The following is a 55,498-nucleotide window of genomic DNA, read 5'->3' on the forward strand; positions in this document are numbered from 1 at the left end:
GAGCATGTCGAGCCGGTGGTCGGCTGCCTCGCGCAGCCGCGCGAGGCCGTTCTGCATGGCGAAGTGGTGCCCCGCAAAGGCGGCCGCGGCCACGAGCGCCAGTGCGCCGCACCAGCGCGGCAGGCCGCGCCACCGTCTCGGGCTGCGGGAAGGCAAGTCGAAGCGCCGGGCCGGCTCCCGTGGAATCATGAACCCGTTATTGCACAAGGCCGCCGCCGCCGCATCAGTGGCTGCCCGATGGCGTGCGTCCGGAAGCCGCCCCGCCCTGCTTCAGGGCTTCGGACATGCCGATCAGCACGCCGCTCGCGAGCGTGGCATAGCTGTCGAGCATTGCCTGCGTGGCGCGCAGGCTCAGCGCGCGGCCGTCGCGCAGGTTCTTGTGCGTGTCTTGCATGAGCTGCTCGAGCGCCGCGGTGGCGCGCGCGCCGGTGCCGGTGCCCTTGCCCTGCAGCGCCTGGAACACGCCGCTCCACGGGCCGTCCACCGGGGCCGCCTTTCTGACGCTGGCGAACAGCGTGTCTTCCATCTTCTCGATGTCGGCGAGCGCCTTCTTGAGCTGCGTCTCGCGCAGGCTCACGCCCTGGTCCACCAACTGCTGCAGCGCGCGCTGGTTGGCCAGCACCGCCTGCTCCAGCGCACCGTCCATGCCGGCGAAGGCCTTGGCCAGCAGCGCCTGCACGTCGGGCGCGGGCAGCTTGCTGCCTTCTGCGCCGGCCGAAGCCGCCTTGATGACCGTGCCCAGCACCTGCCGGATGTTCGCCAGCGTGAGCTCGCGGCCCTGCAGCGCCTTGAGCGTGGCCTCGTGCACGGTCTTGCGGATGGTCTCGCCCTGCCTGGCGGAGGCGTCGGTGAACTTGGTGATCAGTGCGGCCTGATCGATGCCGTTCTTGAGGATCATGGTCGTGCGTTCATTGCATGTGCTGGCCGCCGTTGATGGCGATGTTGGCGCCCGTCACGAAGGCCGCCTCTTCCGAGGCCAGGTAGATGATCAGCCCCGCCACTTCCTCGGGCTTGCCCAGGCGCCCCACGGGAATGTGCGGCAGGATCTTGCTGTCGAGCACTTCCTTCGGAATGGCCGTGACCATCTTCGTGCCGATGTAGCCGGGCGAGATGGTGTTCACGGTCACGCCCTTCCTGGCCACCTCCAGCGCCAGCGCCTTGGTGAAGCCGTGCACCCCGGCCTTGGCGGCCGAGTAGTTGGTCTGCCCGAACGCACCCTTCGAGCCGTTCACCGACGACACGTTGATGATGCGGCCCCAGCCCCGCTCCACCATGCCGTCGGCCACCTGCTTGCTCATGTTGAACAGGCTGTCTAGGTTGGTGCGCAGCACGGCGTTCCAGTTGATCTGGTCCATTTTCTTGAAGGTCATGTCGCGCGTGATGCCGGCGTTGTTGACCAGCACGTCGACCGGGCCCAGGGCTTCCTGCACCTGGCCCACCGCCCGTGCGCAGGAGTCGTAGTCGGCCACGTCGCAGGGCACGGCCAGGATCTGGTAGCCGCGCCCGGCCATCTGCGCGACCCAGTCGGCGTGCGACTTGTTGCCGGGCGAATAGGTCACCGCGAGCTTGTAGCCCGCATCGACCATCTTGGTGGAGATCGTCTCGCCCAGGCCCCCCATGCCGCCGGTGACCAGGACCACTTGTTGCTGCTTGCTTTCGCTCATCTGCATTCTCCTTGGTGCGTTGTGTGACAAAAAATCCGTTCAAGCGCGTTCGACTGCAAGCGCCACGCCCATGCCGCCGCCGATGCACAGCGAGGCCAGGCCCTTGTTGGCGCCGCGGCGGCGCATCTCGTGCAGCAGCGTCACCAGCACGCGGCAGCCCGAGGCGCCGATGGGGTGGCCGATGGCAATGGCACCGCCGTTCACGTTGATGCGGCTGGTGTCCCAGTCCATCTCGCGGTTGACCGCGCAGGCCTGGGCCGCGAAGGCTTCGTTGATCTCCATCAGGTCGAGGTCCTGCGCCTTCCAGCCGGCCTTCTTGAGCGCGAGCTGCGAAGCGGGCACCGGGCCCATGCCCATGAGCGACGGGTCCAGGCCCGCGCTCGCATAGGCGCGGATCACCGCCAGCGGCTGCAGGCCTAGCGCGGCGGCGCGCGAGGCCGACATCACCAGCACCACAGCCGCGCCGTCGTTCAGGCCCGAAGCATTGCCGGCCGTCACCGAGCCCGTCTTGTCGAAGGCCGGGCGCAGGCCGGCGAGTGCGTCGGCGTTGGTCTTGCGGTTCACGAACTCGTCGGCCGCGAAGACGATGGGCTCGCCCTTTTTCTGCGCGATGCTGAACGGCAGGATCTCGTCGTCGAAGCGCCCGGCGTCCTGCGCAGCCGCGGCCTTCTGCTGCGAGGCGAGCGCGAGCGCGTCCTGCATCTCGCGCGTGATGCCGTACTTCTTGGCCACGTTCTCGGCCGTGGTGCCCATGTGGTACTGGTTGTAGACGTCCCACAGCCCGTCCACGATCATGGTGTCGACCAGCTTCCAGTCGCCCATGCGCTGGCCGTTGCGCGAGTTGGGCAGCACGTGCGGCGCGGCGCTCATGTTCTCCTGGCCGCCGGCCACCACGATCTCGGCATCGCCGCATTTCACGGCCTGCGCCGCCAGCATCACGGCCTTCAGGCCCGAGCCGCAGACCTTGTTGATGGTGAGGCCCGGCACGCCGATGGGCAGCCCCGCCTTGATGACCGTCTGGCGCGCCGGGTTCTGCCCCGCGCCGGCCGCGAGCACCTGGCCCATGATCACCTCGGACACCGCATCGCCCGGCACGCCGGCCTTCTCGAGCAGCCCCTTCACCACATGCGCGCCCAGTTCCGGCGCGGCCGTGCCGGCCAGCGCGCCGCCGAACTTACCGACCGCCGTGCGTTGCGCGGCCACGATCACGATATCGTCTGACATGAAAATCTCCTTGAGGTTGGTGCGAAAGAAGGATTGCGCTGGGCTGCTCAATGCAGCTTGACGTGGGGTTCGGTGCGCCGCGTGATGAGGCGGGCGAGCGTGTCGAGCGAGACCTTGACGACGCCGTGCAGCGCCAGCTCGTGCATCTTGTAGAGCGACATGTACATGAGCCGCGCGAACAGCCCCTCGACCATCAGGCTCCCGCCGATCAGGCCGCCCATCATGTTGCCCACGGTGCTGAATTCGCCGAGCGAGACCAGCGAGCCGAAGTCGCGGTAGCGGTAGGGCTCGAGCGCCTTTGCGTCCAGGCGCCGGCGGATCTGCGCCGCGACGTGCGAGGCCTGCTGGTGCGCCGCCTGCGCGCGCGGCGGCACCAGGCCGCCCTTGCCGCCGTTGGCCTCGGGCCAGTCGCAGGCCGCGCAGTCGCCGATGGCGAAGATGTGCTCATCGCGCGTGGTCTGCAGCGTGGGCAGCACCGCGAGCTGGTTGCTGCGGTTGGTCTCCAGGCCCGCGATGTCCTTCATGAAATCGGCCGCCTTCACGCCCGCGGCCCACACCACCAGCTCGGCCGGCAGCACGCGGCCGTCGGCCAGGCGCACGCCCTCGGGCAGCACCTCGGCCACCTTGGCGGAGGTATGCACATCCACGCCCAGCTTGCGAAGCAGTGCCTCGGTGGCGGCCGACATGCGCGCGGGTAATGCGGGGAGCACGCGGTCGGCCGCTTCGATCACGCTGACCTGGATGTCTTTCTCGGCATCCACGCGGTCCAGCCCGTAGGCCACCACTTCGCGCGTGGTGCGGTGCAGCTCGGCCGCCAGCTCCACGCCCGTGGCGCCTGCGCCGATGATCGCCACGTGCAGCTGCTCGGGCCGCAGCGGCGTGGCCTGCGCATGCGCGCGGATGCAGGCGTTGACCATGCGCTGGTGAAAGCGCTGCGCATCGGCCTTCGATTCGAGCCGCAGCGCGTGCTCGCGCACGCCGGGCGTGCCGAAATCGTTGCTGAGGCTGCCGACGGCGACCACCAGCGTGTCGTAGCCGAAGGCGCGCTCGGGCGTGACCAGCCGGCCTTCGTCGTCGAGGTACGGCGCCACCTGCACTTCGCGCCGCTCGCGGTCGATGCCGGTCAGCTCGCCGAGCCGGAAGCGAAAGTGGTGCCAGTGCGCCTGCGCGAGGTAGTCGACCTCGTGCGCGCTCATGTCCATGCTGCCCGAGGCGATCTCGTGCAGCTTGGGCTTCCACACGTGGGTGCGGTGCTTGTCGATCAGCGTGATCTCCGCCCGCCCCTTCTTTCCCAGCGAATCGCCCAGGCGCGTGGCCAGTTCCAGGCCGCCGGCGCCGCCGCCCACGATGACCACGCGGTGCTTCTGCACGGGGCTGTTCATGGTGGGCTGTTCCGTACAGGCATGTGGCCGCCTCAGCGCGGCTGGGCCACGGGCATGTGGGTCTCGACCTTGTCCAGCACCGCCTCGGGCGCGTCGGATTCGGCCGATGTCTCGTTGTCCAGGATGCGCTTCATGCGCACGGTGTCCAGGTCGTTGGTCCACTTGGCGACCACCACCGTGGCCACGCCGTTGCCGATCAGGTTGGTCAGCGCGCGGGCTTCCGACATGAAGCGGTCGATGCCCAGGATGAGCGCCAGGCCCGCGACCGGCACGTGGCCCACGGCCGACAGCGTGGCCGCCAGCACGATGAAGCCGCTGCCCGTGACACCCGCTGCGCCCTTCGAGGTGAGCAGCAGCACCGCCAGCAGCGTGAACTGCTGCGTGAGCGTCATGTCGGTGTTGGTGGCCTGCGCGATGAACACCGCCGCCATCGTCAGGTAGATGGAGGTGCCGTCCAGGTTGAAGGAGTAGCCCGTGGGCACCACCAGGCCGACCACCGACTTCTTGGCGCCCAGGTTCTCCAGCTTGGCCATCATGCGAGGCAGCACCGATTCGCTCGACGAGGTGCCCAGCACGATCAGCAGTTCTTCCTTGATGTACTTGATGAACTTCCAGATGCTGAAGCCGTGGAAGCGCGCGATGCTCCCCAGCACCACGAAGATGAACAGCAGGCAGGTCAGGTAGAAGGTGGCCATCAGCTGGCCCAACTGCAGCAGCGAACTCACGCCGTACTTGCCGATGGTGAAGGCCATGGCGCCGAAGGCGCCGATCGGCGCGACCTTCATGATGTAGCCCACGATCACGAAGAGCACGTGCGAGCCCTTCTCGATCACGTCGAACACCAGCGTGCCGCGGCCGCCGAACTTGTGCAGCGCAAAGCCGAACATCACCGCGACCAGCAGCACCTGCAGGATCTCGCCCTTGGCGAAGGCATCGACCACCGTGCTGGGGATCACGTTGAGCAGGAAGTCGGTGGTGCTCTGCATCTTGCCAGGGCCGGTGTAGGCCGCGATGCTCTTGGCGTCGAGCTGGCTCACGTCGACATTCATGCCGGCGCCGGGGCGCACGATGTTGATGATCACCAGGCCCACCACCAGCGCGATGGAGCTCACGATCTCGAAGTACAGGAGCGCCAGGCCGCCGGTCTTGCCGACCTTCTTCATGTCTTCCATGCCCGCGATGCCCACCACCACGGTGCAGAAGATGATCGGCGCGATGATCATCTTGATGAGCTTGATGAAGCCGTCGCCCAGCGGTTTCATCGATGCGCCGGTGTCGGGCCAGAAGTGCCCGAGCAGCACCCCGAGCACGATGGCGGTGATGACCTGGAAGTAGAGCGATCTGTAGAAGGGCTTGGGTGCGACGGATGGTTGGTCCACGGGAATCTCCTGGAAAATTTCAGACGCCGGCGGCGTCACGGTGTCGTTCATGGCCGCACCCTCCTCAGGCCGCATTGCGGTGCGAGTTGGCATCGACCACCGCCAGCGCAGTCATGTTGACGATGCGGCGCACGGTGGACGACGGCGTGAGGATGTGCACCGAGCGCGCCGCGCCCAGCAGGATGCCGCCCACCGTGATGCCGCTGCCGGCCGCCATGCGCAGCAGGTTGTACGAAATGTTGGCCGCGTCGACGTTGGGCATGACGAGCACGTTGGCCTCGGTCTCCAGCGCCGAATCCGGAAACTCGTGGTCGAGGATGGTCTTGGACAGCGCCGCGTCGCCGCGCATCTCGCCTTCCACCGCGAGCTGCGGATCGGCCGCCTTGATGAGCGCGAGCGCCTCGCGCATCTTCACGGCCGAGGCCGCGTCCGAGCCGCCGAAGTTCGAGTGCGACAGCAGCGCCACGCTCGGCGTCACGCCGAAGCGGCGCACCTCCTCGGCCGCGAGCAGCGCGATCTCGGCGATCTGCGCTGCATCGGGGTCGCGGTTCACGTGCGTGTCGCAGATGAAGAGCTGGCGCCCCGGCAGCATCAGCATCTGCATCGCGGCCATGGTGCTGGCGCCCGCGCGCAGGCCGATCGCGTCGCGCACATGGCGCAGGTGGTCGCCGTAGCTGCCGAGCGTGCCGCACAGCATGGCGTCGGCCCGGCCCTGGCGCACCAGCATGGCCGCCAGCAGCGTGCCGCGGCTGCGCATCTCGGTCTGCGCCACCAGGCGCGAGACGCCCTCGCGGCGCTTGAGCTGGTAGTAGGCCTCGGCCGCATCGCCATGCACGGCCGCATCGAGCGGATCGACGGCCTCGCAGTCGGCGCCCAGCGTGAGGCGCAGGCCGTACTGCGCGATGCGATCGGCGATCACCTCGGGGCGGCCCAGCAGCAGCGGGCGTGCCAGGCCTTCGTCGACCACCACCTGCGCGGCGCGCAGCACGCGCTCGTCTTCGCCCTCGGCGTAGACCACGCGCTTGGGCGACTGCTTGGCGGCAGCGAACAGCGGCTGCATGCTGCTGCCCGACTGGTAGACGAACTGCGACAGGCGCTGGCGGTAGGCCTTCATGTCGGCGATGGGCCGCGTTGCCACGCCGCTGTCGACCGCGGCCTGGGCCACCGCGGGCGCGACCGCCTCGATCAGCCGCGGGTCGAAGGGCTTGGGGATCAGGTAGTCGCGGCCGAAGCGCAGGCCGAGCGCGCCGTAGGCCTGCGCCACCACTTCGGGAATCTCGGCATGCGCGAGTTCGGCGATGGCCCGCACCGCGGCCAGCTTCATCTCTTCGTTGATGGCCGTCGCACCCACGTCGAGCGCGCCGCGGAAGATGAACGGAAAACACAGCACGTTGTTGACCTGGTTCGGATAGTCCGACCGGCCGGTGCCCAGGATCGCATCGGGCCGCACGGCCAGCGCGTCTTCCGGCAGGATCTCCGGCGCCGGGTTGGCCATGGCGAGGATGATCGGGTCGCGCGCCATCTCCTTGACCATCTCGGGCTTGAGCACGCCGCCGGCCGAGAGGCCGAGGAAGATGTCGGCGCCGTCGATCACGTCGGCGAGCTTGCGCGCCGAAGTCTCCTGCGCATAGCGGGCCTTGTTCGGGTCCATCTGTTCCTTGCGGGCGGTGTACACCACGCCCGCGCTGTCGGACACGTAGATGTTCTTCATCGGCAGGCCCAGGCTCACGATCAGGTCGAGGCAGGCCAGTGCCGCCGCACCGGCGCCCGAGGCCACCAGCTTCACTTCGCGGATGTCCTTCTTCACGTGCCGCAGCGCATTGAGGATGGCGGCGGCCGCGACGATGGCGGTGCCGTGCTGGTCGTCGTGGAAGACCGGGATCTTCATGCGCTCGCGCAGCTTCTTCTCGATGTAGAAGCACTCGGGCGCCTTGATGTCCTCCAGGTTGATACCGCCGAAGGTGGGCTCCATGCGCGCGATGGTGTCGATGAGCGCGTCGGGGTCGTTCTCGTCGAGCTCGATGTCGAACACGTCGATGCCGGCGAATTTCTTGAAGAGGCAGGCCTTGCCTTCCATCACCGGCTTGCCGGCCAGCGCCCCGATGTTGCCCAGCCCCAGCACCGCGGTGCCGTTGGTGATGACGGCCACGAGGTTGGCGCGCGAGGTGAGGTTCATGGCCTCGGCCGGGTCGCGGGCAATCTCCATGCAGGCCTCGGCCACGCCGGGCGAGTATGCGAGCGCAAGGTCGCGCTGCGTGGCCATCGGCTTGGTCGGGTTCACCGAGATCTTCCCTGGCGTGGGATAGCGGTGGTAGTCGAGGGCGGCTTCGCGCAGTTTGTCGTCGGACATGGTGTCTCCGTGGAATGTCATTGAGGGACGGCCGTGCCGCCGCCGGCCAGCCAATTGCGCAGCCCGCACAGCAGCGCCGCGGGCTGGTCGGCGTGTATCCAGTGGCCCGCATCGGCAATGCTCTCGGTTCCCGCACGCGGAAAAAGCGCGCGGATGCCCGCGAACGACGCGGGCCGCACGTAGTCGGACTCCGCCCCGTGGACGAAGAGCGCGGGCCCGGCATAACGCGCTTCGTGCAGCGTCTCGGGAAAGCCGCAGAGCTCGCGCATGCACAGGCCCGTGGCCAGCAGGTTCAGCCGCCAGTCGAAGCGGTCGTTCTGCCGGCGCAGGTTCTGCATCAGGAAGTCGACCGGGGCCTCCGCGTTGAGGCTGTCGGCCAGTGCCTGGTGGATTTCGCGGCGGCTGGCGGCACCCGCCACATCGAGGCTCCGCATGGCCGACACGTACGACGAGAACTGGTCGGTGTAGCTCTCCGGCGCGATGTCGATCACGGCGATGCCGCCGATGGCCTGCGGATGCGAGAGCGCGAGGGCCATTGCCGTCTTGCCGCCCATGCTGTGCCCGATCACGAAGGGCCGCTGCAATTGCTCTTGCTCGACCAGCGCGAGCACGTCGCCCGCCATCTCCACGTACGACATGGACTCGGCCCACGGCGAGGCGCCGTGGTTGCGGGCATCGGGCAGATAGACGCGGTGGTCTGCGGCCAGCGTCTCTGCAACCCGCATCCAGTTGCGCCCCGCGCCGAACAGGCCGTGCAGGATCACCACCGGAGGCCCCGATCCCAGCGCTTCGAAAGCCAGTGCGAGCGGCATCGTGGCGGCCTACTTCTTCTTCACCGGGGGCAGGTCGGTGCACACCCCTTCGAACAGCTCGGCGGCCATGCCGATGGATTCGCCGAGCGTCGGATGCGGGTGGATGGTCTTGCCGATGTCGGCGGGCTCGCAGCCCATCTCGATGGCCAGGCACAGCTCGCTGATCAGGTCGCCCGCATGCGTGCCGACGATGCCGCCGCCGACGATGCGGTGCGTGGCCTCGTCGAACAGCAGCTTGGTGAAGCCTTCGTCGCGCCCGTTGGCGATGGCGCGGCCCGATGCGGCCCAGGGGAACACCGCCTTGCCGAACTTCAGGCCTTCGGCCTTGCACTGCTCCTCGGTCTTGCCGGCCCAGGCCACCTCGGGGTCGGTGTAGGCCACCGAAGGAATCTGCCGCGCATCGAAGAACGAAGCCTCGCCGTGCGCCGCTTCCGCCGCCACATGCGCCTCGTGCACGGCCTTGTGGGCGAGCATGGGCTGGCCCACGATGTCGCCGATGGCGAAGATGTGCGGCACGTTGGTGCGCATCTGCCGGTCGACCTCGATGAAGCCGCGCTCGGTGACGGCCACGCCGGCCTTGTCGGCGGCGATCTTCTTGCCGTTGGGACTGCGGCCCACGGCGACCAGAACGAGGTCGTAGAGCTGCGGTGTGGCAGGTGCCTTCTCGCCTTCGAAGCTGACCTCGATGCCGGCCTTGGTCGCCTTGGCGCCGACGGTCTTGGTCTTGAGCATTACGTTGTCGAAGCGCGGCGCGTTGAACTTCTCCCACACCTTGACGAGGTCGCGGTCGGCGCCCTGCATGAGGCCGTCGAGCATCTCGACCACGTCGATGCGCGTGCCCAGTGTCGAGTACACCGTGGCCATCTCCAGGCCGATGATGCCGCCGCCGATCACCAGCATGCGCTTGGGAATGCCCTTGAGCAGCAGCGCGCCGGTCGAATCGACCACGCGCTCGTCCTCTGGCATGAAGGGCAGCTTCACGGCCTGCGAGCCCGCGGCGATGATGGCCTTGGCGAACTTCAGCACGCGCTTGCCGCCGCCCTCGCCCACCACCTCGACGTGATGCGCATCAAGGAAGCTGCCGACACCGGTGACCACCTCGACCTTGCGCGCCTTCGCCATGCCGGCCAGGCCGCCGGTGAGCTTCTTGATGACGCCATCCTTGAAGCCGCGCAGCGCGTCGATGTCGACTTCGGGCGCGGCGTACTTGATGCCGTGTTTGGCGAGCAGTTTCACTTCATCCATCACGCCGGCTGTGTGCAGCAGCGCCTTCGAGGGAATGCAGCCCACGTTGAGGCACACGCCGCCGAGTGTGGCGTAGCGCTCGACCAGCACGGTCTTCATGCCGAGGTCGGCGCTGCGGAATGCGGCCGAGTAGCCGCCGGGGCCGGCGCCGAGCACGAGGACCTCGCATTCGATGTCGGCCTGGCCGGTGTAGCTGCCTGCCGCAGGTGTCGGCACTGGTGCAGATGCGGGCGCGGCTTCGCTCCCTCTCCCGCTTGCGGGAGAGGGCTGGGGTGAGGGTGCCCCCGCTCCCGCCGCGGCGGTCTCGATGACCAGGATGACGGAGCCTTCACTCACCTTGTCCCCCAGCCCCACCTTCAGTTCCTTCACGGTCCCCGCATGGCTCGAAGGAATCTCCATCGAAGCCTTGTCCGACTCCACCATGATCAACCCGGTATCGACCGCGATGACTTCGCCCGGCTTGACCAGCAGTTCGATGACCGCGACATCCTTGAATTCGCCGATGTCCGGGACCTTGACTTCCACCGTGTGTGCCATTTGGGAGCTTCCTTCAGAACAGCACGCGCCGCAGGTCGGCGAGCACGTTGGCGAAATAGACGTTGAAGCGTGCGGCGGCGGCGCCGTCGATCACGCGGTGGTCCCACGACAGGGACAGCGGCAGCGTGAGGCGCGAGCTGTAGGTCTTGCCGTCCGAAGAGTGCTGCTTCCAGTAGCTCTTGCACACGCCCATGATGGCGACCTCGGGCGCGTTGATGATCGGCGTGAAGTAGATGCCGCCAATGCCGCCGAGCGAGCTGATGGTGAAGGTGCCGCCCGACATCTGGTCGGGCTTGAGCTTGCCGTCGCGCGCAAGCTTGGCGAGCTCGCCCATCTCCTTCGCGATCTCGGGCACAGTCTTTTTGTCGACGTCGCGGATCACCGGAACCATGAGCCCGTTGGGCGTATCGGCGGCGAAGCCGATGTGCCAGTAGTTCTTGAGCACCAAGGCGTCGCCGTCGAGGCTCGCGTTGAACTCCGGGAACTTCTTCAGCGCGGCGACGGCCGCCTTCATCATGAAGGGCAGCATGCTGATCTTCACGCCCGACTTTTCCAGCTCCTTGTTCATCTGCACGCGGAAGGGTTCGAGCTCGGTGATGTCGGCCTCGTCGTGCGTCGTCACATGCGGAATGACGACCCAGTTGCGGTGCAGGTTCGCGGCGCTGATCTTCTTGATGCGCGAGAGCTCCTTGCGCTCGGTCGGGCCGAACTTGGCGAAGTCGACCTTGGGCCAGGGCAGCAGGTCGATGCCACCGACGCCACCGCCTGCGGGGGCTGCTGCAGCCTTGCCGGCAGCGGGCGCGGCAGATGCACCGCCACCCTTCGCGAAGGCCTCGACGTCGGCGCGCACGATGCGGCCATGGTCGCCGGTGCCGTTGATCTTGCCCAGGTCGACGCCGAGTTCGCGTGCGAGCTTGCGCACCGCAGGGCCCGCATAGGCGAGCGCGAAGCCGGCTTCGACCTCCGCATTGCCGACAGGCGGCAACGCCGCCGCCGCTTCGCTCCCTCTCCCGCTCGCGGGAGAGGACTGGGGTGAGGGAGCGGCCGCCGCCACAGGCGCATCGCCCGTCGCCAGCGAAAGAATCACCGACCCCTCGCTGACCTTGTCCCCGATCTTGATGCCGATGGCCGTCACCACGCCCGAGAGCGGCGCCGGCACATCCATCGTCGCCTTGTCCGATTCGAGCGAGATGATCGGATCCTCGGCCTTCACCGTGTCGCCGACCTTCACGAAGATCTCGATGACGGGCACGTCCTTGAAGTCGCCGATGTCGGGCACACGCACCTCGGCCACGCCGGCCGGCGCGCTGGTGGCCGACGGCGCGGCGCTGACGCTGGGCTTGGCGGCTTCGGCCGGTGCCGGTGCGGCCGCAGCGGCACCGCTCTCTGCCTTGAACGTCATGACGACGCTGCCTTCGCTGACCTTGTCGCCGAGCTTCACGGTGATGGACTCCACCACGCCGCCGCGCGGCGCGGGCACATCCATCGTGGCCTTGTCGGATTCGAGCGAGACCAGCGGGTCCTCGGCCTTCACCGTGTCGCCCGGCTTCACGAAGATCTCGATGACGGGCACGTCGCTGAAGTCGCCGATGTCGGGCACCTTGATGTCGATTGCATTGCTCATGTCGTGCCTCAGACGGTCCAGGGGGCGGCGCGCTCGGCGTCGAGCCCGTACTTCTCGATGGCCTCGGCCACCACGGCGTGCTTGATCACCCCGTCGTCGGCCAGCGCCTTGAGCGCGGCCACGGCCACGTGCCAACGGTCGACCTCGAAGAAGCGGCGCAGCTTCTTGCGGTAGTCGCTGCGGCCGAAGCCATCGGTGCCGAGCACGGTGTAGCGCCGGCCCGCGGCCTGCACGTACTCGCGCACCTGGTCGGCGTAGTTGCGCATGTAGTCGGTGGCCGCGATGACCGGGCCTTCGTGTCCTTCGAGGCATTGCTCGACATGGCTCTTGCGCGCCGGCTCGGTCGGGTGCAACCGGCTCCAGCGCTCGGCGGCCATGCCGTCGCGGCGCAGCTCGTTGTAGCTGGTGGCGCTCCACACGTCGGCGGCAATGCCGAAGTCGTTCTTCAGCAGCTCGGCCGCGAACATCACCTCGCGCAGGATGGTGCCGCTGCCCATGAGCTGCACGCGGTGGCCCTTCTTGGGGGTCTTGCCGCCATCGCTGAGCTGGTAGAGGCCTTTGAGAATGCCTGCCTCGCTGCCCTCGGGCATGCCGGGGTGCGGGTAGTTCTCGTTCATGAGGGTGATGTAGTAATACACGTCCTCCTGCTCGGCGTACATGCGGCGCATGCCGTCGCGCACGATGGCCACCACCTCGTAGGCGAAGGTCGGGTCGTACGAGACGCAGTTGGGAATGGTGCCGGCCAGGATGTGGCTGTGGCCGTCCTCGTGCTGCAGGCCCTCGCCGTTGAGCGTGGTGCGCCCGGCAGTGCCGCCCAGCAGGAAACCGCGCGCACGCATGTCGCCGGCCAGCCAGGCCAGGTCGCCCACGCGCTGCAGGCCGAACATCGAGTAGTAGATGTAGAACGGAATCATCGGCACGTTGTTCGTGCTGTACGAGGTGGCCGCGACGATCCAGCTGGACATCGCGCCGCCCTCGTTGATGCCTTCCTGCAGCACCTGGCCGTCCTTCGACTCGCGGTAGTACATGAGCTGGTCGGCGTCCTGCGGCTTGTAGAGCTGGCCGAGCGACGACCAGATGCCGAGCTGGCGGAACATGCCTTCCATGCCGAAGGTGCGCGATTCGTCGGGCACGATGGGCACCACGTGCTTGCCGATCTGCTTGTCGCGCACCAAGGTGCCGAGCATCTGCACGAAGGCCATGGTGGTCGATATCTCGCGCTCGCCGGTGTCCTTGAGCAGGCGCTCGAAGGTGGAAAGCGGCGGAATCTCGAGCGCGGTCGACTTGCGGCGGCGCTGGGGCAGGTAGCCGCCGAGCGCGGCGCGGCGCTCGTGCAGGTACTTCATCTCGGGGCTGTCCTCGGCCAGCCGGATGAAGGGCACGTTGGGCAGCTCTTCGTCGGAAACCGGGATCTGGAAGCGGTCGCGGAAGCCGCGCAGCGCGTCCTGCGTCATCTTCTTGGCCTGGTGCGCGATCATCTGGCCCTCGCCCGATTCGCCCATGCCGTAGCCCTTCACCGTCTTGGGCAGGATCAGCGTGGGCTGGCCCTTGTGCCTGACGGCCGCGGCGTAGGCGGCGAACACCTTCTCGGGGTCGTGGCCGCCGCGCGTGAGGCCCCAGATCTCGTCGTCGCTCATCTCTGCGACCAGCGCGCGGGTCTCGTCGTACTTGCCGAAGAAGTGCTCGCGCACGTAGGCGCCGCTCTTGCTCTTGAAGTCCTGGTACTCGCCGTCCACGCACTCTTCCATGCGCTGCAAGAGCTTGCCGCTCTTGTCCTTGGCAAGCAGCGCGTCCCAGCCGCTGCCCCAGAGCACCTTGATGACGTTCCATCCGGCCCCGCGGAACACGCTCTCGAGTTCCTGCACGATCTTGCCGTTGCCGCGCACCGGGCCATCGAGGCGCTGCAGGTTGCAGTTGATGACGAACACGAGGTTGTCCAGGCTCTCGCGGCCTGCGAGCGAGATGGCGCCGAGCGACTCGGGCTCGTCCATCTCGCCGTCGCCCATGAAGGCCCAGACCTTGCGCGGCGCCGTGTCGGCGAGACCCCGGCCATGCAGGTACTTGAGGAAGCGTGCCTGGTAGATCGCCATCAATGGGCCCAGGCCCATCGACACGGTGGGAAACTGCCAGAAGTCGGGCATGAGCCAGGGGTGCGGGTACGACGGGATGCCGTTGCCTTCGGATTCCTGCCGGTAATTGAGCAGCTGCTGCTCGCTCAAGCGGCCTTCGAGAAAGGCACGCGCGTAGATGCCGGGCGAGCTGTGGCCCTGGATGAACAGCAGGTCGCCGCCGTGGGTGTCGGTGGCGGCATGCCAGAAGTGGCCGAAGCCGATGTCGTAGAGCGTGGCCGCCGACTGGAAGCTCGCGATGTGGCCGCCGAGTTCGGACGAATCCTTGTTGGCGCGCAGGATGATCGCCATCGCGTTCCAGCGGATGATCGAGCGCAGGCGGTGCTCGATCTCGCGGTTGCCGGGAGACTTTTCTTCCTTCTCGGGCGGGATGGTGTTCCTGTAGGCCGTGTTCAGCGAGCGCGGCACGTACACGCCTTCGCGGCGGCCCTCGTCGACGAGGCGGTTCAGCAGAAAGTTCGCGCGCTCGCTGCCGCGGTGCTGCTGGACCGCGCCGAGCGCGTCGACCCATTCGCCGGTTTCCGTGGGGTCAAGGTCACCCATGGTGCTCATCGGTTTGTCTCCTGTGTCATGGCCGGGACCTGCATCGGGCGATGCGGCCAGCCTTGGTACAGAGCAATCGATGTGCCACGCGATGCGTGGCGCGCAGGGCACGCTAAGTCGTTGATTTCATGGGGAACGAGGCAGGAATGAAATGGACGCCCCGCCGACGATCCGGATGCGCGGCGATGGGGCCGTCCGAATCGCCGGACCGGTGATTGGGGTGAACCCTGACGTCATGCCGGCTCTCATGCCGGGCGCGGCAAGGGCAGGAGTGCCATGCCTCCGCCGTTGCCGACCGCTGCTACTTCAAGGCGGCACCGCCGCGTGCGAGGTACAGCGCCGACAGGCGCGCGAACTGGCCGCCATCGGTGCTGATCGAGGTCTGGACGCTGCCTCCGGCACTGAAGACGATCGCGAAGGCGGAGGTGTCGCCGTACTCCTGGGCGTTGCGCAGCATGTAGTCGACATGGTTGTCGCGGTAGTGCAGGTCGGTGCCGCCCGGCGTGGCGGAGGGCACGCCCATCGGCGTTTGCCACCACAGGATCGGCAGCCCGTTGCCCAGCGCTGCGCGGTAGTCCGAGATCTGGCGCTGCGACTCGTGGAAGTTGGGGCTGGCGACGTTGCTTTCGTCCCAGTAGAACGGGCCGCTTCGCCCTGTGCATTCCGCGGGCGGCGACGCAACTTCCCGGCAACCCGCGTCGCGGTCGGTGGTCTGGGCGACGATGAAGTCCGCCTGATGCGCCCCCACCGCGCGCATTTGCGCGCCGATCTCGGCAGCGGTGCCGCTCCAGAATGCGGGCGGGAACCCGAGCAGTGCCTTGGGCGCAATCTGCCTGCCCATCTGCACCAGGCATTGGCCCAAGCCCGCGGCGGTGTTGGGCAATCCGCTGCATTCGGGCTGGCTGTTCACCAGGGCCGACAGCCGCGTTGCGTCACGGCCCGGCGCTTGCGCCGCAACGAAGCCCCAGAAGTCCGGCTCCAGGTTGACCAGGACGGGCGTCCCCAGAGCTGCGATGCGCTGGTACATCAGCCGCACCTGCGACCAGTAGCCGTTCATGAAGGCCGTGTCGTTGATGGTGCTCATGTTGCCCTCGCCGCTCGTTGCCATCTGGTAGAGCGTGAACATCGGGACGGCGCCGTAGGCTTGGGCGGCCTGCGCGGTGACGGTGACGTAGGCCCCGTCGGGGCTGTTCCAGGTGGGCCAGGCGCCTGCGCCCACGCCCACGAGGTAGGCGTCCATGATGTCCGGGTGGATGTCCTGGCTCTTCATCTGCGCGAGGGTGTTGCCCGCGCCGAGTCCGAGCAGCACGCGCGCGGGCTTGCCGAGCTTGGCCGCCAATGCGGCAGTCGCCGGGACGGTGGGCGAAGCGCCGCTGCCTGTGCCGCCGGCTCCGCCTGCATCGCCCGTGCCACCTGCAGCACCGGTGCCGCCGCCGCCTTGGCCGCCGGTAGGGCCCTGGCTGCCATTGCTGCCGGCCAGGCCCGCCAGGCCGGCGAAGCCGCCGCCACCCTGGCTACCGCCGCCTCCGCCGCCACCGCCACAGCCGAACAGGAGCACCGAAAGCATCAGCGCGAAAACGCATCGTCGAGAAAACATGGGAAATGAAAGAGAAAGGTTGATCGAGATTGAAAAGCGAATCGAATGCCGCGGCACAAGGTGCACGATCCGTACCCGCGCATGCAGGGAGGAAGGAACATGCAGATCGGACCGAAAGAGTGACACGGAGCGTCGCTTCCGGGACCGACCTGCGACAGCCCTGGCCGGCGTTCACGCTGCAGCCGACAAAAAGGGAATGTCGAAACTGCAGGCAGCTACAGCTTGAAGATCCGATCCATCTCCAACCACTTCTCCCCTTCGGGCGTCCAGGGCGTCGGCGCCTGGAACTTCCACATCAATTCTTCCCACGCGCGGATCTTCGGATCGCTGCGCGTCGCGGCCGCCATCGCCTCGGCGTCGTAGCGCGCGTCGTCGGTTTCCATCAGCATCACCATCCGCGTTCCGAGCCGGTAGATCTCCATGCCCGTCACGCCGTGCGCATGCAGATGTGCGCGCACCTCGGGCCAGATGTCGCGGTGATAGGCCTCGTACTCGGCGATCAGTGCGGGGTCGTCTTTCAGGTCGAGGGCAAGGCAGTGGCGCATGGTCGTCGGGTCTGGTGGCGGGTGAAGGGAAGCGCGAAGGATCAGGTCAGCGCCCGGTCCAGGTGCGTGTAGCCGCCGTCCACGAACACCCACTGCCCCGTCGTGTGCGAGGCCTGTTCGGAGAGCAGGAACACCACGGTGTTCGCAATCTCCTGCGGCGTGGTCATGCGGCGGCCGAGCGGGATCTTGTCGGTGATGGCCGCGAGCTTGCGGTCGGGCTCGTCGAAGGCCGAGATCCAGCGCTGGTAGAGCGGCGTCATCACCTCGGCCGGTATCACCGCGTTGACGCGCACGCCCTCCTCCAGCAAGGAGGCCGCCCACTCGCGCGTCAGCGACAGCTGCGCGCCCTTGGCCGCGGTGTAGCCGCTGGTATTGCCCTGCCCCGTGAGGGCGGTCTTCGAGGAGATGTTGACGATCGCGCCGCGGCTGGCCTTCAGGTGCGGCAGGCAGAAATGCGCCATCACATAGTAGTGGACGAGGTTCCGCTCCAGCGATGCGATGAATGCCTCGCGCCCCGCTTCGAGTCCCACGCTGTCGTTCACGCCCGCGTTGTTGACCAGCCCGTCGATGCGCCCGAACTCCGCGGCGCTGCTCTCGACGGCTTGGCCGCAGGCGGCCTCTTCCATCAGGTCGAACTGAAGGAACCGCGCCCGCGGCTGCAGCGCGTGCAGCTCCTGCTCGAACGGCGCGTCCAGCGGGTTCTTCCCGCAGATCACGGGCACCGCGCCTTCGCGCGCGAGCGTGAGCGAAATGGCCGCGCCAATGCCGCTGCCGCCGCCGGTGACCAGCACCACCTTGTCCTTCAGATTCAGGTCCATGAGCGCCCGATGCCTTTCTGTTGATCCAACTATCCGCGGAAGCGGTAGCGCTCGAGCGAGTCGGGCTTCATCGTGATCGAGAAGCCCACGGCCGTGGGCGGCATGTAGGCCGCGCCGCGGATCACGCAGGGCTCGGCGAAGTGTTCATGCAAGTGATCCACATATTCGATCACGCGCCCTTCGCGCGTTCCCGAGATGCACAGGTAATCGATCATCGACAGGTGCTGCACGTACTCGCACAGCCCCACGCCGCCGGCGTGCGGACACACGGGCAGCTGGTACTTCGCGGCCATCAGCATCACCGCGAGGATCTCGTTCACGCCGCCGAGGCGGCATGCATCGATCTGCACCACGTCGATCGCGCCGCGCATGATGAACTGCTTGAACATGATGCGGTTCTGGCACATCTCGCCCGTGGCCACCTTCACCGCCGGCGCAATGCCCTCGCGGATCTTGCGATGGCCCTCGACGTCGTCGGGGCTCGTCGGTTCCTCGATGAACCAGGGCTTGGCAAAGGCCAGCTGCCGCACCCATTCGATGGCCTGGCCGACCTCCCAGACCTGGTTGGCGTCGATCATCAGGTGGCGGTCGGGACCGAGCACTTCGCGCGCCACCGTCAACCGGCGGATGTCGTCCGCAAGGTCGCGCCCCACCTTGAGCTTGAGGTGGTTGAAGCCCGCATCCACCGCCTCCTGCGCGAGCCGCCGCAGCTTCTCGTCGGGGTAGCCGAGCCAGCCAGCCGAGGTGGTGTAGCAGGGGTAGCCATCGGCCTTCAGCGTGGCGATGCGCTCGGCCTTGCCGGCGGCCGCATCGCGCAGCAACACAAGCGCTTCCTCTGGCGTGATGCAGTCGGTGATGTAGCGAAAGTCGATGCAGCGCACCAGCGCCTCGGGGCTCATGTCCGCCACCAGCTGCCACACCGGCTTGCCTTCGGACTTGGCCCACAGGTCCCACATCGCATTGACCACCGCGCCGGTCGCGAGGTGGATGGCGCCCTTGTCGGGTCCGATCCAGCGCAGCTGGTTGTCCGAGGTGATGTGGCGCCAGAAGCGGCCCATGTCCTCGGCCACCCACTGCAGGTCGAGCCCGACCACCAAGTGGCGCATCGCCTCGATGGCCGCGCAGCAGATCTCGTTGCCGCGGCCGATGGTGAAGGTCAGGCCGTGGCCTTCGAGCCCCGGCTGGTCAGTCTCCAGCACGACGTAGGCCGCCGAATAGTCCGGGTCGGGGTTCATCGCGTCGGAGCCGTCGAGCTGCTGCGAAGTGGGAAAGCGCACGTCCAGCACGCGCATGGATCGGACGATGGTCATGAACGGGCTTTCTGCAAAAAATCAGTCGTACAGGACCGATGCGATCTTCGGGTCAGCGATGTTGGTCTTGTCGTACCAGAAGAAGCCGGTATCGACCACCTTGGGCAGCTTCTCGCCCTTGATCGCCTTCACCGCCATCTCCACCGTCTTGTAGCCCATGCCCACCGGGTTCTGCGTGATGGCGCCGGCCATGCTGCCGTCCATGATCGCGTTCTTCTGCTGCTTGCCGGAGTCGTAGCCGATGATCACGACCTTGCCGCTGCGCTTCATCTCCTTCACGCCGTTGACCACGCCGATGGCCGAGCCCTCGTTGGCGCCGAAGATGCCCTTCAGGTTGGGCGAGGCCTGCAGGATCGACTTGGTGATTTCGGTCGACTTCAGCTGGTCGCCACCGCCGTACTGCACGCTCACGATCTTGATGTTCGGGTAGGCCGACTTGATGCGGTTGACGAAGCCGTCGCGCCGGTCCACGCCGGTGCGGCTGGTCTGGTCGTGCACCACCAGCGCCACCTCGCCGGACTTGCCGATCATCTCGGCCATCTTGTCGGCAGCCAGCGCGGCGGCGGCCTTGTTGTCGGTGGTGGTGGTGGTCACGGGAATGTCGCTGTCCACGCCCGAGTCGAACGCCACCACCGGAATCTTCGCGGCCTGCGCCTTCTTCAGCAGCGGAATGGCGGCCTGGCTGTCGAGCGCGGCAAAGCCGATGGCCTGCGGCTTCTTGGCGAGCGCGGCGGCGAGCATGTCGATCTGCTTGTCGACCATCGCCTCGGTCTCGGGGCCTTCGAAGGTGACCTTCACCTTCAGGTCCTTGGCGGCCTGCTCGGCGCCGGACTTCACGGCCTGCCAGAACTGGTGCTGGAAGCCCTTGGACACGAGCGGAATGTAGATCTCCTGCTGCGGCGCCTGGGCGAAGGCCGGCAGGCCGACGAGGGCCGCGGCCAGCGCGGCGGTGGCTGCTCTTCTTTGGATCATGCGAAGTCTCCTTGGGTTGTGGAAAAGGATCAGTGCGCGCTGCTGCTGCGGCGGCGCAGGATGTCCGCGTACACGGCCAGGATGATGATCACGCCCGTGACCACCGTCTGCCATTCCTGCGCGACCGAGAGAATGCGCAGGCCGTTGGTCAGCACGCTCATGATGAAGGCGCCGATGATCGTGCCCACGATGGTGCCGGTGCCGCCGCTGAGCGAGGTGCCGCCGATGACCACCGCCGCAATCGCATCGAGTTCGTACCCCTGCCCCAGCGCCGGCTGCGCGGAGTTCAGGCGCGAGGCGATCAGGAGGCCCGCGATGCCGCAGATGCCGCCGCTCACCGTGTAGACCACGATCTTCCAGAAATCGGTGTTCACGCCCGACAGGCGCACGGCCTCCTCGTTGCTGCCGAGCGCGAAGGTGTAGCGCCCGAGGATGGTCTTGTTGAGCACGATGCTCGCGGCCACCGCCACCAGGAAGAGGATCAGCACCGCGTTGGGAATCGGCAGCGATGGAATGAAGTAGCCGATCAGCGAATCCTGCGAGATGGCCGGGAAGTCCGGCGTGTCGTTGAAGTAGATCGGCTTGGTGCCCGAGATCACGAGCGACAGGCCCTTGAGCAGCATCATCATGCCCAGCGTGGCAATGAAGGGCGGGATCTTGAGCTTGGCGATCAGCACGCCCGAGACAAACCCCGCCAGCGCACCGAAGAAGATCGCCGCCGTGATGCCCAGCGCGAGCGGCATGCCCATGTAGGTGAGCACCACGCCGGCCATGACCGCGCAGAAGGTCATCAGCGTGCCCACCGAAAGATCGATGCCCGCGGTGATGATGACGAAGGTGCAGGCAATGGCCAGCACGCCGTTCACCGCGGTCGACTGCAGGATGCTCACGAGGTTGTCGGTCTGCAGGAACTGCGGCGACGCGAAGCTGAAGAACACCAGCAGCGCGATCAGGCTGGCAAAGGCCAGGAGCTTTTGCCGCGTGGCGGGACGAAAGAGCCGCGCCTTCAGCGAGAAGCCCGGTGCGGCGGCGGCGGTGGTGGCGGTGGGGGTTGTCAAGGCGTTGTCTCCAGTCCTCAGGCGGTGGCGTCAGCAGCGGCAGCAACAGCGGTTTCACGCCGGGTGGCGAGCTGCATGATCTTTTCCTGCGAGGCTTCGCGCCCCGCGAGTTCGCCGGTGATGCGGCCTTCGCACATCACCAGCACGCGGTGGCTCACGCGCAGTATCTCGGGCAGCTCCGAAGAGATGATCACGATGGCCTTGCCCTCCGCTGCCAGCTGGTTGAGCAGGCGGTAGATCTCGGCCTTGGCGCCCACGTCGATGCCGCGCGTGGGCTCGTCGAAGAAGAGCACGCTGCAGTCGCGCAGCAGCCATTTGGCGATCACGATCTTCTGCTGGTTGCCGCCCGAGAGCAGCCGCACCTGCTGGCGCACCGAGGGCGTCTTGATGCTGAGTTGCTTCACGTAGCGCTCGCCCGCGGCCTCAATGGCCGCCTGGTCGATGAAGACGCCCATCGACAGGAACTTCTTCATGCTCGGCAGCGCGATGTTGGTTTCCACGTCCATGCCGGTGGCCAGGCCGAAGTGCTTGCGGTCTTCGGAGAGATAGCCGATGCCGTGCCGCACGGCATCTTCGGGCGACTTGATCGACACCTTCCTGCCGTGCACCAAGACCTCGCCCGCGTCGATGGCGTCGGCGCCGAACACCGCGCGCGCGAGCTCGGTGCGGCCCGCGCCCATGAGCCCCGCAAAGCCCAGGATCTCGCCCTTGCGCAGCACGAAGCTGGCGTTGCGCACCAGCGCGCCGCGCGTGATGCCGCGCGCGTCGAGCACGACCTCGTTGCCCGAGGTGTCGGGGAAGTCGTTCTCCACCTCGGTGAGCTGGCGGCCCACCATCATCGCGATCAGCGAGTCCATCGGCGTGCCGGCCATCGGCACGGTGGCGATGTACTGGCCGTCGCGCATCACGGTCACGCGGTCGGCGATGCGCTTGAGTTCGTCCATCTTGTGCGAGATGTAGACAATGGCCACGCCCTGCGACCGGAGCTGGCCGATGATGCGGAACAGGTCGGCCACCTCCTCGTTGTTGAGCGCGGCGGTGGGCTCGTCCATGATGAGCACGCGCGAATCGAACGACAGCGCCTTGGCGATCTCCACCATCTGCTGCCTGGCGACCGTGAGTTCGCCGACCGGCGTGTGCGGGTCGAGCCGCAGGTTCATGCGCGCGAAGATGCGCTCGGCCTGGGTGCGCATCGTGTCTTCGTCGATGAAGAGGCCGAAGCGCCCGCGCGGCTCGCGGCCGATGAAGATGTTCTGCGCGGCGCTCAGGTGGTTCATCAGGTTGAGTTCCTGGTGGATGATCCCGATGCCCAGCGCCTGCGCCGCGCGCGGGCTCGCGATGTCCACGGGCTGGCCGTCGATCAGCACTTCGCCGGAATCCTTGCTGTAGACGCCGGCCAGCACCTTCATGAGGGTGGACTTGCCCGCGCCGTTCTCGCCCATCAGCGCATGCACCTCGCCGGGCAGCAGGTCGAACTGCGCCTTGTCGAGCGCGCGCACGCCGGCAAAGGACTTGCAGAGGTCGCGGATGGTGACGATGGGTGCCATGCGTGTTCAGTCCGCCGAGAGGCCATAGAAGCGCTGCGCGGTGCCGCGCCAGATGTGCGACTGCTCGGCGTCCGAGAGGCGGCCGATGCAGGCTTCGCTGACGGCGATCCAGCCCGCGTAGTCGCCGGCCAGGGTGAGCACCGGCCAGTCGCTGCCCCACATGAGGCGCGCGGGGCCGAAGCTCTCGAGCAGCGGCTCCCACACCGGGCGCACGGCGTGCACCGCCACATCGACATCGTGGTGCGCCGCCTGCGGCGCCTCGCCCCAGAGCCCGGAGAACTTGCAGCACACCTGCGGCAGCGCGGCGAGCGCGGCCGTGTCCTTGCGCCAGGCCGCGAAGGCTTCGCTGCCGTGCGCGCCCACGGGCGGCTTGGCGGCGTGGTCGATCACCACGGGCAATTGCGGCCAGTCTTCCAGGAAGCGCAGCAGCGAAGGCAGGTGCCGCGGCTTCACCAGCGCATCGAAGCGCAGGCCCAGGCGGATCAGGGCCTCGATGGCATCGGCACGCGGCATGCGCGCGATCCAGTCGTCGTCGGGCAGGTCTTGCAGCATCGGCCGCACGCCCTTGAACTTGGGGTGCTGCGCCATGCGCTCGAGCGAGGCCACGGCGTCGGGGCTGCCCAGGTCGACCCAGCCAACCACGCCGCCCACCACCTCGTGCGCACTGGCCAGCTCGAGCATGAAGCCGGTCTCGGCCTGCGAATCGGCGGCCTGCACCAGCACGGTCCGCTCGACGCCATGCGCCCGCAGCAGGGGCGCGAGATGCTCGGGAAGGAAGTCGCGCACCAGCGGCGCAAGGGCGGGCACATCGGCGCGCAGCCATGTGTAGTCGCCGCGCGCGGGCCGCCAGAAATGCTGATGCGAGTCGATGCGCTGTCTCATGCTCCGTCTCTTTTGGCCTTACCAATTTGGCGAGGCCACTTTGCCATAGCGCCCAAAATGGCCCCACCGGAACAAACCCTTTGCGGGTTTTCCCGCGAAATACCGCTCATTAGTAGCAATCACTACATCGAGGGTGGCAAACTGGCATGACCAGATCGACGGCCTGCCCTTCTCATGCTTCCCCCCGCCACCACCAAACCCACCGACACCCGCCGGCTCTACCAGCAGGTTGCCGACCAGATCCGGGCTGTCATCCGCGACGGCAACCTGCCCGTCGGCGCGCGCCTGCCACCGGAGCGGGAGTTGGCCCTGCAGCTGGGTGTGTCGCGGCCTTCGCTGCGCGAAGCGCTGATTGCCCTGGAGATCGACGGGCGCATCGAGATACGGATGGGGTCGGGCGTGTATGTCTGCGCGTCGCCCGACACGCCGGAGCGCGCCACGCCGGCGGTGGGCGAGAGCCCGTCCGAAATGATCCAGGCGCGCGCGATGCTCGAAGGCTCGGTCGTCACGCTGGCCTCCGCCCGCGTGAACCCGCAGCACCTGGAGCGCGTGAAGGCCTCGCTGGAAAGCATGCGCGAGGACGGCCTGAACGGCCGCGCGCAGATCGAGAACGACCGGCGCTTCCACATCGCCATCGCCGAGATGACCGGCAACTCGGTGCTTGTGCGGCTGGTGGGGGAACTGTTCGATGGCCGGCACAGCCCGATCTCCTCGCGCATGAGCGAGCGCGCCGAGAATTCGCATGCGTGGAAGGCGGCCTTTGCCGAGCACGAGGCGATCTACCGCGCGCTCGAAGCGCGGGACCCGCAGGCCGCGGTGGCAGCCATGCTGCATCACCTGAGCGCCTCGCATGCGCGGTGGACGGAGGAATCGGCGCTGCCTGCGGCGGGCTGACAGCCCCGCAGCGCCGCATCATGGCCGACTTGCGCCAGCAGCACAGTGGAGGCGTCCTCATCGGTCGAGGTGCATTCCGGCCGGATGGCCTGCGCGCTGGCGGCGGCCTCGCTCAAGCAGGCGGGACGCGGCTGAACACCGCATCAGAATGCAGCGCATGAACAACCACAGCGACATGCAGGACACCGCCGAATACGTCCCTTTCGAGGAATTCCGCCAAGGCCTGCCGCAGGGGCGTTTTCGCGTGATCGTCAATCCCGCGCTGGCAGCGGCCTTCGTGTCTCACAGGACCTACGCCATGCCGCTGGCGATTGCCCTCATCGGCCCGGGCATCGCCCTGGCGCTGGCCGGCCTTCCATGGGCAGGCGGGCCGCTGGTGGCGGCCGGCATTCTGCTCCGATGGTCTGTCAAGAGCCACGCGCCGCGCATCCTGCTGCACCTGGCCACGCGCGTGCCATCGGTCTACGAGCAGGCCACTGTGCATGGCGTGATGGAAGTGCGCCGCGCCGATCCGGCCGCAGCATTGCGCTGAGCCGGAACTGCGCGGGCTTGTCGGGGGCGGGCCGCTAAGGCCCGTCCCTTCTTTTCAGAAGCATCCACCACCGCCCCTCTCGACGAAGGACGGTGGCCGGACCATCGATCAGCCCAGCACGCTGTCCAGGATGCCGGCCACCGGCGTTCCGCCGCCGCCAAGCCCTTGATCGACCTGGCTGGTGATCGGCGTGGTGGTCCCACCCAGGAGGTCACCGCCGAGCAGGTTGCCGACGAGGCCGTTTTCACCCAGCACACCGTCCAGCAGGTCGCCGCCGAGCAGATCACCGCCCGGGAGATCGCCGCCGAGCACGTTGCCGACGAGGCCGTCTTCGCCCAGCACGCCGTTGAGCAGGTCGCCGCCGAGCACGTCGCCACTCAGGAGGTCGCCGCCGAGCACGTTGCCGACCAAGCCGTCTTCACCCAGCACGCCATCCAGCAGATCACCGCCGAGCAGATCACCACCCAAGAGGTCGCCACCGAGCACATTGCCGACCAGGCCGTCTTCGCCGAGGACGCCATCGAGCAGATCGCCGCCGAGCAGATCACCGCCCAGGAGGTCGCCGCCGAGCAGGTTGCCGACCAGGCCGTCTTCACCCAGCACGCCGTCCAGCAAATCACCGCCGAGCAAGTCGCCACCCARGAGATCGCCRCCRAKCAGGTTGCCRACGAGGCCGTCYTCRCCCAGCACGCCACCCAGCAGATCACCGCCGAGAAGATCACCACCCAAGAGATCGCCGCCAAGCAGGTTGCCAACAAGGCCGTCCTCACCGAGTACGCCACCCAGCAGATCACCGCCGAGAAGATCACCACCCAGGAGATCGCCACCGAGCAGGTTGCCAACGAGGCCGTCCTCACCCAGCACGCCACCCAGCAGATCACCGCCGAGCARRTCACCACCCAGGAGATCGCCACCGAGCACGTTGCCCAGCACGCCGTCGGTCAGGCCGCCGAGCAGGCCGTCCTCGCCGCCCAGCAGGCCACCGAGCGGGCTGTCTCCGATCAGGCCGCCGGCGACGCCGTCCACGCCGAGCAGGTTGTCCACCACGCCGTCCTGGCCGAGCAGGCTGCCGGTCAGGCCTTCGCTGCCCAGCACGCCGGCCAGCGTACCGTCTCCGCCCAGCAGGCCGCCGAGTGCGCCGTCGCCGCCGAGCAGGCCGCCCAGCAGACCCTCTTGGCCCAGCGGTCCGCCGAGCAGGCCGCCCAGCACGCCGTCTTCACCCAGGAGGCCACCGACGACGCCTTCGTCGCTCAGCACGTTGCCCAGCAGGCCGCCGACGGCGCTGTCTTCACCCAGCAGGTTGCCGACCAGGCCGTCTTCGGCGAGCAGGCCCCCTACCAGGCCTTCTTCCTGGACCAGGCCGCTCAGCAGGCTGTTCTCGCCCAGCACGCCTTCGACCACGTTCTCGACGACGCCGCCGTCGCCCACGAGGTCTTCCACGACACCGTCGAGACCGAGGGCCGTGGTCGCGCCGCTCAGGATGCCGTTTTCGCCCACGAGGTTGTCCAGGCCGTTCTGAAGCGCATCGGTGACGTGGTCGACCTGGCCGACCAGCGCATCGGTAGCGCCTTCGCCCAGCAGGGGATCGATGATGGGCGCTGCCACGCCGTCCACGCTGTCGACCACGGTCTCGGTGAAATCGTCCACCGGATCGAACTGGTTCGGATCGTCCCGTGTGAACTCCTCGCCCAGGATCGGAGACACGATGTCATCGACCAGGTCGGTCGCGCCGTCGATGACGCCCGGCACCGGGGTGAGTGAACCACCCAGGCCCAGGTTGTCGTCGGTCGAGCCGATCAAGCCGCCGGTGAGGTCGTCGCCCGGATCGAGGAGGTGATCGCCGTCTGCGTCTGCATCTGCATCTGCATCTGCATCGGCATCGGCATCTGCATCTGCATCTGCATCGGCGTCGGCGTCGGCGTCGGCATCGGCGTCGGCGTCCGCATCAGCATCAGCATCAGCATCAGCATCCGCGTCAGTATCGGCATCGGCATCGGCATCGGCATCGGCATCCGCGTCAGCATCCGCGTCGGCGTCGGCGTCGGCATCGGCGTCCGCATCCGCATCCGCATCCGCATCCGCATCCGCATCCGCATCCGCATCGGCGTCCGCATCCGCATCCGCATCGGCGTCCGCATCAGCATCAGCATCGGCATCAGCATCAGCATCAGCATCAGCATCAGCATCGGCATCGGCATCGGCATCAGCATCGGCATCGGCATCGGCATCAGCATCAGCATCAGCATCGGCATCGGCATCGGCATCGGCATCGGCATCGGCATCGGCATCGGCATCGGCATCAGCATCACTGTCGCTGTCACCATCGTCGAGGCCGCCCCCCGTACCGCCGCCGGTGCCGCTGCCAAGGAAGAACGGAACCGTTCCGCCGTCGCTGCCGCCACCGCCGCCCAAGGCCGCGCCGAGCGCGACTGCTCCGAGCGCGCCGAGGGCGAACTCGCCCAGGCCGATGCCGGCTGCACCGGTGTGCGCCTTGGTGACGGCAACTGCCGCCGCATCGGCATCGTTGTCGGGCGGCGTGATCTTGAGGTCGCCCGTGGCGACGTCGACGTTCACCTGCTCGAGGCCGCCCGGCAGCTTGGTCGATCCGAGCGTTGCGTCGGTGCCGCCGGTAAAGACGCCGGCCAGCGGCGCCTTGTTGGAAGGCGAGCCCGGAAACAACACCTCGGCCTGGCCACCTTCGGGGACCAGCACGCGGTCGCCGGTGAGAAGGGCGTGGCTGCCGTCCACGGGAATCCGGACGCCGTCGCGAATCAGCGCGGTGCCGGGTGTGGCATTGGAAAGCGATCCGATGCTGGACGGCCCGGGGGCGGCGACCGGCGGCACTGGAGACGATCCCATCGGAGCGATGGGGGTCACCGTGGCTTGGGCGATGACCACCGGTGCAACGTCGTTGTTGACGGCTCCGGAAGTGGATGGAATCGATGTCTGCGACGCGGTCATGTGAGAGGCCTCCTCGTTTATTGGATGGTCACAAGTGGCAACATGCGTGCCACTGCCCTTCCACTCCGGGGAAGCCTCGTGCGATTTATTGCAAACGGTTGATTAAAAAGGCTTTTTCTCCATTCATGCGTGCGGCGGAAGCAGCGCCGTTCGTCACAGGCACCCAAGCTTTTGGCTGTTGCTACGTTACGCGGGGGAGCGCGTACCGCGTAACACAGCCTGCAATCCGGCCGGGCCTTTGGCCTTTGGATATGCGGGACAACAAGATCCAAACCCTCGCTGCAAGCTCGGGACATCAGCCCACACCCAACGGCGGCGATTGGCACGGTGGGACCGAGCGCGATATCGAACCGCGATGGCAATGGCGCCCAGGCAGGCCGCGGCCACCGTGACAAATCTCACGCTCTTCGGCGGCAATGTCACCAGCTTTGGGGATTTTGGATTGAGATGTAATCCATTAGGCCTCTTTTTACGTTCTGGCGCCTCAACACCGAGACGGGAGCCCCGCATGACCACCACCGATCCACAAGCAGTCTTCGAGGCGAGCGGCCGCCTGGGCGCCATGGAGGTCCTGGGAACGCAGTTCAGTGCGGTGGTGTCGATGCTGCGCGCCATGTATGCGGCGCACCCAGAGCCGGCCAAGGTGCGGCACGGCTTCGACCGGCTCATCGGCCAGCTGCTGGTCAGCCCCTACATGGGCCATGACCCGGACCGCGCCGTCGTCCTGCTCGACACGGCGGCGGCATTGACGCGTCCGCTTGCGGAAGCCGATCCGCACGGATAGGTGCGGGACAGGTGCGGGCGGCCTGCGCTGCCCGGTCAGCTCCCGGCGGTTCCGGAGACGCCCGCCGCCACCTTGCCCAGCGCAGGCGCGGCCTCCGCCTTCAGCACCGAGGCCGAGCGGTCGTGCTGGATGAGCAGCACCGCGACCATGCCGATGACCGCCGGAATGGCAATCGCAATGAAGTTCTGGTGCAGCGGCAGGTTCATGCCGACCAGCATGCCGATGACGATCGGCGCCAGGATCGCGCCGCTGCGGCCCACGCCCAATGCCCAACCCAGGCCGGTGGCGCGCACGGCCATCGGGTAGTACTGGCCGGTGTAGGCGTTGGCCACGATCTGCGTGCCGATCGTCGATGCGCCGGCCAGCCCGATCAGGATGAACAGCACCGGTGTCGGCATCTTGTAGCCCAGCAGCGTGAGCGACACCGCGGCCAGCGCATACATCCCGGCGAGCACGTACTTGATGTGGAACCGGTCGGCGAGCCAGCCGCCCGCGATGGCGCCGACCATCGCACCCGCGTTCAGCACCAGCACGAAGGTCAGGGCCGAGCCCAGGCTGTAGCCCGCGCTTGCCATGAGCTTGGTGAGCCATGAGCTCAGCGCGAAGACCATGAACAGGCACATGAAGAACGCGATCCAGAACATCACGGTGCTGAAGCCGCGGCCATCGAAGAAGAGGTGCTTGATCGGCGCGCTGTCGGCCCGGTCCTTGGCCGGCACCGCGAAGCGGTCGGTCGCCTGCGGCGTGTAGCTGGGGTCGAGCCGTGAGGCGATCTTCTTCAGCTCTTCCGTACGGCCCTGGGCCAGCAGGAAGGGCATCGATTCCGGAACCGACTTGAGGATGAAGGGAATCAGCAAGACCGGCAGGCCGGCCGCGAAGAACACCGATTGCCAACCGTAGCTTTCGATGAGCCCCTTGCCGAGGATCGCCGCGATCATTCCCCCGACCGCATAGCCGCTGAACATCAGCGTGACGAGGGTCGCACGGATCTTCTTCGGCGAGTACTCGGTCATCTGCGCGACGACGTTCGGCATCACGCCGCCGATGCCGAGCCCGGCAAGAAAGCGCATGGCGCTGAACGCAATGGCGTCCTCCGCCAGCCCGGCGCAGGCCGTGAACACGCTGAAGAGGCCCACGCAGATGGCGATCGCCCAGCGGCGGCCGATCCGGTCGGCAATGGTCCCCATGAAGATGGCGCCGAACATCATTCCGAAAAGCGCGGAGCTGACCATGAAGCCCGCGTTGGTGGCGTCGACGCCCATCTTCTTCATGATCGAGGGCAATGCGATGCCCACGACCGACAGGTCGTAGCCGTCGAACACGATGATCAGCGCGCACCAGAACAGCACGAGGCCGTGGAAGCGGTTGAAGCGGGCATCGTCGGCCAGCTTGTGAAGATCGATTTGGCGCATGGCTCTTGTCTCCTTCGAATGGCAAAGATCGCGGCCAGGCATGGCTGGCAGTGGCAGCGATCATGGGCGTGCCGGTTTCGAGGGTCCAACGCATTTTCCGGATGTCCTCTATGCAGCCTGTGAATGTTGGGGCGGGTCTACCCATGGGTTGCGGCCACCCTGCCCCTGCATGCGATCTTCGAATGCGCGCTATCACCGATTTTTGTTGGACCGTGCCTGCCGCCGCCCATAGATTGGCCCATCCGCCCGCACACAGGAGATAGGCATGCAAGGAAAGATCGGTCTCGAAGAACATTTCGCAATTCCACAGACGCTGCAGGATTCAGCGGGCTTCGTGCCCGGCGTCTATTGGAAGGAGCTCAGCAGCCGCCTGCTCGACATCCATGACGGGCGCCTGCGCCAGATGGATGAGCACGGCATGGAGATGATGATCCTCTCGCTCAACGCGCCCGCGGTCCAGGCGGTGGCCGATCCGGTGAAGGCGTACGAGCTCGCGGTGCGCGCCAACGACTTTCTCGCGGAGCAGGTGGCGAAGAGGCCCGACCGCTTCCAGGCCTTTGCCGCCTTGCCGATGCAGGACCCCGAGAAGGCCACGCAGGAACTCGAGCGCTGCATGACCGTGCTCGGCTTTCGCGGCGCGCTGGTCAATGGCTTCTCGCAGGTGGGCACGCCCGACAACGTCGCCTACTACGATGCGCCGCAGTACGCGCCCTTCTGGGCCGCCGCGGAGCGGCTCGATGCGCCGTTCTACCTGCATCCGCGCAACCCCATCGCGAGCTGGGCGCAGATCTACGAAGGCCACCCCTGGCTGCTCGGCCCCACCTGGGCCTTTGCGCAGGAGACCGCGGTTCATGCGCTGCGGCTCATGGCAAGCGGCCTCTTCGATCGCCATCCGGGGCTCAAGATCATCCTCGGCCACCTGGGCGAGGGCCTGCCCTACAACATGTGGCGCGTCGATCACCGCAACGCCTGGGTCAAGGCGCCCAAGGGCTATCCGGCCAAGCGCAAGCTCTGCGAGTACTTCCAGGAAAACTTCTATCTCACGACCTCCGGCAACTTCCGCACCCAGACGCTGATCGATGCGATGCTGGAGGTTGGATCGGACCGCATCCTGTTCTCGACCGACTGGCCGTTCGAGAACATCGACCATGCCTCGAACTGGTTCAACGACACGAGCATCAGCGAGGCCGACCGCAAGAAGATCGGCCGGACGAACGCGATGTCGCTGTTCAAGCTGGCCTGATCCCAAGGCGCTCATCGACAAGGCACAGGCACCCATGATCGACATCGACGAATGGACCATCACCAGCGCGGCCCTGAAGGCGCAGGCCGCCACGCCCAGCCCGCGCCTGAAGGCCGTGATGGACAGCCTGGTGCGGCATCTGCACGACTTTGCGCGCGAGGTGCAGCTCACCGAGGCCGAGTGGGCCTGCGGCATCGACTTTCTCACGCGGGTCGGAAAGATCACGGACGACAAGCGCCAGGAGTTCATCCTGCTGTCCGACGTGCTGGGGCTTTCGACGCTGGTCACCGCGCAGTGCAACCGGCGCCCGACGGGATGCACCGAGGCGACGGTGTTCGGGCCCTTCTACGTGCCCGATGCGCCGCAGTACGAGAATGGCGACGACATCTCCAACGGCGCGAGCGGCGAGCCCTGCTTCGTCGCCGGCACCATCCGGGGCATCGGTGGCGAGCCGATCGGCGATGCGAGCATCGACGTGTGGCAGTCCGATGATGAAGGCTGGTACGACGTGCAGCGCCCCGGGCTGGACCATGCGCAGGGACGCGGCCACCTGAAGAGCCTCGAGGACGGGCGCTACCACTTCAAGTCCATCGTGGCCGTGCCCTACGCCATTCCGCACGACGGCCCGGTGGGCCAGCTGCTGGAGCAGCTCGGCCGCCACCCGTGGCGTCCCGCGCACCTGCACTTCATGATCAAGGCGCCGGGCTACGAGCCGCTCATCACCCACGTGTTCCGCTCGGGCGGCAGCTACCTGGGCTCGGACGCCGTGTTCGGCGTGCGCTCTTCCCTCATCGCCGACTGGAAGCGCCACGAGCCCGGCATCGCGCCCGACGGAACGCACATGAAGGTGCCGTTCCACACGCTCGACTACGACTTCGTCCTGAACAACGCATCCAGGGACTAGGGGCATGGAGCGCTTCGTCTACACCGCGAGCCCTTCGCGCATCGTCTTCGGTGCGGACAGCATCGACCAGCTGCCAGCGGAGATCGAGCGCCTGGGCGCGACGCGCGCCCTCGTCCTGTGCACGCCCAACCAGCGCGAGCAGGCGCAAGCCATTGCCGACCGGCTGCCGGGCCGCATCGCAGGGATCTTCGATGAAGCAGCCATGCACGTGCCGATCGAGACCGCGCGCAAGGCACGCGCACTGGCTTCGGAGCTGAAGGCGGATTGCGCGCTGGCGGTGGGTGGTGGCTCCACCATCGGGCTCGGCAAGGCGATTGCGCTGGAGTCCGGCCTGCCGATCATCGCGGTGCCGACGACCTATGCGGGCAGCGAAGCGACGCCCATCTACGGCATCACGGAAGCGGGGCTGAAGAAGACCGGACGCGATGCACGCGTGCTTCCGCGTGTCGTCATCTACGACCCCAGGCTCACGCTGTCGCTGCCCCTGGACCTGACGGTCACGAGCGCGATCAATGCGATGGCGCACGCGGCGGAAGGCCTGTATGCGCACGACGGCAACCCGGTGATCTCATTGATGGCAGAAGAAGGCATCCGCGCCTGCGCGGCGTCGCTGCAACCGCTGCGGGACAACCCGCGCGACCTGCCCGCACGCAGCCAGGCCCTCTACGGCGCCTGGCTGTGCGGCACGGTGCTCGGTGCCGTGTCGATGGGCCTGCACCACAAGCTGTGCCACACGCTGGGCGGCACCTTCGATTTGCCGCATGCGCAGGTGCACACCGTGGTTCTTCCGCATGCGCTTGCGTACAACGCGAGCGCGGCGCCAGAGGCCATGGCGCGCATTGCAAGAGCCCTGGGAACCGCGGAGGCGGCCATGGGGTTCTTCGAACTCGCAAGAACGCACGGCGCTGCCGTGTCGCTGAAGGCTATCGGCATGCCGGCCGCCGGTCTTGAGCATGCAGCCGATCTGGCAGTCTCCAACCAGTATCCGAATCCGCGGCCGCTCGAGAAGGCGGCGCTGCGCGCCCTGCTCGGCCGCGCATGGGAGGGCGCGCCGCCGCAAGCCTGATCAGGTGGCTCGCGCCTGCGGCGCAGGCTCGCGGCTCGACCGTTCATGGAAGAGCCCGAAGATCAGCTCGCGCAGCCAGCGGTTGCCGCTGTCCTGGTGAAAGCGCTCGTGCCACTGCTGGCGGATCTCGAAGGGCCTGACCTCGAACGGCGCGTCGACGCTGTGCAGGTCCGCGCGCGACGCCACCATGGCCTTGGCAAGGCGTGCCGGCGCGGTCAGCAGCAACCCCGACGTGGCGACGATCGACGTCAGGCCGAGCGAATGGGCGGCGGTAAGCACGACCCGCCGCCGGTCGAGCGCGCCGGCCCTCTCCAGGGTTTGCTGGAGCTGCAAGTCGGTGGTGCCCTGGGGCCGGTAGGCAATGTGCTCGGCCGCAAGGTAGTCGTCGAGCTCGATGCGCTCGCGCGCGCCCAGCGGCGACGCCTTCGACATCAGCACGACGAAGGTCTCGTCGAACAGCCGCTGCTGGTAGAACGATGGCCCCATCGCTTCCCAGCTGCCCAGGGCGACGTCGATCTGCCCGTGGAGCATGCGCTGCCGGGCCTCGGCCACGGAGACATCCACGGTTTCGAAACGAACCCCCGGCGCGATGCCGCGCGCGACCGAAAGCAGCTCGGGCACCATGACCAGTTGCCCGATGTCGTTGACGGCGATCCGGAACGTGCGGCTGGAGGTCTCGGGCTCGAAGGTCCGGCCCTGGTCGACCGCCTGCACCAGGCACGCGATGCCTTCCTCGATGGGCGCGATGAGCCGCTCGGCGACCGGCGTGGGCACCATGCCGTCGGCCGAGCGCACGAACAGCGCGTCGTTGAAGCGTTCGCGCATGCGCTTGAGGGCATTGCTCACCGCGGACTGCGTCATGCCGAGGCGGTCGCCCGCGAGCGTGACGCTGCGCGTGGCGTAGATCGCCTGGAACACCAGGAAAAGGTTCAGGTCGATGGAGTTGATGTTCATGGCGCCGCCTCCTTCACCGAACGGTCATTCGTTGTCCAGCACGGCCAGGTTGTCGTAGACCATCCGGAGCATGTCCCGAAGCGATTCGGCCTGCGTGGTAGTCAAGCCGGCCAGCGAGACACGCTCGTAGACCTGGGCCAGCGGAATGATCCGCAGCGTGAGGTCGCGGCCCGCCTCGGTCAGGCTCAGCGCGAGCGCGCGCGCATCCTCGTCCGACCGGTCGCGCACCAGCACGCCGCGCTGCAGGAGGCCATCGACCACCCGCGAGAGCGTGGAAGCGTCCGTCGACGTGTGCAGCGCCAGATCCGAGAGGCGCTGATGCGCCTTGTGGTGCAGCGCCACGCACACCCGCCACTCGGTCAGCGAGAGCTTGAACTGCTTGAGCTCCTTGCTGAACGACTGCCCCATGCGCATGCCTGCGCGGGCAAGCAGGTACGGAATGGCCCGCTCGAGGTCATGGTCCGTTAATTTATCTGCGTTTGCATTCAATTTTGGAGGTGCCTCGGTGCGCGCCTTGCGTGGCTGCGTCGACTTCGCTGCGGTCTGTTTTCTGGTGGCCATACCGAATGCTACAGGCGATTGCCGGCATCGATATAGCGTAAACCCCAAGCATTTATTATTTGCATTTGCAAATTTCATGCGCTTCAATCGAAGCCTTGCCACCGTCGAGTTCCCACCCACCATCCGGAGACCACCAATGACTGAAGCCGCCAACCCCTTTGCCCAACTGGACCGCGTAGACCTCCCCGCTCCGGGCCGAAAGTCGCCCGTGACGGACGCGCCTTCGATCGAAACAATAGCTGCATCTGCAAGCAATCTGGTGCCGATGCTGCGCGAGCGGGCGCAGCAAACCGAACAGGACCGCCGCGTTTCCGAGGCCACCACGCAGGCCTTCCACGACGCGGGCTTCTTCAGGCTGATGCAGCCCGCGCGCTACGGCGGTTACGAGTACGGGTTCACTGCGTTCATCGACGTGGTCAGCGAGTTGGCGCGGGGCTGCACCTCGTCATCGTGGGGCTGCTCGCTCGGCGCCATCCACCAGTGGCTGGTCGCGATCTTTCCGGAAGAGGCGCAGGACGACGTCTGGCGCAAGGACCCGCGCGCGATCGTCTGCGGCTCGTATGCGCCCGCGACCATGGCCGAGAAGGTCGACGGCGGCTATCGGGTGCAAGGCAAGTGGCTCTTTGCCTCGAACGTGGACAACTCGCAGTGGGCCTTGCTGGGCGTGCAGTTTCCGCCTGAAGAAAAAGGCGCCCCGCCGACAGCCGGCTTTTTGCTCGCGCCGCGCTCGGACTGGGCCATCGAGGACAACTGGCACGTGGCCGGCCAGGCAGGCACCGGGTCCAAGGCGATCGTCATCGACAAGCCGGTGTTCATTCCGGGGCACCGCAAGCTGACCTTCGCGGAGGCATCCTCCAACAATCCGCCGGGCGCCAAGGTCAACGCGAATCCGATCTACCGCATCCCCTTTCTGTCGGCGGTGCCGGTCTGCCTGGTGTCGCCGATCGTCGGCACCGCGCAAGGCGCGGTCGACGAACTGATCGCACTGGCCGGCACGCGCGTCACCCGGGGCGCCGTGGCCGGCGGCGGCAGCCGGCTCAGCGAATTCTTTCCCGTGCAGTCGCGCCTGGCCGAAGCCTCGGCCAGCGTCGATGCGGCGCGGCTGCTGCTCTATCGCGACACCGCGCAGGTGGAGCAGATGGCCGTGGACGGCCACGTCATCAGCATCGAGCAGCGGATCCGCAACCGGCGCGACCATGCCTTTGCCGCGCGGCTCTCGCGCGATGCCGTCGAGGCGGTGTTCGCGAGCGTCGGAGGCGCGGGCCTGTCGCTGAACCAGCCGATCCAGCGCATGTGGCGCGACACGAATGCGATCTCGCGCCACATCAGCCTCAACTGGGACGCGGTCTCCTCGATGGTGGGCCAGTACCTGCTCGGCCTGGAGCCGAAGGGCCAGTACTGACCGAGGCACCGGCCATGTACTCCTGGGCTCTCATCACGGGCGACGCGGCCGAGACGGTCGATGCGCGCCAGCTGCGGCAGGCGCTCGGCGCCTTTCCCACGGGGGTGTGCCTCGTGACCACCACCACGCCGGACGGCAAGCGCGAAGGCATGACGATCAACTCCTTCGCATCGGTGTCGCTCGACCCGCCGCTGATCCTGTGGAGCATCCGCGACGACACGCGCAGCGCCGATGCATTCCTGGCGACGCGGCCGTTCAACCTCAGCGTGCTGACCGCCGGGCAGCGCGAGCTGGCCTGGCATTTCGCCAAGCCCGCGGCCGACAAGTTCGAGCGCTTCGCCGAAGCCTTCGAGATCGGGTCCAACGGATGCGCTCGGCTCGTCGAGAGCGTCGCGACCTTCGAGTGCTCGACCTACTCGCGCCACCAGGAAGGTGACCACACCATCATCCTCGGCCGCGTGGAGCGCTTCTCGCGGACCGATGTGCCACCCCTGCTTTTTCATTCAGGCCAGATGGGCTCGCTGTGGGAGCTTGCCGAGACCCTGGCGCGGCCGCAGGGCGGAGGCAGTTGATCGCGCCGGTGCCCTCGCCTATGCGGGGCTCAAGGTCCGCACCATCTGCTCGTACATCGCATCCACCGCGGGCGAGCGCAGCGACACCTTGCTGCGCAGCGCCGCCACATCCATCGACTTGAGCCTGGGCAGGTCGAAGCCGCTGGGCAGGTTCTGCAATATCTGCAGGTGGGCCGGAACGCTGCAGCGCGTGAACACGGCGACGGCCAGGCCGCTCTCCACGGCCGCGAGCTGGCCGGCGAGGCTGGAGCTGTGATAGACGATGCGATAGGCGCGCCGCCTGGCGGCCAGGCTTGAGAGCGCGGCAGTTCGGGCCATGCTGCCCGCCTCGTAGACGGCGATCGGCAACGGATTGCGGCGCCAGGCTTCATGCTGCGCCGTGCCCACCCACACCAGCGGTTCGTGGAACAGGAGCTGTCCGCGTTGCGGCTTGTCGCGAGAGACCAGCGCCAGGTCGAGCTCGCCCCGCGCGATCTTGGGAATGAGGGAGGTCGACTGCTCGCAGGTCAGCTCGATTTCCACGCCCTTGTAGCGGCCGGCAAAGCTGCGCAGCACCGGCGTCAGGTAGGTGGAGGCGTAGTCGTCCGGCACGCCGAGCCGCACGCGGCCCGCGAGCTCCGGTCCGAACATGGCGTTCTGCGTTTCCGACTGCAGTTCGAGCATGCGGCGCGCATAGCCCAGCAGCTGCGCGCCCGCCGGCGTCACTTCCAGGTGCCGCGGGCCTCGCAGCAGCACGGCCTGGCCGAGCGCGTTCTCCAGCTTCTTGATCTGCATGCTCACCGCCGACTGCGAGCGGTGGACCAGCGGTGCCGCGGCAGAGAGCGAGCCGGCATCCACCACCGCCACCAGGGCGCGCAGCCAGTCGATCTGGAGATCGGGATATTTCATCGTCGCGCTTCTCATTCGATGTTCGAATGATAGGCCTTCGAACTATGCGCTTTACGCCGCTGTCGCATGGGCGGACGATCGCCTTCATGCAAAAGAAGGCAGTCCAGGTGCACCCCGCGTTCGCGGCGACGCGCCGGCAATCGAAACGGGAGAGCACGGGGCAATGGCTGCTGATTGCCGGCGGCGTGCTGCTCGGCACGATCGGCGTCTTCGTGGAAGAGGCGCACCAGCATCCGCTGGTCACGGTGCTGTTTCGCTGCGCCTTCGGTGCATTGGCGCTGCTCGCATGGGGCTTGGCAACCGGCCGAACGAACGAGCTGCGGCTGCGCGGCAAGAGCGGATGGATCGCCTGCGCGACGGGCTGCCTGATGGTGCTGAACTGGGCGCTGTTCTTCGCGGCGATCCCGCGCATCTCGATTGCGGTGGCCACCATTGTTTTTCACATCCAGCCGGTGTGGATCATTCTCTTCGGCGCACTGGTCCTGCGCGAAGCCGTGTCGCCGCGCCAGTGGGCCGCCACACTGGCCGCACTGTGCGGCCTCGCGCTGACGACCGGGCTTTTCGGCAACATGGCATCGGTGGCCTCATGGGGCAGCGGCTACACGCTCGGCCTGCTCATGTGCCTGGGCGGATCGCTCTGCTATGCCGCGGTGACCATCCTCGCCAATACGGAAAAAGCCATCACGTCCTACGCGCTGGCCTGGTGGCAGTGCCTGATCGGCGTTGTTGTCCTGGCGTGGGTGCCTCTTGTGTTCGGCTGGCCGGATTCGGCGCCCGCCTGGGCGTGGCTCGCGGGCCTGGGCGTGTTGCACACCGGGCTGGCCTACGCCCTTCTCTTTGCGGGCATGGCCCGGCTTTCGCTCGGCAGGATCGCCGTGCTGCAGTTCGTGTACCCATTGACTGCGGTGCTGGTGGACTGGGGTGTGTACGGGCGCCGCTTGAACGGGGTCCAGCTTACGGGTGTCGCGCTGATGGCGGCAGCGCTGTGGACGATCAAGCAGCCGAAGCAGAATGCGGCGGGCGGCGGCTGATGGCTCACTCGCGTGCGCGGCCGCTGCATGGCGGCGCTTCGTTGGCATGCTTGAGGTAGGCGATCAGGTCCGCGCGCTCTGCGGCGTCGGGCACGCCGTCGTAGGTCATGGCGGTGCCGGGCACCATGGCCAGCGGCTTGGCCAGGAAGCGGTCGAGCGTCTTGTCGTTCCAGACGATCTTCGATTTCTTCATGGCCTCCGAGTAGGCGAAGCCGGGCACGCTGCCGGCCAGCCGGCCGAACAGCCCGCAGTGCCGGGGCCCGACGCGGTCGACCGCCAGCGCATGGCAGGCCAGGCAGCGCGCGTAGACCTGCTCGCCGCGCACCGCGTCGGGCACTGCCCACGCGTGCGCGGCCGCGGCCAGTGCGGCGGCCGCAAGGAGCCACCGGCCTGAGCTCATGACATGAAGGCCGAAGGCACGGGCGTTTCGCCGAGTGCCTGCCGCAGCACGGCCCAGTGCATCGCCTCGTCGCCAAGAATGCTCGCAGCCGCCTTCGACAGGTCGCGATTGCCGAACAGCGGCACGGCACCCAGGTACGCGCTCACGGCACCCTGCTCCAGCTTGGCCGCAAAGCGCAGCACGTCGGCCTGCGACTTCAGCTGCTCCAGCGGAAAGCCGTAGCTGGCCTTGGCCGCCACGGCATGGCCGCCGAGCTTGGCGACCGTCTTGGCGAGCAGGTCCGCATGCGCCTTGTGGTGGCCCTGGAAGCTCAGCGCCAGGTCGAGCACGGGCTTCTCGAGCAGCTTGCTCTCGGCCCCGGCCTGGTAGGCCGCAATGGCCTCGAGTTCGGCGGCAAGCGCGGTGTTGAGGATCTGCACGTCGTTGCCGGTGGCGCCGCCGGTCTTGGCGGCCAGGGCATCGCGGCCGGCCAGCAGCGCGACCGCGGCACCGGACAGCACCAGCCCCGACTGGCCGAGGAACATGCGCCGCGCGGCGACGGGAGAAGTCATTTGAAAGAAGGACATGGTTGTTTTCCTCGTAGTGATCGTGGGTAAGAGCTTCAGGGGCGGGGTGATTCCCGCCCGTCGGCCAGGCTCGCCAGCACACGCGCCACGATGCGATCGCAGCGCGCGCCGTCGAATGAAAATGCATCGCCCACCGCCACGTCGATGTCGCGGGACAGGCCTTCGCGCAAAAGGCTGCGCGCGCGGAAGAAGCGGGTGCGCACGGTGGCTTCGGGCAGCGCCAGGGCCGCGGCCGTTTCCTCGACGCTCATTTCCTCGACCGCCCGCAGCATGAAGACGGTGCGGTAGGCATCGGGCAGGCGATCGATGCGGCGCTCCATCAGCCGCCGAAGTTCTTCCCGCATGGCGTGGCGTTCCGGTTGTTTGTCGGGATCGTCGGCGGCGGCCGATTCGGGCTCGTCTTCATCGAAGCCGGGCGCGGCGGCGCCGTCGAGCGGAATCACCTGCGCACCGCGGCGCCGCAGGCGCCCGAGGGCCTCGTTGATCACGATGCGGACCAGCCAGGTCGAGAGCTGCGCATCGTCGCGGAAGCTGCCGATGGCGCGCCAGGCGCGCAGGTAGGCGTCCTGCAGCGCGTCCTCGGTTTCTTCGTCGCTCTTGAGGATGCTGCGCGCCGTGCGGAACAGCAGCTGGTTGTGGCGCCGCATGATGCACTCGAAGGCCGGCGCATCGCCTTGCGCGGCGCGCGCCGCGAGTTCGCGGTCGGAGCCCTGTGCGGGGCTCGCCGATGCGGCAACTGGGGAGGGGGCGGCGTGGGACATGTGTGCTTCTCTTTCCCATTGGATGAAGCAGCCCCGCGCCGCGTTTCAATTATTTTTGCTCGATGGCGCGAGTTCGTCGGCATAGCAGACCGGCGAGGACAGCATCACGCGTTCAGGAAAGCGCAGTGCCCGGCCCCGCAGCGAGGCCGCCGCGTCCGATGCGAGCTGGTGCAGGCGCCTGCTGGCGCTGGCGATCTTCTCCAGCGGTGCCGTGCCTTCGGCCTCACCTTCGCCCTCGCGCGCCTGCAGGGCCGCGGCACCCAGAACGGCGCCCTGCGCGCCCGCAGCCAGCGCGGCGGCAATGTCCGCCCCATCGGCAATACCGCCCGCGGCGAGCACCGGAACCGACGCCAGCACCAGCACATCCGCAAGAATGGCAGCCAGCGGCTGCGCACCGCGCACGGCGTCGCCGGCCTCCCGGCCCTGCACGATCAGGATCTGCGCCCCGGCGCCTTCTGCTTCGCACGCGCCGCTGACCGATGACACCTGGCAGGCCACCACCACCCCGGCTTCGCGAAGCTGCCGCACGGCGGTCCTGGACAGCGCGCCGAGCAGCCCGGCCACCGGCACGCGCAGTTCGATGCAGGCAGCAATCTGCGCGTCGAGCAGCGCCGGCTCCGTGGCGGCCGGATTCAATTCAGCGCCGAAGTGCCGGTCCGTGTGCGCCCGCACCGCCAGCACCTCTTCGCGGAGGCGCGCAGGCGGCGCCTCCGACGTGCCGAGAAAGCCGAAGCCGCCGGCCTGCGTCACGGCCGCGACCAGTTCGGGGTCGGCCGCGCCGGCCAGCACCAGCGGGAGGCTGCACTTGAGCAGCTCGCACACCGGCCGGTGCAGCGCCGCGGCGGATTCGGGCGCCGAAGCCTGGCGGGAACTGGACATGGGCGGCTCCTTGTCTTGCCTTGGCTAACCTGCTTCCTCGACAAACGCCTCTTCGCGCTTCGATCTGATCGAGGGCAGGAGCACGATCAGCAGCAGCGCGACCGCGCCCGCCAGCAGCCCCGCGGAAATCGGCCGCGAGACGAACACGCTCCAGTCGCCGCGCGAGAGCAGCAGCGCGCGCCGCAGGTTCTCTTCCATCATCGGCCCCAGGATGAGGCCGAGCAGCAGCGGCGCCGGCTCGCATCCGAGCTTGATGAAGGTGTAGCCCACGACACCGAAGATCGCCACCAGCCAGATGTCGAACACGTTGTTGTTGGTCGAGTACACGCCAATCGCGCAGAACAGCACGATCGCCGGGAACAGCCACCGGTAGGGAATGGTCAGCAGCTTGATCCACAGGCCGATGAGCGGCAGGTTCAGGATCACCAGCATCAGGTTGCCGATCCACATCGAGGCGATCAGCCCCCAGAACAGCTCCGGGTTGCTGGTCATCACCTGCGGGCCCGGCTGGATGTTGTGGATCGTCATGGCGCCGACCATCAGCGCCATGACCGGGTTGGGCGGAATGCCCAGCGTCAGCATTGGAATGAAGGAGGTCTGCGCACCCGCGTTGTTTGCGGCTTCGGGCCCGGCCACGCCGCGGATGTTGCCCTTGCCGAAGGGCACTTCGCCCGCCTTGAGCTTGATCTTCTTTTCGAGCGTGTAGGCCGCAAAGGCCGACAGCGTGGCGCCGCCGCCCGGCAGGATGCCCAGCGACGAGCCCAGCGCGGTGCCGCGCAGCACGGCCGGAAACATGCGCTTGAAGTCTTCCTTGGTGGGCATGAGGCCCGTGACGCTGGCCGTGAAGACCTCGCGCTCGTCCTCGGGCCGGGCCAGGTTGGCAATGATCTCGCCGTAGCCGAACACGCCCATGGCGATCGCGATGAAGCCCAGGCCGTCGGTCAGTTCCGGAATGTCGAAGCTGTAGCGCGCCACGCCCGAATTCACGTCGGTGCCGACCAGGCCCAGCAGCAGGCCCACCATGATCATGCAGATGGCCTTGAGCAGCGAGCCCGAGGCCATCACCACCGCGCCGATCAGGCCCAGCACCATGAGCGAGAAATACTCGGCCGGGCCGAACTTGAAGGCGATCTCGGTCAGCGGCGGCGCGAACGCGGCAAGGATCAGCGTGCCCACGCAGCCCGCGAAGAACGAGCCCAGGCCCGCGGCCGCGAGCGCCGGTCCGCCGCGCCCCCGCTTGGCCATCTGGTGGCCGTCGATCACCGTCACCACGGACGACGATTCGCCCGGCAGGTTGACCAGGATGGCGGTGGTCGAGCCGCCATATTGCGAGCCGTAGTAGATGCCCGCGAGCATGATGAGCGCGGCCACGGGCGGCAGCGCGTAGGTGGCCGGCAGCAGCATGGCAATGGTGGCCGTCGGGCCGATGCCCGGCAGCACGCCGATCAGCGTGCCCAGCAGGCAGCCGATGAACGCATAGACCAGGTTCTGCAGCGTCACCGCGGTGGAAAAGCCGAGCGACAGGTGGTTGATCAGATCCATCATGGGTGGTGCCTCGCGCTCAGCCGGTGATGAAGGTGGGCCACACCTGGAACTGCAGCTTGAGTCCCACGATGAAGGTCAGGTAGCTGCCGATGGCCAGCACGGTTGCCAGCACCAGCGACAGCTTCATCGAGAAGTTGGCACCGGCCATGCAGGCCACGATCACCAGCGCATAGATGGCGAGGATCAGGCCCATGGCCGGCAGGCCGATGCTGCGCAGGCCCGCCAGCAGGATGCCGAACAGCAGGTTGGCGCCGATGATGAAGCCGAGCGGCTTCCATGCGATCTTTCCGACCGGCTCGCCGTCGGACGTGGGGCCCGTGAACGCGGTGGCAATCACCACCAGGCCCAGCAGGGTCAGCAGCACGCCCACGATCAGCGGGAAGTAGCCCGGCCCCATGCGGGCCGCACTCCCGACGTTGTAGTTGGCGGCGCCCAGCGCGAACGCCGCGCCGACGCAGGTGAACATGATGCCCGAGAAGAAGGTCTTCTGGCTCTTGATCTGCATACGCAATCTTTCTCTCTCTCGAATGGAATGGATACGGCAACCCGCACTGATGCACGGGCAACGGCAGCGGACAACGGGGAAGTGCGCGCGGCATGCCGAGAAGGCAGCCGGCATCGCACAGGTCAGGTTCAAGTCAGATGCATCATGTTATGAGGTTTATTGCATCACATTGTGAGTAATTACCCTGCGTCGGAATCGGGCCGGCTGCTACATTGCTTTCCGTTCGCACAATCATTCTTGGAAAGTTCATGGCCAGCCAACGGGGATCCATCGAGAAGCAGCACTTCGAGGCACTGTCCGACTTCAGATTCAGGCTGCGCAGCTTCCTTCGCTTCAGCGAAGACGCGGCGCGGGAGGAAGGCATCACCGTCCTTCAATACCAGTTGATGCTCCACACCCAGGGCTTTCCCGGCCGCGAGTGGGCCACCATCAGCGAGATCGCCGAGCGACTGCAGGCCCAGCACCACGGCGTGGTCGCCCTGGTGTCGCGCTGCGAGGAGGCCGGCCTGGTCAAGCGCAAGCCCAGCCATGCGGACCGGCGCCAGGTCGAGGTCCATCTGCTGGCCGCGGGACGCAGGAAGCTGGAACGGCTCGCGGTGCTGCACGCGGACCAGGTGGCCGAACTGGCCAAGGTGGTGGCGCTCGCCAGCAAGGGCGGCGCCTAGCAGGCCGCTGCGGGTTTCTCAACGCAGGGGGCGAACCGAATATGTCATGAAATGATATATTCGAGGGCTGGCCTCGGATGAGGCAGATCGACTCTTCCCGAACAGCCATGACTCCAGTCCCCCACCCGCCCCGCGGCGACTTCGCCCTCAATGCGCGCCTGCTGCGCATCACCGTCATGGCCATCGTGGTCGGGGCGGTCAGCACCGTGGCCGCGCGCGTGCTGCTCGACCTGATCCGCTTCTTCACCAACCTGTTCTTCTTCCAGACCTTCTCGCTGGCGGACCGCTCGCCGGCCGGGCACACGCTGGGCGCCTGGGTCATTGCGGTGCCGGTGATCGGCGGGCTGATCGTGGGGCTGGTCGCACGCTACGGTTCCGACAAGATCCGCGGCCACGGCATTCCCGAGGCGATCGAGGCGATCCTGTTCGGCAAGAGCAAGATGTCGCCGAAGGTGGCGCTGCTCAAGCCGCTGTCCTCGGGCATCGTGATCGGCAGCGGCGGCCCGTTCGGCGCCGAAGGGCCGATCATCATGACCGGCGGCGCCATCGGCTCGCTGATCGCGCAGCACTTCCATCTCACGGCCGCCGAGCGCAAGGCGCTGCTGGTGGCCGGCGCCACCGCGGGCATGACGGCGGTGTTCGGCACGCCGGTGGCGGCCGTGCTGCTGGCGGTGGAACTGCTGCTGTTCGAGCTCCGGCCGCGCAGCCTGCTGCCGGTGGCCGTGGCCTGCGCGGTGGCGGGGTTCACACGTCCGCTGCTGATGGATGCCGGCCCGCTGTTTCCGCTGCAGACCGCGGTGCCCGGCCCGCTCGCGATGCTCTCGTGCGTGGCCGCGGGGCTTCTGTGCGGCGCATTGTCGGCCTCGCTCTCGATCTCGCTCTACAAGGTCGAAGACCTGTTCGGTAAGCTGCCGATCCACTGGATGTGGTGGCCGGCGATCGGCGGCCTGGCGGTGGGCATCGGCGGCTACTTCGAGCCGCGTGCATTGGGCGTGGGCTACGACGTGATCGGCGATCTGCTGCACAACCACCTGGCGCTCGGCGTGGTGGCCGCGCTGCTCGCGGTGAAGGCGGTGATCTGGGTCATCTCGCTGGGCTCGGGCACTTCGGGCGGCGTGCTTGCGCCGCTCCTGATGATGGGCGCGGGCCTGGGCGTGGTGCTCTCGCACGTGCTGCCCGGCAACGACCCGATGCTGTGGCCGCTGGTCTGCATGGCCGCCACGCTGGGCGGCGTGATGCGCGCACCGCTCACCGCCACCATCTTCGCCTTCGGGCTCACGCACGACAGCAATGCGCTGCTGCCGCTGCTGACCACCTCCGCCGTGGCCTATGGCTTCACGGTGCTGACCATGCGCCGCTCGATCCTCACCGAGAAGATCGCGCGCCGCGGCTATCACATCTACCGCGAATACGGCGTCGATCCGCTCGAGCGGCACTCGGTGGAAGAGGTCATGACGCGCGAGGTGCGCAGCATCGACGCGGCCCTGCCGGTGGCGCGGGCGCTGTTCGAGCATTTCGGCGACGGCCAGGCCCACCGTGCGTTCCCCGTGGTGCGCAACGGCGCGGTGATCGGCGTGGCGGACCGCGCGATGCTGGCCGCGTGCGGCACGCGCGATCCCATTGCCACCGTGGGCGACGCATGCGCCGACGTGCCGCTGTTCTTTGCGCTGCCGGGCGAGAACTGCCGCGCGGTGGCCACGCGGCTCGCGCGCCATCGGCTCGAGCGGCTGCCCGTGGTGAAGGACGCGCAGTCGCTGGTGCTGGTGGGCATCGTGGCGCGCAGCGACCTGATCAAGCCTTCGCTCGCGCACTTCGACGAGGAAGAAAAGCGCGAGCGGATGCGCGGGCTGCCGTGGCAGGCCTGATCCTGCAAGCCCTACATCAATCGCAATCCGCGCGCGAACTGCATCGAGGTCTTCACGAACTTGGGGGCGTCGCTCATCTGCGCGAGCTCGGCGAGGCCTTCCTCGGTGATGCGCCTCACCGTCGCAATGCGCGATGCGGCATCCCGGCCAGCGGGCCTCACGGGTGCGAACTCGGCCTCGATCAAGCCCGTGGCCACGAGCACCGAGACGATCCGCACTTCCTCCGGAAGCGCGACTCGGACAGGCAGCAGCGTGTGCTGGAGCCTCAGCAGGAACAAGAGCGGCATTCAGTCCTCCGATTGCCGGCGTTTGTTCGACCCAAAGAATGCCGGCTTTTCTTGGTCTGGAAAATGTAGCCTTAAGTACCCTTTCCTGCATCTGGCCACACGGCATAGCCCGTGCGCGCGAGGCGGCGGGGCGAAGCAAAGCTCAGCGCGGCGTCACGAGGTCCCGCCGCAGGCTCCAGATGCAGGCCCCGAGGCGAAGCAGTTCCTCGACCCGGCGGTCGTGGAACGGGCTTTGTGCATCCTCCTGGGCGATGAGAGCGGCGATGTGGTCGAGGGCGTCGGCAGGCGTAAAGCCGAGGCCGGCGCGCGCCATCTCGATCACGGTCACCAGGGCCTTTGTCTTCTCCATGCGGAAATGATGCCCAAGAAACGCGCAAAAACAATACGCAGTTTCGTTTTAATAATTAGTTCTTATAACTAGTTGGGTGCGCTGGCGGCAAGGTGGATGCTCTCAGGGCAGGAGTTCGAACTTGAGGTCGGCCAGCGGCGTGACCTTTTCTTCGCGCACCATCTTGTATTCGGTGTTCGGGCCGAGCCACTTGGCCCAGATCTTGTCGAGCTCGCCCGACTTCTCGAGCGCGTAGAGCGCGCCGTTCACCTTGGCCAACAGCACCGGCTCGTCCTTCTTCATGCCGATGCCGATGGGCTGCAGCACCATCGGCTCCTTGATCATCTTGAGCGCCACGCCCTCGGTCTTCGATTGATTGACCAGTTTGGTGATGGTCATGGTGTTCGCGACCATGCCGACCGACTTGTTCTGCTGCACCGCCATGAAGGCCGAACCGGTGTCCTGGAAGGTCACGGGCTCCGAGCCGTTCATCTTGATCGACAGCTCCGAGGTCGATCCCTTGGTCGAACTCAGGCGCTTGCCCTTGAAGTCGGCCTTGGCGGCACCCGGGTCGGAGGCTTTCACCGCGAGCATTTCCTTGGCCACGTAGTACGGGTCGCTGAACTGGATCTGCTCGCCGCGGCTCTTGGTGTAGGCCAGGTTGGCAATGGTCACGTCGACGCGCCCGAGCTTGACCTCGGGCACGCGCGCTTCCACCGAGAGCGGCGTGACCTTGGCCGTCAAGCCGAGTTCCTTGGCCAGCGCGTGGCACAGGTCGACGTCGTGGCCCACCATCTCGCGCGTCTTCGGATCCGGCGCGGCGAAGGGCGGAACGTCGGCGAAGGTGCCGCAGCGCAGCTCCTTGCGCGCGCTGATGTCGCTCCACTGGTCGGCATGCGCCAGCAGAGAGGCGGCGCAAAGACAGGTTCCGATCGTGGTGAGGCGGAAGACGTTTCTGTTCGACATGGTGAGCTCCTGAGGAGATGCTGGGGGAAGAAAAAAATCAGTGCGCGCGCAGGTCCGACAAGAAGCGCTGCGCACGCGGATGCTGCGGACTCTTGAAGAAGGCCTCGGGGTCGGCCTTCTCGAGGATGCGGCCCGCGTCCATGAACCAGACGCGGTCGGCCACCTCGCGGGCGAAGTTCATCTCGTGCGTGACGCACATCATGGTCATGCCGTCGTGGGCCAGGCCGCGCATCACCGACAGCACTTCGCCCACCATCTCGGGGTCGAGCGCGCTGGTGGGCTCGTCGAACAGCATCGCAGGCGGCTCCATGGCCAGCGCGCGCGCAATCGCCACGCGCTGCTGCTGTCCGCCCGACAGCTGCGCCGGGTAGGCGCCTGCCTTGTTCGACAGGCCCACGCGCTCGAGCAGCTGCGCCGCCCTCGCCTTTGCGTCGGACCGCTTCACGCCCAGCACCCGCATGGGCGACAGCATGATGTTCTCCAGCACCGAGAGATGCGGAAACAGGTTGAAGCTCTGGAACACGAAGCCGATGCGGCTGCGCAGCTTGTTGAGCGCCGCGCTGCTCATGGGCGCGTGGATGTCGTGGCCGTCGAACAGCAGTTGGCCCGACTTCACTTCCTCCAGCCGGTTGACGGTGCGGATCAGCGTGGACTTGCCGGAGCCCGAAGGGCCGCAGACCACCACCACCTCGCCCTTCTTGACCTCGGCGTTGACGTCGGCGAGCGCCTGGTAGTCGCCATACCACTTGTTGATGTTGGAGAACAGGATCATGGTGTCATCCCCTGCGGGGTGTGGAACGGGGTTCATGGCGCTGTCTCCTGGTCTTGTGGTCGATGGCCGTCGAGCGCGGCCTCACGGGTTTGCTGCCACCGGCGGCGGCAGCGAAACACCGTCTTCGGATGTCTTCACGGAAGCTGCACCGAGCCGCTTGTGGGCAATGCGCCGCTCCAGCCACTGCGCGAGCTGCGTCAGGCTGAAGCAGACGACGTAGTACGTCATCGCCAGGATGAAGAACACCTGGAACGGCTTGGTCAGCAGCTGGTTGTTGATCTGGTTGGCCGCGAAGGTCAGCTCCTGCACGTTGATGACGTAGCCCAGCGTGGTCTCCTTGATGGTGGAGATGAACTGGCTCAGCATGCTCGGCAGCATGTTGTAGAGCGCCTGCGGCAGGATCACGAACCACATCGTGCCCAGGTGGCTGTGGCCGAGCGCGCGCGCCGCTTCGGCCTGGCCCTTGGGCAGCGCCTGGATGCCGGCGCGCACCACCTCCGACAGGTAGGCGCCCTCGTAGATCACCAGCGTGCACAGCATGGTGGTGAAGCCCGACACATCGCGCCCGATCAGGATCGGCACCAGGAAGTAGACCCACAGGATCACCATGAGAAGCGGCACGCCGCGCACCACGTAGACCAGCACCGTGGCCGGCCAGCGCAGCAGGCGCCAGGGCGACAGCCGCGCGAGCGCCAGCAGCACAGACAGCGGAAACGCCAGCACGATGCCCAGCACCGACAGGATCAGCGTGGCGACGATGCCGCCGAGCGGCCCGCTGGGGTACTGGCCGACGAGCAGCAGCAGCCAGTTGTCGCGCAGGATTTCAAAGACGCTGAACATGGCCTCTTACCTCGCTTGGGCGATGCGGTAGCGCCGCGACAGCCAGCCGCCGACGGCCATGATGAGCAGCGAGCACACGAGGTACAGCACCGTCGCCATGCTGTAGGCCTCGAAGGTGCGGAAGCTCTGGCTCTCGATCTCCTTCACCGCGTGGGTCAGCTCGGCCACGCCGATGGCCATCGCCAGGCTGCTGTTCTTGAACAGCGACACGCTGTGGTTCACCAGTGCCGGCACCGCGTTGCGGATGGCCTGCGGCAGCATCACGTGGCGCATCGAACCGATGTAGCCGTGGCCGAGCGCGCGCGCGGCCTCGGCCTGGCCGGGCGGGATGGAGCGCAGGCCCGAGCGCATGTCCTCGCTGAAGTAGGCGGCCTGGCAGAGCCCGAGCGCGACGATCGAGAGAATCGTCTCCGCGTTGTGCACCGACAGCCAGCCCTGCAGCGCATCGGGCAGCAGGCTGAAGATGCCGAAGTACCAGAGCATGAGCTGCACCAGCGTGGGCACGTTGCGGTGGTACGAGACATAGCCCATCACCACACGCTCGGCCAGCCGGCTCGGCATGAGGCGCACGACCAGCAGCACGACCGCCATGGCCATGGCCAGCAGCCAGGAGCCGGCCGCGATCTTCAGCGTTTCCTGCAGGCCGTGCAGCAGCATCGCGCCGAACTCCGGCTTCAGCAGGATCGCGAGCAGGTCGAAGTCCTTCATGTGCTGCTCCTTGGCGTGGCCGTGCGGGGCGTTCAGGCCTGCGGCGCTTCCGGGCGCGCGGTCGAGAGTCCGCCGGGCACCTGCAGCGTGGGCGTGATTTCCATGTGGCCCACGTTGACCGCGATGGGCGCCGCAATCGCGAAGGCGATGGCATTGGCGATGTCCTCGGCCTGCGGCAGCTCGTAGCCTTCGACGAAGCGCTTGTGGGTTTCTTCGGAGTCGCCGTGCACGTGCGCGAAGATGTCGGTGGCCACGCGCCCCGGGCAGATCTCGGTCACGCGCACGCGCTTGCCGAAGACGTCGATGCGCAGCTGGCGCGACAGCATGCTTACGGCCGCCTTGGTCGCGTGGTAGGTGCTGTTGCCGCCGAAGTTGTAGGCCGCGGCAATGGAGCTGATGTTGATCACGTGGCCCCGGTCGCGCGCGGCCATGCCGGGCACCACGAGCCGGCACAGGTGCAGCACGGCGCGCAGGTTCACGTCGACCAGCAGGTCGATGCCCTCGGCATCGGCCTTGAGGATGGAGCCGGGGCGGTCGACGCCGGCGTTGTTGACCAGCACGTCGAATGCCACCTCCTGCGTGAGGCGGGTGATGCCGGCGAGGTCGCTCACGTCGATGGCATGCGGGATGCAGCCGGTGCGCGCGGCCAGTTCGGCCAGCTTGCCGGCGCTGCGCGCCAGCGCGTGGACCTGGAGGCCTTCCTTGCAGAGGCGCTCGACGACGGCGGCACCGATGCCCGAGGAGGCCCCCGTCACCAGCGCGGTCTTGTAGTCGGAGAAGGGCATCTTTGTTTCTTTCGTGGAACTGGAGATCGCTGCGTTGAATTCACTGTATCGAGCGCTTCTTCGCGGCGCCAAGACGGATTGGCTGTGGAGCGATAAGCCGCCCTTATGTTGCCCCGTGTTCGTGCATACGGCCTAGGGTAAGCACCATGTCCGGGCTGCAGACCTGCTAGTCCGGCTGCTTCGAGATCGGCACCACGCGCCCCGCCTGCTCGACCACGCTGCGCACCGCGCGCGCCAGCTCCACCGCACCGGGCGTGTCGCCGTGCAGCAGGATCGAATGCGCGCGCATCGGGATCTTCTTGCCGCTGTGGCTGGTGACCGTGCCCTCCTCCAGCAGCTGGCGCACGCGCGCCAGCACCGCGCCCTGGTCGTGGATCACCGAACCGGGCAGCTTGCGCGGCACCAGCAGGCCGTCGTCGCCGCAGGCGCGGTCGGCCAGGAAGGTGGTGCGCACGCGCAGGCCGCAGCGCGCGGCCGCGTCCTCGATGGCGCGGCTGGCGGAAGTGCTGACGATGAGCATCGGATCGAAATCCGCCACCGCGCGCACCAGCGGCTCGGCCAGCGCGGCGTCGGCCGCGGCCATGTTGCCGAGCGCGCCGTGAAAGCTCATGTGCGTCATGCGGTGGCCGGCGGTGCGCGCCATGCCGTCCAGCGCGCTCAGCTGGTAGAGCACGTAGGCGACGAGTTCCTTCGGCTCGATCTGCATCGGCCGGCGGCCGAACCCGAGCAGGTCGGGAAAGCCCACGTGCGCGCCCACGTCAACGCCCCGCGCCAGCGCCAGGCGCACGGTGCGGTCCATGATGACCGGATCGCCCGCATGGAAGCCGCAGGCCACGTTGGCGGAAGAAACGATGTCGAGCAGCGCCTCGTCCTCGCCCATGCGCCAGGGTCCGAAGCCTTCGCCGAGGTCTGCGTTCAGGTCGATGTCCATGGGAGTCCTTTTTCTCTCTCGTTCGTCAGAGGGGGAGCAGGTCGAGCAGCGGCGCGCCGAAGCCGACTGCAAGGCCGTCGGCCGCGCGGAGGCCGTCGACGATGCCGGCCTGCGGCGCGGTGACGGGCAGCAGCAGCGGGCCGATCTTCAGCAGGCCGAGGGTCTGGCCGGCTTCGACGCGCTGGCCGATGCGCACCAGCGGCGCCGCGGCCAGCGGATGGCTGTGCAGGAACACGCCGACGGAGGGGGCGTGGATCGGCGAGTGCTCTGGTTCGGCTTCTTCCGCCGGCAGTTCAACGATGTTGTCGCCCTGCCGTCCGAGGCGCAGCGTGCCTTCTGGCGTGCGCAGTTCGAGCAGGCCGATGTCGGTGCCGGCCAGCCAGGCGGCCAGCTGCGAGGTGCGCAGTGCGATGTCCTGCATGTCAGCTTTTCTTGGGGTGCTGTTGTTCGGGGCGCTTCTGTTCGGGACGCGTGCACAGGCCACCGGGTACTCCCCTCCGCGAATGTCCCCCGGCCTGCGGCCTCCTCCTTGATTTCGCTGCGGGGAGCACCCGATGCCCTGTGCACTTGGGCACGCTCGTGGTGTACCGCTGATCAACCGCCGCTGCGCATAACGTTCCTGTCGATGGGGTGCCTTGCGCAGCGAAATAAAGGAGGAGCCGAAGGCGGGGGACATTCGCGGAGCAAGGTACCCCGTCGGCAGGAGCGCGCCCTGAACAGCACGCTCCAAACACGACACGGCGAATAAAAAAACAAGGCGTCATCCCGGTTGCCTCGCTACGGAAACAGGCGCACCGCGATGCAGTTCCACCATGCGTGCCACCTTGTCGAGCCAGGCGCGCACTTCGTCGAGCGCGGCCAGCGCTTCGTCCCAGGTGGTTTCGATGAAGCGCACGCGGCTGCCGATCGGCGCCTGGCCGAGGCGCCACATGTCGGCCTCGATCACCGTGCCGAACTTCGGGTAGCCGCCCGAAGGCTGGGCGTCACGCATCTGGATGATCGGCTGCCCGCTGTGCGGCACCTGGATCACGCCGGGCACGATGCCGTGCGAGCGCAGCTCCATCGGTGCGATGGGGCGCAGTGCCTCGCCCTCCAATCGGTAGCCGTAGCGGTCGCTCTGCGCAGTGATCTTCCATTCGCCGGCCCAGAAGGCGTCGCGCGACGCGGGCTCGAACGCCATGTACTCGGCCGCGGGCAGTACGCGCACGGCTGCCACGCCGCCCTGCTGCAGCGGCAATGCGAGCGCGGGCGGCACGAGGCCGAAGCCGGTCTTGCACGCAGCGCCCGCTGCGGCGGCGCGCAGCACGTCGCCCCGGCGCAGCGCACGCCCTTCGTGGCCGCCAAAGGCGCCACGCAGCTGCGTGCTGCGCGAGCCCAGCACTTCGGGCACCTCGACCCCGCCGGCCAGGCACAGCATGGCGCGGCTGCCGCGCTGATGCGCGCCGCCTTGCGGCAGGCCCAGCGCCAGCACCTGCCCGGCCCGCGCCTGGTGAACCCACCAGGGCAGCAGCGGCTGCTCGTCCAGCCGGGCCGCGCAATCGGCGCCGGTCAGCGCGAAGGCGCAGTCCTCGCCGAAACGCACCTTGAAGGGAAACACCGGCACTTCGATGGCGGCTGCATCCAGCGCATTACCCAGCAGCAGGTTGCCGGCCGCGAGCGCCAGGTTGTCCATGGCGCCCGAGGTGCCCACGCCCCAGCGCAGGCTGCCGGTGCGCCCCTGGTCCTGCACGGTGGCGAGCGCGGCCGAGGAAAGCACTTCGATCATCGGACGATGCCCTCCACGCGAAAACGGATCATGTCGCCCGGCTGCAGCGCCGCGGGCGGGTCCTGCGCGGGATCGAAGAAGCACATCGAGGTGCTGCCGATGGTGTTCCAGCCGCTGGGCCCGGCCGAGGCCGAGACACCGGTCTGCGCCCCGCCGATCGACACCGCCCCGCCCGGGATGCTCAGCACCGGCACCTTGCGGCGCGGCGTGGCAATGCGCGCGTCCATGCCGCCCAGGTAGCAGTAGCCCGGATGGCTGCCGAGCGCATACACCGGGTAGAGCGGCGCGCTGTGCAGCTCGACGATGCGCTCGATGCTGAGGCCCGTGTGCGCCACCACGTCGGCCATGTGCGGGCCGCCCGCGCCGCCGTAGACCACGGGCAGCTCGACCACCCGGCCTTCGCGCGGTCGTGCGACGGCCGCGTCCCACGCATCGTGCAGGCGCGCCTCCAGGGCTTGGAGCGCGCCGGCGCCGCGCGGCGGGTGCAGGAAGGTCAGCATCAGGTTGTTCATGCCCGGCACGGCTTCGCGGATCTCCGGCCAGGCCTGGGTCTCGTGCGCCAGCGCCCAGATGCGCTGCTGCGAGTCGAGGTTCATCTCGCCGGGCGCCTCGAAGATCAGCGCGGTCGTGCCCAGCAGGCTGATCGATGGCCGCTGCACGGTCATGCCGCGCTCCTTTGCTGCAGCCAGCGCTCGAGGTGGTGGATGTCGACGCCGCCGGCGGCAAAGCCCTCGTCGCGCAGCAGCTCGCGGTGCAGCGGCACGTTGGTCGCGATGCCGTCGATGCGCATCTCGGCGAGCGCCAGGCGCATGCGGTCGAGCGCATCGGTGCGCGTGCTGCCGTGCACGATCAGCTTGGCAATCATCGAGTCGTAGTACGGCGGCACGCGGTAGCCGGCGTTGGCGTGCGAATCGACCCGCACGCCGAAGCCGCCCGGCACCTGCCAGCCGGTGATGCGCCCGGGCGAAGGCGCGAAGGTGTCCGGGTTCTCGGCGTTGATGCGGCACTCGATCGCATGGCCCTGGCAGCGCACCTCGTGCTGCACCAGCGCAAGGCGCTCGCCGCGCGCCATGCGCAACTGCTGCTGCACGATGTCGATGCCCGCGGTCATCTCAGTCACCGGGTGTTCGACCTGCAGGCGGGTGTTCATCTCGATGAAATAGAAGGCGCCCTTCTCGTAGAGGAACTCGAAGGTGCCCACGCCGCAGTAGCCGATCTGCCGGCAGGCGGCCGCGCAGCGCTCGCCCACCTCGGCCATCAGCGCCTCATCGATGCCGGGCGCGGGCGCTTCCTCGATCACCTTCTGGTGGCGGCGCTGCAGCGAGCAGTCGCGGCTGCCCAGCCAGATGGCGTTGCCGTGGCTGTCGGCCAGCACCTGGATCTCGACGTGGCGCGGGTGCAGCAGGAACTTCTCGATGTAGACCTCGGGGTTGCCGAAGGCCTGGCGCGCTTCCTCGCGCGTGAGCGCCATCGCATCGAGCAGCGCCGCTTCGCCCTGTACCACGCGCATGCCGCGCCCGCCGCCACCACCCGCCGCCTTGACGATCACCGGATAGCCGATCTCGCGCGCGATGGCCTGCACGGCGGCCGGGTCGTCCGGCAGCGGCTCGTCGGGCCCCGGCACACACGGCACACCAGCCTTGCGCATCGCGCGCTTGGCCGAGACCTTGTCGCCCATGGTGCGGATGCAGGCGGCGCTGGGGCCGATGAAGACGAGGCCGGCCTGCTCCACGCGCGCGGCAAAGCCCGCGTTCTCCGACAGGAAGCCGTAGCCCGGGTGGATGGCCTGCGCGCCGCTGAGTTCGGCGGCAAACAGAATGGCGGACTGGTTCAGGTAGCTCTGCCCCGGCGCGGAGGGCCCGATGCACAGCGCTTGGTCGGCCTGCGCGACGTAGCTGGCTTCGCTGTCGGCCTCGGAATGCGCGACCACGGTCTTGAGGCCCAGGCCGTGGCAGGCGCGCAGGATGCGCAGGGCGATCTCGCCGCGGTTGGCAATGAGGACGGTGTCGAACATCGCGCAGCTTTCCTCAACCGAAGCGGAACAGGGGCTCGCCTGCTTCCACTTCCTGGCCCGAACGCACCAGCACGGCCTGCACGGTGGCGGCAGC

54 protein-coding genes (2 of these 54 running past the window's edge) are annotated in these 55,498 nt (G+C 67.6%); 11 read left to right on the forward strand and 43 right to left on the reverse strand.

Annotated elements, in window-relative coordinates; genetic code table 11:
- The 19 genes from AC1DMS_RS02460 to AC1DMS_RS02550 all read right to left on the reverse strand — a co-directional run.
- Positions 1-189: the beginning of a sensor histidine kinase gene (locus AC1DMS_RS02460; protein WP_018904181.1), read on the reverse strand. 1,647 nt of this gene lie to the left of the window's left edge; only the first 189 of its 1,836 coding nucleotides appear in the window; its start codon is at positions 187-189; its stop codon lies off the left edge, out of view.
- Between the two features lie 34 nt (positions 190-223).
- Entirely contained in the window at positions 224-898 is a 675-nt protein-coding gene (locus AC1DMS_RS02465) for a DUF6781 family protein (RefSeq protein WP_478180631.1), read from the reverse strand.
- 10 nt (positions 899-908) lie between these two features.
- Positions 909-1,664, reverse strand: coding sequence for an acetoacetyl-CoA reductase (phbB, locus tag AC1DMS_RS02470; RefSeq protein ID WP_012748757.1), 756 nt, complete (start codon positions 1,662-1,664; stop codon positions 909-911).
- 39 nt (positions 1,665-1,703) lie between these two features.
- The gene (locus AC1DMS_RS02475) at positions 1,704-2,888 is read right to left on the reverse strand and encodes an acetyl-CoA C-acetyltransferase (RefSeq protein ID WP_026283941.1); all 1,185 of its coding nucleotides are present in this window, start codon (positions 2,886-2,888) and stop codon (positions 1,704-1,706) included.
- A gap of 47 nt (positions 2,889-2,935) precedes the next feature.
- Positions 2,936-4,270 carry an NAD(P)/FAD-dependent oxidoreductase gene (locus AC1DMS_RS02480; RefSeq protein WP_018904178.1) on the reverse strand — a complete coding sequence of 445 codons (1,335 nt, stop codon included), beginning with the start codon at positions 4,268-4,270 and terminating at the stop codon, positions 2,936-2,938.
- A 32-nt stretch (positions 4,271-4,302) separates the two neighbouring features.
- Positions 4,303-5,700 (reverse strand): dicarboxylate/amino acid:cation symporter, encoded by a 1,398-nt coding sequence (locus AC1DMS_RS02485; protein ID WP_018904177.1) that lies wholly within the window; start codon positions 5,698-5,700, stop codon positions 4,303-4,305.
- A gap of 13 nt (positions 5,701-5,713) precedes the next feature.
- A complete protein-coding gene (locus AC1DMS_RS02490) occupies positions 5,714-7,999 on the reverse strand; it encodes an NADP-dependent malic enzyme (RefSeq protein WP_018904176.1) in 2,286 nt (761 codons plus the stop codon).
- Positions 8,000-8,016: 17 nt separating this feature from the next.
- Positions 8,017-8,811, reverse strand: a complete 795-nt coding sequence (locus AC1DMS_RS02495) for an alpha/beta fold hydrolase (protein WP_018904175.1) — start codon at positions 8,809-8,811, stop codon at positions 8,017-8,019.
- 9 nt (positions 8,812-8,820) lie between these two features.
- Positions 8,821-10,593, reverse strand: coding sequence for a dihydrolipoyl dehydrogenase (lpdA, locus tag AC1DMS_RS02500; RefSeq protein WP_018904174.1), 1,773 nt, complete (start codon positions 10,591-10,593; stop codon positions 8,821-8,823).
- A 13-nt stretch (positions 10,594-10,606) separates the two neighbouring features.
- Positions 10,607-12,217, reverse strand: a complete 1,611-nt coding sequence (aceF, locus tag AC1DMS_RS02505) for a dihydrolipoyllysine-residue acetyltransferase (protein WP_018904173.1) — start codon at positions 12,215-12,217, stop codon at positions 10,607-10,609.
- An 8-nt stretch (positions 12,218-12,225) separates the two neighbouring features.
- Positions 12,226-14,898 (reverse strand): pyruvate dehydrogenase (acetyl-transferring), homodimeric type, encoded by a 2,673-nt coding sequence (gene aceE, locus AC1DMS_RS02510; protein WP_018904172.1) that lies wholly within the window; start codon positions 14,896-14,898, stop codon positions 12,226-12,228.
- A 292-nt stretch (positions 14,899-15,190) separates the two neighbouring features.
- Positions 15,191-16,486, reverse strand: a complete 1,296-nt coding sequence (locus AC1DMS_RS02515; protein ID WP_369664594.1) for a hypothetical protein — start codon at positions 16,484-16,486, stop codon at positions 15,191-15,193.
- Between the two features lie 215 nt (positions 16,487-16,701).
- Positions 16,702-17,031, reverse strand: coding sequence for an L-rhamnose mutarotase (locus tag AC1DMS_RS02520; protein WP_018904170.1), 330 nt, complete (start codon positions 17,029-17,031; stop codon positions 16,702-16,704).
- 41 nt (positions 17,032-17,072) lie between these two features.
- On the reverse strand, positions 17,073-17,849 hold the full coding sequence (locus AC1DMS_RS02525) for an SDR family oxidoreductase (RefSeq protein WP_369664595.1): 777 nt from the start codon (positions 17,847-17,849) through the stop codon (positions 17,073-17,075).
- A gap of 29 nt (positions 17,850-17,878) precedes the next feature.
- Positions 17,879-19,159, reverse strand: coding sequence for an L-fuconate dehydratase (locus AC1DMS_RS02530; protein WP_478180632.1), 1,281 nt, complete (start codon positions 19,157-19,159; stop codon positions 17,879-17,881).
- Positions 19,160-19,180: 21 nt separating this feature from the next.
- Entirely contained in the window at positions 19,181-20,131 is a 951-nt protein-coding gene (locus AC1DMS_RS02535; RefSeq protein ID WP_278878593.1) for an ABC transporter substrate-binding protein, read from the reverse strand.
- A gap of 29 nt (positions 20,132-20,160) precedes the next feature.
- Positions 20,161-21,189, reverse strand: a complete 1,029-nt coding sequence (locus AC1DMS_RS02540; RefSeq protein ID WP_018904166.1) for an ABC transporter permease — start codon at positions 21,187-21,189, stop codon at positions 20,161-20,163.
- Between the two features lie 17 nt (positions 21,190-21,206).
- Positions 21,207-22,736, reverse strand: coding sequence for a sugar ABC transporter ATP-binding protein (locus AC1DMS_RS02545; RefSeq protein WP_369664596.1), 1,530 nt, complete (start codon positions 22,734-22,736; stop codon positions 21,207-21,209).
- A gap of 6 nt (positions 22,737-22,742) precedes the next feature.
- Positions 22,743-23,618 carry an amidohydrolase family protein gene (locus AC1DMS_RS02550; RefSeq protein WP_369664597.1) on the reverse strand — a complete coding sequence of 292 codons (876 nt, stop codon included), beginning with the start codon at positions 23,616-23,618 and terminating at the stop codon, positions 22,743-22,745.
- A gap of 174 nt (positions 23,619-23,792) precedes the next feature.
- On the opposite strand from AC1DMS_RS02550, the gene AC1DMS_RS02555 reads away from it, so the two are divergent.
- Both AC1DMS_RS02555 and AC1DMS_RS02560 read left to right on the forward strand, forming a co-directional pair.
- Positions 23,793-24,512 carry a FadR/GntR family transcriptional regulator gene (locus tag AC1DMS_RS02555; protein WP_369664598.1) on the forward strand — a complete coding sequence of 240 codons (720 nt, stop codon included), beginning with the start codon at positions 23,793-23,795 and terminating at the stop codon, positions 24,510-24,512.
- Between the two features lie 157 nt (positions 24,513-24,669).
- Complete coding sequence (locus AC1DMS_RS02560; protein ID WP_278878587.1) at positions 24,670-25,044, forward strand: hypothetical protein; 375 nt, start codon at positions 24,670-24,672, stop codon at positions 25,042-25,044.
- Between the two features lie 108 nt (positions 25,045-25,152).
- Here the strand turns inward: AC1DMS_RS02560 and AC1DMS_RS02565 are convergent, their stop codons facing one another.
- Positions 25,153-28,005: a hypothetical protein gene (locus AC1DMS_RS02565; protein ID WP_478180633.1), complete on the reverse strand. Its 2,853-nt coding sequence runs from the start codon at positions 28,003-28,005 to the stop codon at positions 25,153-25,155.
- 508 nt (positions 28,006-28,513) lie between these two features.
- Here AC1DMS_RS02565 and AC1DMS_RS02570 point away from each other — a divergent pair.
- Positions 28,514-28,789: a hypothetical protein gene (locus AC1DMS_RS02570; protein ID WP_278878822.1), complete on the forward strand. Its 276-nt coding sequence runs from the start codon at positions 28,514-28,516 to the stop codon at positions 28,787-28,789.
- 35 nt (positions 28,790-28,824) lie between these two features.
- On the opposite strand, the gene AC1DMS_RS02575 is transcribed toward AC1DMS_RS02570, so the two are convergent.
- Positions 28,825-30,201, reverse strand: coding sequence for an MFS transporter (locus AC1DMS_RS02575; RefSeq protein ID WP_012748727.1), 1,377 nt, complete (start codon positions 30,199-30,201; stop codon positions 28,825-28,827).
- A gap of 265 nt (positions 30,202-30,466) precedes the next feature.
- On the opposite strand from AC1DMS_RS02575, the gene AC1DMS_RS02580 reads away from it, so the two are divergent.
- Genes AC1DMS_RS02580 through AC1DMS_RS02590 form a run of 3 tightly spaced genes read left to right on the forward strand, consistent with a single transcriptional unit; the run spans position 30,467 to position 33,414 of the window.
- Entirely contained in the window at positions 30,467-31,444 is a 978-nt protein-coding gene (locus tag AC1DMS_RS02580) for an amidohydrolase family protein (protein ID WP_062365361.1), read from the forward strand.
- Between the two features lie 34 nt (positions 31,445-31,478).
- Entirely contained in the window at positions 31,479-32,348 is an 870-nt protein-coding gene (locus tag AC1DMS_RS02585; RefSeq protein WP_278878825.1) for an intradiol ring-cleavage dioxygenase, read from the forward strand.
- Positions 32,349-32,352: 4 nt separating this feature from the next.
- Positions 32,353-33,414: a maleylacetate reductase gene (locus AC1DMS_RS02590; RefSeq protein ID WP_278878827.1), complete on the forward strand. Its 1,062-nt coding sequence runs from the start codon at positions 32,353-32,355 to the stop codon at positions 33,412-33,414.
- On the opposite strand, the gene AC1DMS_RS02595 is transcribed toward AC1DMS_RS02590, so the two are convergent.
- Together AC1DMS_RS02595 and AC1DMS_RS02600 are read right to left on the reverse strand one after the other, a co-directional pair.
- On the reverse strand, positions 33,415-34,368 hold the full coding sequence (locus AC1DMS_RS02595; protein ID WP_278878829.1) for a LysR family transcriptional regulator: 954 nt from the start codon (positions 34,366-34,368) through the stop codon (positions 33,415-33,417).
- Positions 34,369-34,392: 24 nt separating this feature from the next.
- Positions 34,393-34,929, reverse strand: coding sequence for a MarR family winged helix-turn-helix transcriptional regulator (locus AC1DMS_RS02600; RefSeq protein ID WP_278878831.1), 537 nt, complete (start codon positions 34,927-34,929; stop codon positions 34,393-34,395).
- A gap of 136 nt (positions 34,930-35,065) precedes the next feature.
- Between AC1DMS_RS02600 and AC1DMS_RS02605 the strand changes: the two genes are divergently transcribed.
- Positions 35,066-36,331: an acyl-CoA dehydrogenase family protein gene (locus AC1DMS_RS02605; protein ID WP_278878833.1), complete on the forward strand. Its 1,266-nt coding sequence runs from the start codon at positions 35,066-35,068 to the stop codon at positions 36,329-36,331.
- Between the two features lie 14 nt (positions 36,332-36,345).
- The gene (locus AC1DMS_RS02610; protein ID WP_278878834.1) at positions 36,346-36,903 is read left to right on the forward strand and encodes a flavin reductase family protein; all 558 of its coding nucleotides are present in this window, start codon (positions 36,346-36,348) and stop codon (positions 36,901-36,903) included.
- 18 nt (positions 36,904-36,921) lie between these two features.
- On the opposite strand, the gene AC1DMS_RS02615 is transcribed toward AC1DMS_RS02610, so the two are convergent.
- Positions 36,922-37,791, reverse strand: coding sequence for a LysR family transcriptional regulator (locus AC1DMS_RS02615; protein WP_369664600.1), 870 nt, complete (start codon positions 37,789-37,791; stop codon positions 36,922-36,924).
- A gap of 44 nt (positions 37,792-37,835) precedes the next feature.
- Between AC1DMS_RS02615 and AC1DMS_RS02620 the strand changes: the two genes are divergently transcribed.
- Entirely contained in the window at positions 37,836-38,822 is a 987-nt protein-coding gene (locus AC1DMS_RS02620; protein ID WP_369664601.1) for a DMT family transporter, read from the forward strand.
- A gap of 4 nt (positions 38,823-38,826) precedes the next feature.
- Here AC1DMS_RS02620 and AC1DMS_RS02625 read toward each other — a convergent pair whose 3' ends face one another.
- From AC1DMS_RS02625 to AC1DMS_RS02650, 6 genes are read right to left on the reverse strand one after another with little or no spacing between them, the layout of a single operon-like run.
- Positions 38,827-39,222: a c-type cytochrome gene (locus tag AC1DMS_RS02625; RefSeq protein ID WP_369664602.1), complete on the reverse strand. Its 396-nt coding sequence runs from the start codon at positions 39,220-39,222 to the stop codon at positions 38,827-38,829.
- Positions 39,219-39,788, reverse strand: coding sequence for a ferritin-like domain-containing protein (locus tag AC1DMS_RS02630; protein WP_062365352.1), 570 nt, complete (start codon positions 39,786-39,788; stop codon positions 39,219-39,221). The genes AC1DMS_RS02625 and AC1DMS_RS02630 overlap by 4 nt, the downstream gene beginning before the upstream one ends.
- A 35-nt stretch (positions 39,789-39,823) precedes the next feature.
- The gene (locus AC1DMS_RS02635; RefSeq protein ID WP_278878840.1) at positions 39,824-40,549 is read right to left on the reverse strand and encodes an RNA polymerase sigma factor; all 726 of its coding nucleotides are present in this window, start codon (positions 40,547-40,549) and stop codon (positions 39,824-39,826) included.
- Positions 40,550-40,594: 45 nt separating this feature from the next.
- Positions 40,595-41,428 carry a nitronate monooxygenase gene (locus AC1DMS_RS02640; RefSeq protein ID WP_369664603.1) on the reverse strand — a complete coding sequence of 278 codons (834 nt, stop codon included), beginning with the start codon at positions 41,426-41,428 and terminating at the stop codon, positions 40,595-40,597.
- A 24-nt stretch (positions 41,429-41,452) separates the two neighbouring features.
- The gene (locus AC1DMS_RS02645; RefSeq protein ID WP_026283938.1) at positions 41,453-42,970 is read right to left on the reverse strand and encodes a tripartite tricarboxylate transporter permease; all 1,518 of its coding nucleotides are present in this window, start codon (positions 42,968-42,970) and stop codon (positions 41,453-41,455) included.
- 19 nt (positions 42,971-42,989) lie between these two features.
- Complete coding sequence (locus AC1DMS_RS02650) at positions 42,990-43,478, reverse strand: tripartite tricarboxylate transporter TctB family protein (RefSeq protein ID WP_015866396.1); 489 nt, start codon at positions 43,476-43,478, stop codon at positions 42,990-42,992.
- 248 nt (positions 43,479-43,726) lie between these two features.
- On the opposite strand from AC1DMS_RS02650, the gene AC1DMS_RS02655 reads away from it, so the two are divergent.
- Both AC1DMS_RS02655 and AC1DMS_RS02660 read left to right on the forward strand, forming a co-directional pair.
- Positions 43,727-44,143, forward strand: a complete 417-nt coding sequence (locus AC1DMS_RS02655; protein ID WP_018904145.1) for a MarR family winged helix-turn-helix transcriptional regulator — start codon at positions 43,727-43,729, stop codon at positions 44,141-44,143.
- A gap of 107 nt (positions 44,144-44,250) precedes the next feature.
- Positions 44,251-46,008 carry a chloride channel protein gene (locus tag AC1DMS_RS02660; protein ID WP_307596047.1) on the forward strand — a complete coding sequence of 586 codons (1,758 nt, stop codon included), beginning with the start codon at positions 44,251-44,253 and terminating at the stop codon, positions 46,006-46,008.
- An 11-nt stretch (positions 46,009-46,019) separates the two neighbouring features.
- On the opposite strand, the gene AC1DMS_RS02665 is transcribed toward AC1DMS_RS02660, so the two are convergent.
- From AC1DMS_RS02665 to AC1DMS_RS02725, 13 genes are all read right to left on the reverse strand, one after another.
- Positions 46,020-46,295, reverse strand: coding sequence for a hypothetical protein (locus tag AC1DMS_RS02665; protein WP_015866393.1), 276 nt, complete (start codon positions 46,293-46,295; stop codon positions 46,020-46,022).
- Between the two features lie 142 nt (positions 46,296-46,437).
- Positions 46,438-46,644, reverse strand: coding sequence for a hypothetical protein (locus tag AC1DMS_RS02670; protein WP_018904142.1), 207 nt, complete (start codon positions 46,642-46,644; stop codon positions 46,438-46,440).
- Between the two features lie 102 nt (positions 46,645-46,746).
- Positions 46,747-47,589, reverse strand: a complete 843-nt coding sequence (locus AC1DMS_RS02675) for an ABC transporter substrate-binding protein (protein WP_018904141.1) — start codon at positions 47,587-47,589, stop codon at positions 46,747-46,749.
- A gap of 37 nt (positions 47,590-47,626) precedes the next feature.
- Positions 47,627-48,361 (reverse strand): amino acid ABC transporter ATP-binding protein, encoded by a 735-nt coding sequence (locus tag AC1DMS_RS02680; RefSeq protein WP_018904140.1) that lies wholly within the window; start codon positions 48,359-48,361, stop codon positions 47,627-47,629.
- Positions 48,362-48,442: 81 nt separating this feature from the next.
- Positions 48,443-49,201 (reverse strand): amino acid ABC transporter permease, encoded by a 759-nt coding sequence (locus AC1DMS_RS02685; RefSeq protein WP_015866389.1) that lies wholly within the window; start codon positions 49,199-49,201, stop codon positions 48,443-48,445.
- A gap of 6 nt (positions 49,202-49,207) precedes the next feature.
- Positions 49,208-49,909: an amino acid ABC transporter permease gene (locus AC1DMS_RS02690; RefSeq protein WP_018904139.1), complete on the reverse strand. Its 702-nt coding sequence runs from the start codon at positions 49,907-49,909 to the stop codon at positions 49,208-49,210.
- A 32-nt stretch (positions 49,910-49,941) separates the two neighbouring features.
- Positions 49,942-50,694, reverse strand: coding sequence for an SDR family oxidoreductase (locus tag AC1DMS_RS02695; RefSeq protein ID WP_018904138.1), 753 nt, complete (start codon positions 50,692-50,694; stop codon positions 49,942-49,944).
- Between the two features lie 166 nt (positions 50,695-50,860).
- Complete coding sequence (locus AC1DMS_RS02700; protein WP_015866386.1) at positions 50,861-51,625, reverse strand: LamB/YcsF family protein; 765 nt, start codon at positions 51,623-51,625, stop codon at positions 50,861-50,863.
- 25 nt (positions 51,626-51,650) lie between these two features.
- On the reverse strand, positions 51,651-52,046 hold the full coding sequence (locus AC1DMS_RS02705) for an acetyl-CoA carboxylase biotin carboxyl carrier protein (RefSeq protein ID WP_018904137.1): 396 nt from the start codon (positions 52,044-52,046) through the stop codon (positions 51,651-51,653).
- A 339-nt stretch (positions 52,047-52,385) separates the two neighbouring features.
- On the reverse strand, positions 52,386-53,390 hold the full coding sequence (locus AC1DMS_RS02710) for a 5-oxoprolinase subunit C family protein (protein WP_018904136.1): 1,005 nt from the start codon (positions 53,388-53,390) through the stop codon (positions 52,386-52,388).
- On the reverse strand, positions 53,387-54,055 hold the full coding sequence (gene pxpB, locus AC1DMS_RS02715; protein ID WP_018904135.1) for a 5-oxoprolinase subunit PxpB: 669 nt from the start codon (positions 54,053-54,055) through the stop codon (positions 53,387-53,389). Before pxpB ends, AC1DMS_RS02710 begins: the two co-directional genes overlap by 4 nt.
- On the reverse strand, positions 54,052-55,404 hold the full coding sequence (accC, locus tag AC1DMS_RS02720; RefSeq protein ID WP_018904134.1) for an acetyl-CoA carboxylase biotin carboxylase subunit: 1,353 nt from the start codon (positions 55,402-55,404) through the stop codon (positions 54,052-54,054). The genes pxpB and accC overlap by 4 nt, the downstream gene beginning before the upstream one ends.
- Positions 55,405-55,417: 13 nt before the next feature.
- On the reverse strand, positions 55,418-55,498 hold the end of the coding sequence (locus AC1DMS_RS02725) for an acetyl-CoA carboxylase biotin carboxyl carrier protein (protein ID WP_018904133.1). It continues 360 nt past the right edge of the window; the window shows 81 of its 441 coding nt (coding positions 361-441); the start codon falls outside the window, past its right edge — the gene reads right to left on this strand; it ends in the stop codon at positions 55,418-55,420.

It is taken from the genome of Variovorax sp. 05T418 (genome assembly GCF_056396385.1).

Excerpts from the sequence above, each read along its gene's own strand:
- AC1DMS_RS02465 (WP_478180631.1), bottom strand. The coding sequence starts at position 898 with ATGATCCTCAAGAACGGCATCGATCAGGCCGCACTGATCACCAAGTTC.
- phbB (WP_012748757.1), bottom strand. The coding sequence starts at position 1,664 with ATGAGCGAAAGCAAGCAGCAACAAGTGGTCCTGGTCACCGGCGGCATG.
- AC1DMS_RS02475 (WP_026283941.1), bottom strand. The coding sequence starts at position 2,888 with ATGTCAGACGATATCGTGATCGTGGCCGCGCAACGCACGGCGGTCGGT.
- AC1DMS_RS02480 (WP_018904178.1), bottom strand. The coding sequence starts at position 4,270 with ATGAACAGCCCCGTGCAGAAGCACCGCGTGGTCATCGTGGGCGGCGGC.
- AC1DMS_RS02485 (WP_018904177.1), bottom strand. The coding sequence starts at position 5,700 with ATGAACGACACCGTGACGCCGCCGGCGTCTGAAATTTTCCAGGAGATT.
- AC1DMS_RS02490 (WP_018904176.1), bottom strand. The coding sequence starts at position 7,999 with ATGTCCGACGACAAACTGCGCGAAGCCGCCCTCGACTACCACCGCTAT.
- AC1DMS_RS02495 (WP_018904175.1), bottom strand. The coding sequence starts at position 8,811 with ATGCCGCTCGCACTGGCTTTCGAAGCGCTGGGATCGGGGCCTCCGGTG.
- lpdA (WP_018904174.1), bottom strand. The coding sequence starts at position 10,593 with ATGGCACACACGGTGGAAGTCAAGGTCCCGGACATCGGCGAATTCAAG.
- aceF (WP_018904173.1), bottom strand. The coding sequence starts at position 12,217 with ATGAGCAATGCAATCGACATCAAGGTGCCCGACATCGGCGACTTCAGC.
- aceE (WP_018904172.1), bottom strand. The coding sequence starts at position 14,898 with ATGAGCACCATGGGTGACCTTGACCCCACGGAAACCGGCGAATGGGTC.
- AC1DMS_RS02515 (WP_369664594.1), bottom strand. The coding sequence starts at position 16,486 with ATGTTTTCTCGACGATGCGTTTTCGCGCTGATGCTTTCGGTGCTCCTG.
- AC1DMS_RS02520 (WP_018904170.1), bottom strand. The coding sequence starts at position 17,031 with ATGCGCCACTGCCTTGCCCTCGACCTGAAAGACGACCCCGCACTGATC.
- AC1DMS_RS02525 (WP_369664595.1), bottom strand. The coding sequence starts at position 17,849 with ATGGACCTGAATCTGAAGGACAAGGTGGTGCTGGTCACCGGCGGCGGC.
- AC1DMS_RS02530 (WP_478180632.1), bottom strand. The coding sequence starts at position 19,159 with ATGACCATCGTCCGATCCATGCGCGTGCTGGACGTGCGCTTTCCCACT.
- AC1DMS_RS02535 (WP_278878593.1), bottom strand. The coding sequence starts at position 20,131 with ATGATCCAAAGAAGAGCAGCCACCGCCGCGCTGGCCGCGGCCCTCGTC.
- AC1DMS_RS02545 (WP_369664596.1), bottom strand. The coding sequence starts at position 22,736 with ATGGCACCCATCGTCACCATCCGCGACCTCTGCAAGTCCTTTGCCGGC.
- AC1DMS_RS02550 (WP_369664597.1), bottom strand. The coding sequence starts at position 23,618 with ATGAGACAGCGCATCGACTCGCATCAGCATTTCTGGCGGCCCGCGCGC.
- AC1DMS_RS02555 (WP_369664598.1), top strand. The coding sequence starts at position 23,793 with ATGCTTCCCCCCGCCACCACCAAACCCACCGACACCCGCCGGCTCTAC.
- AC1DMS_RS02560 (WP_278878587.1), top strand. The coding sequence starts at position 24,670 with ATGAACAACCACAGCGACATGCAGGACACCGCCGAATACGTCCCTTTC.
- AC1DMS_RS02570 (WP_278878822.1), top strand. The coding sequence starts at position 28,514 with ATGACCACCACCGATCCACAAGCAGTCTTCGAGGCGAGCGGCCGCCTG.
- AC1DMS_RS02575 (WP_012748727.1), bottom strand. The coding sequence starts at position 30,201 with ATGCGCCAAATCGATCTTCACAAGCTGGCCGACGATGCCCGCTTCAAC.
- AC1DMS_RS02580 (WP_062365361.1), top strand. The coding sequence starts at position 30,467 with ATGCAAGGAAAGATCGGTCTCGAAGAACATTTCGCAATTCCACAGACG.
- AC1DMS_RS02585 (WP_278878825.1), top strand. The coding sequence starts at position 31,479 with ATGATCGACATCGACGAATGGACCATCACCAGCGCGGCCCTGAAGGCG.
- AC1DMS_RS02590 (WP_278878827.1), top strand. The coding sequence starts at position 32,353 with ATGGAGCGCTTCGTCTACACCGCGAGCCCTTCGCGCATCGTCTTCGGT.
- AC1DMS_RS02595 (WP_278878829.1), bottom strand. The coding sequence starts at position 34,368 with ATGAACATCAACTCCATCGACCTGAACCTTTTCCTGGTGTTCCAGGCG.
- AC1DMS_RS02600 (WP_278878831.1), bottom strand. The coding sequence starts at position 34,929 with ATGGCCACCAGAAAACAGACCGCAGCGAAGTCGACGCAGCCACGCAAG.
- AC1DMS_RS02605 (WP_278878833.1), top strand. The coding sequence starts at position 35,066 with ATGACTGAAGCCGCCAACCCCTTTGCCCAACTGGACCGCGTAGACCTC.
- AC1DMS_RS02610 (WP_278878834.1), top strand. The coding sequence starts at position 36,346 with ATGTACTCCTGGGCTCTCATCACGGGCGACGCGGCCGAGACGGTCGAT.
- AC1DMS_RS02615 (WP_369664600.1), bottom strand. The coding sequence starts at position 37,791 with ATGAAATATCCCGATCTCCAGATCGACTGGCTGCGCGCCCTGGTGGCG.
- AC1DMS_RS02620 (WP_369664601.1), top strand. The coding sequence starts at position 37,836 with ATGCGCTTTACGCCGCTGTCGCATGGGCGGACGATCGCCTTCATGCAA.
- AC1DMS_RS02625 (WP_369664602.1), bottom strand. The coding sequence starts at position 39,222 with ATGAGCTCAGGCCGGTGGCTCCTTGCGGCCGCCGCACTGGCCGCGGCC.
- AC1DMS_RS02630 (WP_062365352.1), bottom strand. The coding sequence starts at position 39,788 with ATGTCCTTCTTTCAAATGACTTCTCCCGTCGCCGCGCGGCGCATGTTC.
- AC1DMS_RS02635 (WP_278878840.1), bottom strand. The coding sequence starts at position 40,549 with ATGTCCCACGCCGCCCCCTCCCCAGTTGCCGCATCGGCGAGCCCCGCA.
- AC1DMS_RS02640 (WP_369664603.1), bottom strand. The coding sequence starts at position 41,428 with ATGTCCAGTTCCCGCCAGGCTTCGGCGCCCGAATCCGCCGCGGCGCTG.
- AC1DMS_RS02645 (WP_026283938.1), bottom strand. The coding sequence starts at position 42,970 with ATGGATCTGATCAACCACCTGTCGCTCGGCTTTTCCACCGCGGTGACG.
- AC1DMS_RS02650 (WP_015866396.1), bottom strand. The coding sequence starts at position 43,478 with ATGCAGATCAAGAGCCAGAAGACCTTCTTCTCGGGCATCATGTTCACC.
- AC1DMS_RS02655 (WP_018904145.1), top strand. The coding sequence starts at position 43,727 with ATGGCCAGCCAACGGGGATCCATCGAGAAGCAGCACTTCGAGGCACTG.
- AC1DMS_RS02660 (WP_307596047.1), top strand. The coding sequence starts at position 44,251 with ATGACTCCAGTCCCCCACCCGCCCCGCGGCGACTTCGCCCTCAATGCG.
- AC1DMS_RS02665 (WP_015866393.1), bottom strand. The coding sequence starts at position 46,295 with ATGCCGCTCTTGTTCCTGCTGAGGCTCCAGCACACGCTGCTGCCTGTC.
- AC1DMS_RS02670 (WP_018904142.1), bottom strand. The coding sequence starts at position 46,644 with ATGGAGAAGACAAAGGCCCTGGTGACCGTGATCGAGATGGCGCGCGCC.
- AC1DMS_RS02675 (WP_018904141.1), bottom strand. The coding sequence starts at position 47,589 with ATGTCGAACAGAAACGTCTTCCGCCTCACCACGATCGGAACCTGTCTT.
- AC1DMS_RS02680 (WP_018904140.1), bottom strand. The coding sequence starts at position 48,361 with ATGATCCTGTTCTCCAACATCAACAAGTGGTATGGCGACTACCAGGCG.
- AC1DMS_RS02685 (WP_015866389.1), bottom strand. The coding sequence starts at position 49,201 with ATGTTCAGCGTCTTTGAAATCCTGCGCGACAACTGGCTGCTGCTGCTC.
- AC1DMS_RS02690 (WP_018904139.1), bottom strand. The coding sequence starts at position 49,909 with ATGAAGGACTTCGACCTGCTCGCGATCCTGCTGAAGCCGGAGTTCGGC.
- AC1DMS_RS02695 (WP_018904138.1), bottom strand. The coding sequence starts at position 50,694 with ATGCCCTTCTCCGACTACAAGACCGCGCTGGTGACGGGGGCCTCCTCG.
- AC1DMS_RS02700 (WP_015866386.1), bottom strand. The coding sequence starts at position 51,625 with ATGGACATCGACCTGAACGCAGACCTCGGCGAAGGCTTCGGACCCTGG.
- AC1DMS_RS02705 (WP_018904137.1), bottom strand. The coding sequence starts at position 52,046 with ATGCAGGACATCGCACTGCGCACCTCGCAGCTGGCCGCCTGGCTGGCC.
- AC1DMS_RS02710 (WP_018904136.1), bottom strand. The coding sequence starts at position 53,390 with ATGATCGAAGTGCTTTCCTCGGCCGCGCTCGCCACCGTGCAGGACCAG.
- pxpB (WP_018904135.1), bottom strand. The coding sequence starts at position 54,055 with ATGACCGTGCAGCGGCCATCGATCAGCCTGCTGGGCACGACCGCGCTG.
- accC (WP_018904134.1), bottom strand. The coding sequence starts at position 55,404 with ATGTTCGACACCGTCCTCATTGCCAACCGCGGCGAGATCGCCCTGCGC.